This window comes from Clostridium sp. KLE 1755 (assembly GCF_000466465.2).
In the GTDB taxonomy this organism is placed as follows: Bacteria; Bacillota; Clostridia; order Lachnospirales; family Lachnospiraceae; genus Eisenbergiella; species Eisenbergiella porci.
The window spans coordinates 4,939-47,254 of record NZ_KE992729.1 but is presented as its reverse complement, the minus strand read 5'-3'; the positions used below and the strand labels follow the sequence as shown (position 1 = coordinate 47,254).

The following is a 42,316-nucleotide window of genomic DNA, read 5'->3' as shown; positions in this document are numbered from 1 at the left end:
AGCCTTTTCCTGTGACCTTGTCCACTTTATCGGAGACAGTGTTCCATTTGTCGAGAAGGGGCTGTGTGAGGGCATCCAGGATACTTTGATTACCATGCACATGTTTTTTGGCGTTTGCATCGTTCCAATTTGATTTTTCCGTGGTGGTAACATGTTTGCTGTTGTCCGACTGGTGGGTAATATAGTCGGAGATGGCCTTAGCGGTTTTGCCCAGGGAAACGGACAGGGTTTCTCCTGAGGTCAGCCCGGCCAGTGTGGCGGCGCTTGTGAAGGTGGGAGTCTGATTGTTTGTAGTTACATTGGGGACGCTGCCCAAGCCTACATCGGCCTTGCCGGGTTTGTTATTTGTTGTATAAATTTTTCCGCTGCCCAGATAGCCGGTGGCGTCATCACGAACTTCCAGAAGGGAATGGAAGGTAGTTCCGCTGTCTTCGGACTGGGAAACCCTGAATACGGCGTCACCGGCAGTGGAATTGTCCACTACTTCGATTTTCTGCTGATAGGTGCCGGCAGTCTGGTCTATGGAAAAACCGGCGCCGTCGCCAAAGGTGGCGGTATCGGGCAGCTTATAGACGGGGGTTTCCGTACCGTTGATTTTGATATTGCCGTTTTTTTCGGAGCGTTCTGTTTTGGTGGCATCGGTTCTGGCATGGGCGGCCAGGCTGTGATCATAGGCGGCTTTGCCCTGATCTCCGCGGAAGGCGGAGCTGCTGTCCGTCCCCAGAACCACGCCTACGCCGTCTGCGTTGGTAACTGTTTTGCCGATGGTGCCGGGAGAACCGGTAGTATTGGATTTCACGGAAATGGAATCGGCGTCCACATGGATGCCGTTCCCCGCGCCTACGTTGAGGGTTCTGTCGGCGGCCAGGGTGCCGCCTCCGGTCAGGCCGCTGCCTGCGTTGATTTTTCTTGTCTGAATTACGGCACCGTCAATATTTGTCTGGCAGACGGTCCAGTCGGAATCCAGATTGCCGGAACCCTTTCTGTCCGTAAGCGCAACGATCAGATCGCCTGTTTCACAGGGCTGTCCGGCATAGGTGCCGTCTGTGACAACGCGGTAGGTCCAGCCTGTCAGATAGGTGGAGGGCAGGGCGGAAATGGTGCCCCCGGTTCCCAGTGTCCCTTTAAAAATCATGGCGTCGGACGCGGCAATGCCGTTTGCTATCTGCCGGTTTACGAATTCTGTGTTTGCCAGCTGCCCGGAATTATCATCCGCGTCCGCTGTGGGAGCGGTAGGAATGCCGGTAAAAACAGGACTGTTAAACATGGTGGCTTTGGATTCATTTGTGACATTTCCAAGCCCTACCTGGGCTTTTGTAGTTTTATGGGGATTTCCGGAATCTGCTTTGTGGCTGTCTAAGCTGGCCTCCAACGCTTTTCCGGCAGAGCCTTCATAAACGGTTCCTGTTTCTTTCCCGTAGCTTAAAAATTCGGATGGAAGCCTGGCTTTATCATCCAGCGGCGCAATGCCGTTTGCTGTGCCGATGTCCTCCTGATGGGCATAAAAGCTCCTTATGTCATTATGCTCTTTTACATACTGGATCAGCTGTTTCAGGGTACCCTTGCGAGTGGTGTCCTGATCTTCGATTACAGTGATATCGGAATCCTGTAATTTCTGAACCTCTGCCAGATTTTTTAGTTTCTTATATGGGATTGGCATGTATTCACCTCCATTGCAGAGGAAGGTTTTTATGGGTTTGTCTAACAGCCCGGGACGATGGCCGTCCCGGACCGTTATAATTTTGCAATGATCACCTTCCTGTTAAAGTCTCCGGAAATACAGTAAACGAGACATTTATTTCCGGGTTCAAATGTAAGCGCTGTCCCATTTTTTATGTCGTAGCGCTGTTGGTTGACAATGACCTGGCAGGTGCCGTCGCCATTGTCTTTTTGTATGAAGCCTTCGTAATCAAACCTCACATTTTTTATATTGTCGGCAAATGCTCTTGCGAGGACAGAGATTGCCTTTTCATCATATTTTTCCATATTTTTTCAGGGTATGCAGTTTGGGCATACCCTTACAATTACCCCCTTTTTGAAAGTTCCTGTTTGATTTGCGTGGGCAGGCGCATGACAATCTGCCGGGAAAGTGTATCCGTATCCCGGACATTTTCAAGAATAATGTCCCCGATGGTGACATCAATTTTATTGTCCTGATGATTGTCCGCAAAAATCGGCGAGGCTGCGGCTGCGTTAGACTGTGCCAACACGGAATTGCGGGGCTGCAGTTCGGGCAGTGCGGAGGAGAAAAGAACCGGGCTGGCGAGGGAAAGATTTTTGACACCGGAAGAAGCGGCGCGTCTTTTACTGCGTATCAGTGCCAGGGTCTTGCTGTTGTTAAGAACTATGTCGCCGGGGTTTAAATCAGTCAGAGTCGGGGATGAGGTGATTTGGTAGGTACCGTTTCTTCGGATGATAGTTTCCAGCTGACCGTATTCAGAGACCATGGCATTTTTATCGCCATGAGAAAGGCCGCCATTTGCCTGGGTTATTCCGGTAGTGCCGGAGGTAACGGAAAAGTTACCGTCCTGGGGATTTAAGAGAGGAATAATCGCTGCAATATTCCTGAGGTTTTCAAGAATGCCGGAAAGAACTCCGTTTAGTTCCTGCCATTTCTGGATTTGGGCCGGAATTCCGGTTTCTTCATCCAGCGCGGCCTGGGATTGGGCGGCCATGGCCTCCATTAGGGAACCGGAATCCTCGCCGGAGCTGTTTTCTCCTTCTGCGGAGGATTTTTTCCCGGAGGAAGAGCCTGCAATGGCCGCTTTAGCTGCTTCAACGCTTCCGGCAATGCTTTGCGTGGAATCTTCCGAGTCCTCGCCGCCGGCAAAAGCATCCGCAACATTATTGAGCATGGGAACGCTTTCTTTTTCCAGGCCGGCAACCGCGTCTATGAACGATATGTTTCCATTGCCGGAGCCCTGGGAGGGAGAAGCGTTTGTGCCGTTATTTTTTCCGACGGATACGCCGGTAGTGCCGACGACGGAGCCAGTCATTATGCCCGCGGCCTCAGCAACCTTGGAAAATTGGTCCATGACGCTGCCAAGAGAGTTGTTTAGGTTTTCAAAGTCTACGCCTTCTGCCAGGATTTCCATAAACTCCTGTGTATCGGATAAATATCCGGTGAGAGAAGACAGGTTTACATTTTCCAGCTCGGATAAGGCGTTCAGCATTTCTGAATTGCCGGCGTAGACATCAGCCATCAGACTATCGTGCATTTCTTTAAAATTGCGGATGGTTTCCTCTGACAGCAGTGCATTCGGATCATCGGGATCGATTCCTACGGATGCCAGCTTAACTTTGTCTTCGGCCTCTTCTATGGCGTCGCCCATTTTCTCCCATTCGGATTTGGCATTTTCAGCGCCCTGAATCATACCGTCCCAGTAGGTTTCGGTATCCTCTATTATTTTCCCATAATATTCGTCAACCTTGTCAATCTGTTCGTCGATTGCATCCTGTTGATCCTTCAGCGCATCCTTTTGCTTTTCCAGGAGGGAAATCTCTTTTTCTATGCCGGCAATACGGATTTTATCTTCCGCTTCCTTGACGTTTTGTTCCTGGTCACGGATTGCGCCGGTGTCCGTCCGGTATACGAAGCCTTTTTCTTTACCGCTGTAGGTAAATTCCGTTCGCTGATTGCGCAGCCGTTCAAGCTCATACTGTTCTTTTTCCAGATTTATAGTGTTTTCATGGGCTTCATTTTCTTCATTGATGGCATCGATTTCGGCCTGCTTGGCGTCAATCTGCTTATCAATCAGCTTTATCTGCTCCTCCAGGGCGTCTTTCTGGGCTTCCAGCGCCTCTTTGGCGGCATCCTGCTGTTCCTTGAGGGAATCCACTGCGGCGCCCTTCTGATCTTCCAAAGAACTGATGTATTTGTCTATCTGTTTGGTAGCAATGGATATGACGGACTCATGGAGGCTGAGCATGCCGTCAAGATATTCTTTTTTGTATTTTTCGTATTGGTCGGTGTATTTTTTGTCGTTTTTGTAATACTTTTCGTTGAGGGCGCGGAGGGCATCCAGGTATTGCTTTTCGTTGAGGATATCGCGATCTCTGAGGTCTTTGAGTTTGTCGTATTTTTCGTCGAAATCGGTGACGTGGGGATCGGTGGTTTCTTTCGGGGTGGAATTTGTAGCTTGCTTTACAGGAGCGGATGCATTATTGCTTACCTTTGCAAGGGGGGAAAAATTGGCTAATTCAGTTTTTATTTGTTCCTTTATGTCATGTAATGCTCTATTAGCTTCAGATATAGCGCGAGCATCGCCGGAGGCCATAGCCGTATCCCAAAAAGCCTTGACATTTGACAATTTGGCAAGTAGATCTGACGCAAATCCTGCGGATTCTGCTAAGGAAAGTATATTTTCTATATCTTTATCAGTATTTAGTGGTGTATTATTATATAGAATTTGTTTAAGACATAGCAAGTCATATGCCTGGCTTGCGTATTCTGCTGCAACATGTTTATTTACAAAAGAGTTTATTTGTGATTCATCAGCATTTAATAGATCAAAATCAGCCTCTTTTAGTGCATCTACATTGTTGGTTAAGGCATTAAAGGATATTATTTGAGCGTTTGTAATGCCCATGGATTCTAATGATGAGGTTACAAGATCATAGTTCGCATTAGTTACGTTGCTAAGTCCTGTAAATAAAGATGATGCCATTTCATTAAATGCATCATGTACTTCATCGGCAGTTGATGTAGAGTCGGAAAGCACAGAAATAAGGTTTTCATATGCTGAAATATCAATTTCTCCGCCGGCTTTTTGTATTTCTTCTAAACCTTCTTTGATTGAAGTGAAAGTATCAAAATCTATGTTATCTAATGAAAATATTTCTTCTCCATTATCATCATAAGTGAAAATTTCTTTGTATACATTTCCAATAGATTCTAGTGCTGGTTTGATTTTTGCGTCAAGTTCTGATAGTGTATCTGAAAATGGTAATTCGAGAGCATTGTTAGGATTTTCTGCATCGTGTTTGATTGCTTCCAGAGCCTGTTTAAATGACTCAACAGAATCAACTTTATTAAAATCAATATTACCGACAATTTTAAGTTCTTCTTCGGTTAATGAAGCTGTAACAGTATCTGCATTATATGTAGAGATTCCCTTTTCTTGAAGTTTTTGAGAGATTACATTTCTTTGTGGGTCAGAATCTAAAGCTTCATAATTTTTAGGTGCTTGTACAGTATTAAGTATTAGTGAAAGTGCGTTATCAGCTCCATCCAGCGCTTCTTGCTCTGATTGGGATAACTCGCCTTTATCATTCTTTATCACTGATAATTCATCAAATACTTTTTGATAATTCTGCATAGATGTATTAATGTAAGTACCAGTTTTTGCCAGATAATCTTCATATGTTTCTAAAGATTTGTTTAGGTCTTTAAGCTTTTTTTGTCCTTCTTCTGTGGTGTCATCAGATAATAAAGACATCTCGGATTTGGTTTTATCTATCGCCTCTTGAAGAAGTGAATAATTTGCCAACAGTGAAGTCAAATCATCTTTTCCATAAGAGATAGTATATTTATTAATATTGTCTACGCTATTATTGTCTTTTATTACATCGATTTGCTCTTGTGAAGGCGTTCTCTGGCCTTTTTTTGTTAATTTACTATAGAGATTTACTGCATCCTCAGCAGTTTCATTAGCAGAAAACTGTTTTTCTATTTTTTTTAATGCGATAGTTCTTTCTAATTCATCATTAGCGGCAGATAATTTATTATATTCATCTTCTTCAATTAGTGAAATCCCACCAGTTTCCAGTTCTTTCATTCTGTCTGTAGTATCAAGTAGTTCTTCGTTCAAATTTTCCAATTCGGATGAAGTAGAATGATATGTATCTGATGACTCATCGAGCTTATCTTTGGCAATATCTACGGCATGAATTAAACTATCTAATCCACTGACAATTAAGGATATTACTTGGGCAAGAGCCCATGATGCAATTGCATTTCCTGCTAAGGCTAAACCCTCAAGAGCTGCTTTACCAATTTGAGAATTTGTTGATAAATTATTCAATTCAACAGTTGTTCCATTTGTTTTATTTGCCATATCTATAGCGGCTTTACTTACGGATTGCATAGTATTCTTAATTGCTTCTGTTGAATTAATATTGTTTTCAATTTCCGAATTGTATGCTTTTAAAGCAGAAATATCTGATTCTGATAAAAAGGTAAGCTTTATTGCGTTTGAAAGCTTTGAGAACTTAGTTAAAGATAATTGGGTCTTGCCTAAGTGATTTTCAATTGTTTTAAATATCGTACTGTGTGATTATGATGTGTTTGGATCAGCATGATCACGGTTAAAAAAAGATTTTATAATATAGAAGCGGTATGTCTGCTTGAAAAGAAAAATATGTAATATTGTTTATATTATGGAATAATGTTAAAAGATACATCGTTTATTATGAAAGGGTATGTCTTTTATTATTTGTGAAATAATAATTTCGAGTGAACTGCAAATTCATTTTACATAAGGATACTATCAGCTGATAAATTGTATAGAATAAATATAGTGCTATTTTTTACCCGATTCATTCCAGTAGCAGGAATGCCAAACATGCAATAAAGGCAGAAGAGTAAAGTTTCGGCCTAATAATTTCACTGTATTGCTCAGTGTCAGTCCCGAATGTCTGTTTAAACAGTATCATTTCATATACTGCTTATGAGGATGTCATTACTGTGGGGATTCCGCTCAGAACGAGACGGCTTTCCTGCTGACCAAATGAAACTCACGCATTTTTACGAACCTGGGATTGTCACCAATCGCAGGAGAGTAGCAGAGTATTTACATTTTTCCCAGGCATAGAATTATTGACTATGCACCTATTCAGGCCATATACCTCATTTAACTTAATGTATTTCATTAAGCGTAATATCTAAAACTTACCTTTGGTAAGAAACTCTATTACTGTCGGCATATTTGTATGAGGGTAAACTTTTTAACCCTACCGACATTATTAAATCCGGCGAAAAGCCCTCCGGCCAGTACAATTGAACCTGCTGGTCCGAGTGCTTCTGTTAGTTTATTGACTATTTCCAGTAAAGAATTTAAAGCATTGATACCGGAAATAATTGTATCAGAATTTGCAATATTATTGACAGTGTCTGTCCATGTATTGGAAAGCTGGTTGAGACTACCTTCCCAACTGTTGGCAGACATCATAGCAGTTTCCATAGCACTTCCGCTGCCCTGTGCATAATCGGTAAGCATGCTGTCAAAAGTTTCCATGTTCCGGAGCAGAGCATCCAATTCCTCTGACTGTGTATTTCCTCCAATGCTGCTTAGTATATCGCCCTTTAAAGAATCATTTTCGCCCAACTGGTTATAAACGGCTGATAACTCTTTGAGAATGGAGATAGGATCTCGCAATTTTTCTGAACCGTTAACAAGTTCTGTCATAGATACATTGGCGGCATTCAGGGTATCTGTGATATCTGCAGAGCCGGTATTTTGCAGATTATTCAGTATAGAATTAACACTGCTGCCGATTTCACTGCCTTCCATATGGGTTATGGAACCAATGGTGCCTATCATGGCAGACAATTCTTCAATTGAAATATGGTAACCGGAAGCGGCGCTTCCGATTTCAGTCATTGCGGCTGCCATATTGGAAAGGGAAATATTGTTGCGGGTTGAGATACTGTTTTGACCATCAATAACTTCATTTAGCTTTTTTGCTTCGCCATTAAATTTATATGCGGCATTCATGGCTAAAATATAATTATTTGCTACCTCGGCGGTCATATTTCCGGCTGTCTGAGCAAGAAGAGCCTGTTCGGCCATTGCCTGTCCCTGTTTTCCGGTGAAGCCTGAACTAGCCATTTTTTGTATTTCTGTCAAATAATCAGAAGCTTTTTTCCCATAGGTACTGGCTGTCTCAAAGGCGGAATCGCCAAGCTGTTTTAGCTGTGCCTTGGTCAGATTTCCTGTTTTACCGATTTCAGTAAGAATGGTATCAAGGCCTTTCAGCTCTTCTATTGATTCTTTTACCTGATTGATGATTTTACCCTTAATATCCAGGGACGACAGCATTTGTGCAGCACTTTTAAAAAGGTCGCTTATTTGTCCTCCCATTTGTCCGGTGTCAATAGCCTCTTTCTTTAAAGCGCTAAGCTTCCCCTCTAATTCAGATAAGTCAGAGGTATCATCAACTTTGTCTATTGTTTTTTTCAGAGCAACAAATTGTGAATTAAGTTCTTTGGTCATACGGGTATTGTTCTTTAAGAACTTATCAATATTGCTTTGTAAATCTTTTTTTTGAAGATCCAGTTTTACTGCAATATTCTGATCACGAAACAGGTCTGAGATATTCTTTTTGACATTTTCTGATTCAGATTTCAGTTTTTTCTCATTCATACTAATATCAAAGCGAACCTGCCCCTGCAATTTCTTCTGAACATCAGCCAACTGCCGTTTAATTATTTTATATGTTTTTTCTTCATCCAGCATAGCCGTAATACGCATTATTAAGTCAATATCCATAAACACCTCCTGTTTTGGAGTTTGAATTGTGCCGGTTTATTTCGCAGCCTCCATTTCCCGAAGCTTCTGGGCATCGTCGTGTATTTTTTCATACATTTTATCCTTGAAGTCAGGCGCGGCCACCATTTCTTCCATGAATTTCAGGACCGTATCCATATTTTCACCGCTCAGTTTTTTCTGGAGTTCCGCGGTATCGCCCAGATAAGAATGGATGAGATCCGTAACATCCTTAAAAGCAGAGATGATCTCCGCGCTGTTGATAATAAGCAGGCTCAGAGCGTCTCTGCGCAGTTTTCTAAGCTTCAGGTAATTTTTAATTTTAACTAACATTGTATTCTCCCTTCCGCCGTCTCTTTACGGCGATCAACAATTATGTTTTCATAATGGAACAAAATCAGTGCAGCTGTTCGATTGCCTGTTTTACCTTATCGTATCCCACCATAGCGCCCAGCCAGTTGGCAATTCCCATGAGAGGGATGTAGATGATATTTAACGGGGTAAAAGGAATGCCGGAGCCTGTATAATAGAGAATGGTTCCGCCGCATCCGAGAATCAGCGCGATGATGAGCACGACGATATTGGAGGCGTAACGGATATGCTGCTCCTCCAGGAATTTTTTCACCGCCTCGGTCACGGTTGAGGTTAAGACGGCAAAGGACATCAGTAAAAACAGAAAGGTTGTTATATTCATAAATTTATGCCTTCTTTCGGGCAGACGGGCCGTTATTTTCAGTCATTTCATTTACCGGCTTGTTTTCCAGCCAGTATTTCCAGGCTGCCTTGGTCTCCGGGATAAAATAATAGGCGATCAGCCGCCCGCCGTAGCCTTCATCGATCCAGACGGGCTGGACCTTCATTTTCGCATAGGTCAGAATCTGTTTTATGTTGCAGATTCTGCATAAATTGGATTCGCCATAGACTTCCTTCACATCTTCAAAGCTTCTGTATTTAATTTTGACACATCTCCTTTTTCGTAAAAAATAGGGATATAGAAACCGCAAAATATTGTGATTTCCATATCCCTTTTACCAATTCACAATATTCATAATCATCCGGCCATAATGCCTTTCCTTAGAACTCCTGGAAACACAGGGCGGCGGGCTGAAAAACTCCGCCGCCCTGCGTTCGTAAAACAGGCAAAAGGCGGAAGCTGGCTTTCGCTCCTTTGCCCGGATAACCGCTGTATGACCGGCTTTTTATCCGCAGAAGCAGATTTCTTTATTCCGCTTCATCAGAAATTTCAACGATTTCCGCGAAGTTGCCGTCCTTGTCCTCAAGCAGATCAAAGGTCATGGTGATGCTTGCAGGATCACCGGCGGAAGACTGGGAAAGAGAGAAGTTTCTCTGAGGCTGTGCCTTGTAGAAAATCATCTTGTAAGGTGTCAGTACCTCATTCTCGTCCTTTTCCACGGTATCCATGGTAATGTAGTAAGCCTTGGGAAGCTTGCTGTTGTTGATTGCGATGCGTTTTACGCCGCTTGCCTTTGTGGCAACATAACCAACCTCATATTCCTCGCCTGTTTTAATGTCGCCTTCCACAGCGGCGGTAAAGGTGCCGTCTGCAAAGGTGCCAGCGATTTCTGTGCCTGCAAATTCCCCATTTTTGTATACAAATACAGAACCTGCCATGGCGTTGGCGGGAACCTTCAGGCTGCCGTCTGCATCTGCTTTCACCACAGCTTTTTCCGGATATGCGGCATCTGTTTCGATAACGCCGCCGGAAATCAGTGAATACAGCTCAAACGGATATACCTGCGCTTCAATGGTAATGGTTCCTTCGATCGGATTGGCAAAAGCAATCCTCTTCACGCCCTTTGCCGTGGCGTATACGGATTCGCCGGTAAGCGCCTGCGTGGTTGTATTGGCTGTTTCAAAGAAGAGTACGGGCTTTCTGTCGAGGGAACGGATATCTACATCACAAACCTGTCTGTTGGCTTTATTAATATTGGGCATAGTAAACCTCCTGATAATTTAATAGGTGAAACAGTCCGGCGGTGCGGACCGAATGAAGTTACGGTTTGATGCATTCAAACCACTGCGTGAAATCAACCTTGTTGTCCTTGTTTCCCCATGCGGCAACGGACATTTTGAGCACGTCAAAAATGGTGTTCTGCTGCATCCGGGCGAACAGGTCGTAAACCTGGTAAACGGTAAGATCCCATATGTTCAGTATGTTGATGGAGCTGTGGCAGGCCGAAATGGCTGAAATAATATTGGGAAGCTCCAGCTTGGGATCCGGTTTCGCGCTTTTTTCTTTTGATTTCTTTCTCTTATTCAGTTTTTCAATTATTTTGGCAGCCGTCTTATTTTTGGCATCGGCGGCATCCATGGTGTTTACGGATACTGCGTTTAACTGCAGTATGATGCTTTCCAGCTCGGAAAGCTGCCGGGAATTTATGGTGCAGACAGGATCGGCGCTCTCGGCGCCGAAGATAAGAAATTCATTCTCCTCCGGTGAATAGATGATCTTTTCACACAGAAAAAAGGAGAGAGCCTGGGTAAGCGGAACCACTATTTTCCTATCAAAGCCGAAAATATCCAGGCGGCCTGTCAGGGCGCGCTGTTCCTCCGTAAGACCGGCGTATTCGGCCCGTATGCTCAGAATCTGCTGTTTTTCTTTTTCCGTATAACCGGCAAAATAGCTGTCGCCCTGCAGCTCCATATTTTTGTAATAGGTGTCAATATCGAGAAGCAGCATGGACAGATACATATGATAGGTATTGAATTTATCGGGCAGCGCGTCGATTTCCCTGAGAGTGGGGGAGCGCACGCTGCACAGGTTCAGTTGGAGCGGGGAGGGGCTGATCAGAAGAGCATAGTCGAGAGTCAAAATTCTTATCCCTTCATTTTAAAGTCAGGCACGGTAAATACCAGCTGCCTGCCGTAAAACTGGTTTTCCAGCAGATTATTTGTTACCGATTCCAGATGCAGCGGGCCGATGCCGAACTGGTTGGAGGCACGCAGCTCCCGCTCGACCATATCGGCGAGAATATCCGGTTTTGTTCCAAGATAATCCTCCTTCGCATACTGCATCTGCTCCAGACGGCAATAGGACCATACGATAATTTTCATATCCTTGATCATGCCTGTGGGAATCTGCGGAACATCCACCTCAAAGCAAAGACAGGCATTCATATCGGCCTGGGTATTTATATGGAGGTAAGGAAAAATCCGGGTATAAAGGAGGCTGTCCGCTTCGTCCTGGGTGTAGGAATCCTTTTCAAGCAAAAGACGGCAGATGTCAGGAGAGTTTATGAAGGTGGATATCAGCCTTGTTTTGTATAAACCGATATCGTTCAGGATTGATTTTTTCATAAAGTTATTTTCTCCTTCTGAGAAGAGTTCTGGTGGGAAGATATGACGAGGGAACGGTAATATTTTTCATGCAGCCTCATAGCCTGCGCCGATTCCGTCATATAATAGGTGCGCCTGTGGCGGGCAACCGTATGGTGGATATCACCATCCGGGCCCGGACGTAAACCATTTGAAACAAGATAGTTTCTTTCCTGTTTTGTAATTTTGAGGATCGTTAAAACCTTCTTTCTTCATAAATTTTCCGGAAAAGGAAGAGGGGCCGGCCGCGGCGCCGTTTGGACAGCACCGCGGCCGGCTAAGATGGGAACATAAGGGACGGCTTTGAAAGGGAGTGGGCCAAACTATATGGTAAGCTTAAAAGCCGGCAATAAGAGATTGGTTTCAAAAGAAATGGCCATTTCGTATCTGTTCTGCGCAGTTTGAAAGAGGCAGGAATCTGCTTACTCTCTCATAATAAACACGCTAAATTATCTGGCCGGAGGCTTTAAAATACAGGTTTTTCCATTTTCCGTTCCGCAAAATTAATCCGCCGGTTTAAAATTCGATAAAAATGCCTCTTTGTTCTGCCGGTAGAGCGTATTCAGCATCCGCCTGCCGTATTTGATCCCGTATTTCCTTTTGCAGTTGGGATTGTTGTTTTCCTCTGAAATATCCATGGCAATTTCAATCAGGCGGTTGATGGTTTTGGGATTGCCGATTTTTATTTTGCCCATGGAGGAAAGGAAGGCATTGGTGGTTTCTTCGAATTCCACAAGGAAATCCTCCTCCTCAAACCGGTTGTGGTTCATTTTAATGAAGCTGTCATAGGCGCTGACCAGCTGTTGGATTTTGCTGATCTGCCTGTCATTTGCCTTTCCCTCCAGATGCAGGACGAACTGTCTGGTGGGGAGGGCGTTTTCCTGGCTGGCGCCCTGGATTCTGTCCAGGCATTCCTGAAGCCAGTTCATGGGACAGACAAGCTTATGGTTGATCCGGTCATTGATTTTCATCTTTTTATCCCGGATTTCTTCATAAGGAATATCTTTGCCGTTTTTGACGGCGGGGATTGTTTTTACATATTTCATAAATAACGGAAAATCCTTCTTCTCCTCATGAACCCTGGGGTTCATGCATTCCATGGCCCTGATGCGTTCGATTTCAGACAGGGCGTCCACCTCGTATTCCCGCTTGCAGCCGTCAATAATTACCTGGGCCAGCACAGACAGGATCACGAAGCTGTCATAAAGCTCGGGAGCGGGCGTGGTCCAGTGGTAGGTGAGGGCCAGCTGGGCCAAATTGCTGGATTCCCCGATGCCGCGTCTGGATAGGGCGAACTTGTTGTCCATCCGGGCGTATTCCAGGGGCGTATTGCGATAGGTGACGCCGCTTTCCTTCAGCCGGTTTACGATGGTCGGGTATTGCTCATAGCAGATTCCCGCGTATTTTACGAAGGTGGGGTGATTGGTGACGAAGAAAAAATCGGAGTCATGGTCCAGGCCGTTTCCCCGGTCCTGGATATCTGTGCCGATGCAGTTCACGACGATGATATTGTCGCTGAAGGGGAAATATTTTTCCATTTCAGGACTGCGGCGGTTATGGAGGTAGCAGACGTTGTTCGGCGAATTATGGGGGGAACGGAAGGCGCAGAGGTATTCGCCGTCTGCAAATCTGCCGGTATAGCACTGCACCGTGCCCGTCTCCTGCATAAGCGTTGGATCTTTCTTCCAGTCGCCGCCTGCCGCATATAAAAGCAGCGCGTAGGGATTGCTGCAAATGGTAAGGTTATCTCCGTTGACCATCACCTTGCCGCTTCTTATTTTATTGACGTAGGCCCTGATAATCTGCCTCTTTTCGTAACGGTACCATTTGCTGTTGGCAAAGGCCGGGTTCCGGCGGTATAAATCCGCCATCATTTCATAGTGGTTCACCTCATTGGCATTTTTTCGGAGAAAAATTTCGAATTCTCCATCGTCAGCTTTCAGCTTTTCTATGTATTCCATGCTGTACTGTGCGATAGCCTTAACATCGTCCCTGGTGCAGGGCAGGGTGTTGAGCATCTGGTAGCTTAACTGCTGTACGTCGCCCAGCTTGCTTTTGTGATCCGTTTTTACGATGCCAAAGAGAGAACCGTCGGCATTGACCCGGCTGCACCAGTAATGGTAGGCGTCCAGAGGGGAAGCGCCCATCAAGTCCGTGAATTTCAGCCATTTTACCGCGTTGTCGGTGGTGATGATTTTTATATCCTTTGCAAGATGCCACTCACCGAACATATCCTGTATCTTCCAGGTCTGATAGTCGATGCCCTTTTCCTCGCACCAGTCCTGCATAAATTGCCGGATCCGGCCCCTGAAGCCGCATGCTTTAAAAAAGTGATTGCGCAGAAGCGCCATGCCGTTGACCCAGGCGGGAAGACAGGAGTCCTCTATCAGGGCCATGCCGTCCCACATGGTGTTTTTAACCTCTGTCTCTTCGCGGGATACAATGCATCTTTTTTTTACGGCGGGTATTTTTTTGTATACCTTATTGTATAGGGGATTTCCCTGCAAATCCAAAAGCCCTTTTTCCAGCGCGCGCCGCCTGGCCTTTTCCGTACCTTCTTCATCGATGACCCGCCGGGTTCCTTCGTATTCCTCTGCCCGCACCACATTGGCCATGGTGGTAAAAAAGCTGTCCTGATCCTTTAAAATCAGGATATCCTCCACCGGGATGGAAAATGTGTCCAGGATGGTGCTTGTCGTGAGCGGGGAATAGGCGGACAGCTCCACGATTTTCGCATTTTCAAGGGGCATCCGCCCGCCAAGCCCCATGGTCATCCAGTCATAGGCGGCGTCATACAGCGTTTCGTTGATAAACATGACCTGTCCCAGCTTGGCTTTTGCGCTGTTCCGGTAAAGCATCCTGTAATGGATGCGTTCCTCCCCTGTAATATTTCCCTGCCTGTCCCTGGAGGTATAGGTGACGGATACGCCGTCCCTGTAAAAAAGCTCCCGTATCTCATCCTTACTTTTTTTACAGTATTTATGTTTGTTCTGGTTCACCTTTTCGATGATTTGGCGTAATTTTGCCCGGCCCTCCTCATCAGCTTCCCTGGCAAGCAGGCTGCCCAGATGCTTTATTTCTTCCTCATAGGAACGGGAACCGAAGTCAAAATCCAGGCAGATAATATCCCTCGTCAGCCTGTCCTTATACAGCTTCATGCCGTGGTTTTGCAGAAAAATGCGGAACAGACTGTGGTTCAGGACGCCGGTGGTATAGTCGTATCTGTCTCTGATGCCAAGATTGAAGCCGTACAGAGTTCCTGCTTTAATATTGAGAATTTTAATTCCTGTTTCGTTAATGGTAATCACTCCTTCTGAAAAAAATTGACGGGTTGTGCGTGCCGGGATTTATCTGGTCTGCTCCCGGAAACGCCTGTGCGCGCCGGCTATTTTATCAATGGTGTAGGCGGCGGGACGTTCCGTGCTGAAATCAGAAAGCCGGATGCTGCCGGTGTATTCCCTGTGGAATTCTTCCCGCGTGGGAATGTGGGTGTCCCTGTAAGGCGGGTGGTATGCCGTCCTTCCGGCCTGGATGTGTTCTTTTAATATCCGTAATTTTATATCGCTCATGCTTTTACCTCCTTTTGAAAAATGCATTTTCCGCGAGTAACGAGCCAAGTGGATGTACTTGTGCATCCGTTTGACGACTGCCGCGAGAGTCAAATATCCCGCCGTTCACGGCGGTGGGGTGACTTTTAGTGGGAACATACTTTATTTCTCCGTTTGAAAATAAAAGGAGCGGTTCACAGCAAGGGAGACTGAACTGATACAGTTATGGAAAGAAGGAAAGGAAGTTACTGAGTCCTGTTAATGGGACACTGAATGTATTATCATATAGAATATAAAGGCGTATAAGAAACAGAGAACAGAACAAACGTTCGAACAAATATTGACAAGAACATATGTTCGATGTATACTCGAGCTATCAAAGCAATAAAAAAAGACCAATCCTCAAACGGTGTTGGCGCACCTCGGATTGGCCTTAAGCACTTATTACATAAGCCTTACCCAATGGGAAAAAAGCTTATGAAGTACAGCAGAAGCTATACATCTGCATTATTACATAATAAATGTTGTATAGTCAAGCGATTCTGCTGAATTTCCCAACTGGTTTTTTTGAAGCTGTCCCACAGGGACAGAACGGTTCTTTCCTAATGCATATGGAAGGAACCGCTCATATCAATGCGGTATCGCAGGCCTGCCTGCGATATGCGGGAGGTAAAAAATGGACAATGACAATTTATTAGAGGAGTATTATACGCAGAATGCAAGGAAGCTTCGGCGTATGGTAGACAGGATTTTACGCAGGTTCAGCGGTATATCGCAAAAGGATTATGATGATTTTTACTCCCTGGCCAATGAAGTGTTCACCGGTGCCTTGCGGCGTTTTGACGGAACACAGAGCTTTGAGGGTTTTTTATATGCCTGCCTTTTCAACAGAATCAAGACCGAATTTACGAAGAGAAACAGGGAAAAGAGAAAGACGGATACCCAGTGCGTTTCGCTGGATACGCCTGTTGGCGATGGAGAAAGCGTGCTGGGCGATATGCTGGAATCGGATTTTAATATGGAGGCCGAACTGGAAAAAAAGGAACCGGACTTACAGAATACATGGATAGGGCAGTTCCTGGAAGAGCTGTCCGGCGTCCAGAAGAAAATCGTGCGCATGAAGCTGGACGGGCTGACAAAGGCGGACATTATGGAACAGCTTCATATCAATGAACATACCTATAGCAGCAATATGAAGAAAATAAAGAATTTTGACAGGAGCCGGGTCCTTCACAGACATAAGGAACCTGAGCTGGCAAACGTGCGGGAGGGAAAATTAATGAATAAAGTGATATCTCAGACAGCCGAGAAAAGCAAACCGAAAAATTACCAGGTGTATGCCATCATCCAGAGAATGTATGATTACTCAATCCGCCTGGATCATCCTTTGCAAAGGGAATCCGAACAGTGGAGCAACGTAATGAAAGGAAATCTGATTTCCGATATTTTACAGGATAATCCCATACCGCCCCTGGTTTTTGCGGAGCAGGTGATTGACGGGGTGGTCATCATCTGGGCGATTGACGGGAAACAGCGCTGCTCCAATGTGGAAAGCTTCCGGAGGAACGGCTTCCGAATCAGTAAAAATGTGGAAAGATATCAGATTAAATATCAGACGGCCGCAAGGGATCAGGAGGGTAACATCATTTTTGATGATAACGGGCTGCCCCGCTATGAAGTGAAGGAATGCGATATCCGGGGCAAATGCTATGCGGATCTGCCGGAAAAATTACAGCAGAATTTTAATGAATACAACTTTGAGGTGACGCAGTATTTAAATTGCAGCAATGAGGATATTGAATACCATATCAGGAGATATAACGCATCCAAGCCCATGTCGGTGGCGCAGAAGGGGATTACGCACCTGGGAGAGCAGTATGCAAGGATCGCAAAGGCCATAGCCGGGAAACCGTTTTTCAGGGATAAGGGAAATTACAGGATTTCGGAGTTTACAAACGGCACAATGGACAGGGTGATCACGGAAAGTGTGATGGCAATTAATTTTCCCGGGGACTGGAAGAAGAAAAATGAGGATATCTGCACATATTTAAAGGAAAATGCAAAAGTGATCCACTTCAACATTTTTGAGGAATATATAGACAGGCTGGATGAGGTAATAACGCAGGAAACAGCGGAAATGTTCAATTCCAGGGATTCCTTCCTGTGGTTCGGCCTGTTCCGACGTTTTACCAGGGCGGGAATGGAGGATGAATGCTTTATCCGGTTTATGAAGGAGTTCAAAGACAGGCTGCATGGCAGGAAGGTGGGCGGCGTTTCCTTCGATGACCTGAACGAAAAATCAACAAAGGATAAAAATATCGTACATCAGAAAATGAATCTGCTGGAATCGCTGATGGATGAATTTTTGCATATCACACGGGAGGAGACTGTGGAGAAGTTCGTGGTGAAGAACGCAAGGCTGCAAAGCTTTATCGGGGAATTCAACCAAAGCGATATCGTGAAGGTAATCAGAGTGCAGCCGGAAAAGGAACAGGTAAAGCTTGCGATCCAGTCGCTCATGGTGGTTTCAGGGAAAAAGGGCTTCTCCGACAGGGAGGTTCAGAAAATTCTGAGCGCAGGCGCCCCGGGAGAAGAAGAAATGGACGATACCCTGCTGTATCTGGCGGCCTTGAGTGACTGGACGCTGAATGTAAACAATAACTCCCGGCTTTTTGAACAGAGTAACCTGCCGGCGCTGGTAGGGGTGGTTGCCTATGCCTACCGGAATGAAATTGATGACCGCACCTGTGAGGAATGGCTGGAAAAGTATGTGGAAAGCTTCGATACTGGCGGCGGAGTATGCGGGGAAATCATGGAACAGCTGCATAAAATGATTTCGGATTTGGAGCATTTTGCAGCGTATAAAAGGAGGCGGACGGCATAGGCGCCGGTATTCGGCGGAATACATAGCGTTAGCGCGCATCCGGCCCATTGTGCATGAATTTTGAATGGTTGGGGGCAGTTACAGTTTGGTCACAGGTTGAACGGGAACCTCCTGGAAAAGTATTCATGCGAAAAACCTTGACTCTCACGCAGCGTGATGATGTAGGATAGATATATGCATAAGCCGTATCACTTATGAGGCATTCTGAATGCAGACGGATGCCCGGGCAGGATTACGGTATTCAGGAGGGATTCAAATGAAAACAATAAGCCAGGTGGCCCAGCTGACAGGGGTGAGTGTCAGAACCTTGCAGTATTACGATGAAATTGATTTACTGAAGCCGGCGGCTGTTACCGATGCAGGCTACCGGATGTATGATGAAGCCGCCCTTGAACGGCTGCAACAGATTCTGTTTTTCAGGGAACTGGATTTCCGGCTGAAGGAAATCAAAGAAATTATGGAAAATCCGGAGTATGACAAGCAGGAGGTATTTCGGAAACAGAAAAAAATGATCCGGGCAAAGAGGGACAGGCTGACCAGGCTGTTGAAGCTGTTGGATAAGCTGGAAAAGGGGGAAGACTGCATGAGCTTTGACGCATTTGATTTGACCGAATATTTCGAATTGATGGAGAATTTTAAGCAGCAAAATGAAGAGGAAGTAATCAGGGTATGGGGAAGTGTGGAAAACTATGAAAGGCTAATAAATAAGGTAAAAGCGGATGAACAGAGGGTGGGTGAGCTTGCCGTCAAATATTATGGCAGCACTGAAAATTATACCAGGGTGATTGAGGAAGGGCTGAATAAAATCCCGGATATCATAAACGATGCCTGGACACAGAAAACCAATGCGCTTTACAGGAAGCTTACCGGGGATTTAACCCGGGATGCAAGATCCGAAGAGGTACAGGCCATTGTCAGGGAGCTGATGGAGCATACGCAGGGACGGGTGAATAAACAGGGCTGGAAGAAGCTTGTTGAAAGCGGATTTTATACGGGACATGGAATTAAGGAAGAAAATGATGCGCTTTATGGGGCAGGGGCTTCCGAGTTTATGGAAGCGGCCATGAAGGAATATTTTTCTCATATCAGCCCGGAAGAACTGGCAGACGAAGCGGGCGGACCAGAAGAAAGGAAGACTGAAAAATAACCGGTTTATCCTTTACGAAGCATGTGTCCGGAAGTACAATAGATAAAAAAGCCGCTTTAAATACGGACACAGGGGGACAGAGGATGAAAGCCAATATTATAGCCGTTTTTGATAAAGAGAAGGAAAAGGTCCTTGTATGCAGAAGAAGGAAAAATCCTTATAAAGGCCTGCTGAATTTTGTCGGCGGCAAGATTGAAAAGGAAGAGGACGGCCTGACGGCAGCCTACAGGGAACTGTGGGAAGAAACCGGCATTACTGACGCGGATATAGAGCTGACGCATCTGATGGACTTTAACTATCTGGTGTTTGATAACTGGCTGGAGGTCTATTTCGGCCGGCTGAATAAGGATTTTACCGTCAGAGGAGAGGAAAACGAGCTGCTTTGGATAGATATTTCTTCAGATTTCTTTGATGTGACACAGTTTGCGGGCAGAGGGAATATGGGGCATATCATGGAACTGATTAAGGAATATGAGAGTGATTTGCCGGATGAAGAAAAATACTGAAGCGTATCGATTTCTTATGAAAATTTAGCTGCATGAATTATTTATTACGCTTGGAGGGGGATTGGGATGGAGGCTGTATTGATTTTTATTGATGGAACCATATGCGATATGAGGCACAGAATACCAGCTATGGGGACGGAAAAATTTTTCTCGGAGGAAAACCTGGCCAAAGACAAACCTACGCAAGGCAGTGTGGAGTGTCTGAATGAACTTGCTGAAGTATATGAGCTGGTTTATATAGGAGCCAGACCGGATATTTATACAGATGCTACACATAAATGGCTGCTTGATGCCGGTTTCCCGGAGGGAAAGGTTTATTTGGGAAGCAGCCAGCAGGAGCGGCTGGATATTGTCAAAGAACTGAAAAAACGTTTTGTATTCCGGGCCGGAATCGGGGATCGGTGGGATGACAATGAACTGCATCTTGAATTAGGCTGCCAAAGCTTTATTTTAAAGGAATGGAGTCCTGACTGGGATGTGGTAAGAAAACACCTGGAAATGAAACTGGCACCTCGTGTCAGATATTCCCAGTTCAACGCGGAGGATATCAAAAAAGAACTTTTGCAGCGCTATGAGCTGGAACAGCCTCTCAACTGCCGGTTCTATGATTTTGGCATGAATGACATTTATCTGATAAGAGCAGAAAATGCAAATTATTACCTGCGTATTTCCCTGGCGGGGATTCATCAGAGAATAGATTATCTGGAAGAAATGAATATAATAAAGACGCTGGCAGAAAGGGGGATCCGGGCCGCAGTACCGGTAAAAATGGCGCATGCTGCCGGTTCTGACAATCCTTTTGTATGGGAACTTGCGGCACCGGAGGGCATCAGATACGCAGCATTGTTTACGGAAGCTCCGAAGCAGCCGTCCGAAGATAACGAAAGCTGTGCTTTTCATTTGGGACGAATGCTGGCAATGCTGCACCGGACTGCAGATGAGGAGAACTTCCGTGTTTCCAGGGAACCTATTGATATGAGGCAGCTCACGGAAAAACCCCTGGCCGGTATCCGGCCCTATCTGGAAAATCGTCCGGCCGATTACAGATGCCTGAAGGAAGGCGCGGCAAAGCTGAAGATTTTTATCAAGGACAGACTTTCGGAAGCTTCACCGGAATATGGTTTCTGTCATGGAGATCTCCACAGCGGTAATGTATTTTTCGAAGGAGTTGATCCTACGATCTTCGATTTTGATTGTATGGGCTATGGATGGAGGGCATATGACATCTGTGTTTATGCGTGGGATGAGAGCTTTCAGAATGAAAAGTTTATGGAAGGAAATACATGGAAAAAATATTTGGAGGGCTATGAAACTGTAAGGGCCCTCAGCAGGGAAGAAAAAGAGACCATCCCCGCATTTGCAGCCCTGAGAGAGCTGTGGATGATTGGGCTGCATGCAGAAGTAATGGAGAAAAATGCGGGGTGCTGCTGGTATCAGGATGATTATTTTGATTATCAGCTTAAGGTTTTCAGGCAGTGGTTGAACCGGTGCGGCCTGTTAAGTGAGTAAGCTCCGCCAGCCAGGTTCAACTGCTTCTGCACATTTATGAAGCGAATTTCAATGGGAACCGCCATGTATGAGCTCCCTGCTTCCGGGAATTTAGTCGTCGTGTGTTTCCGGCACGTTTGGATTTGTATCCGTATAATTTACCGTGGTAAACATTCCGCCCAGAGTGGGAACTCCGTTGTTGGTCACGTGGTGTGGCATATGGCAGTGCATAGGCCATACGCCCGGATTGTCGGCGATGAATTCCACATCCCAGGTTTCGCCCGAGGCGACAAGAATTGTATTTTTGCATATCTGAGCTCCCGGCTGGATGGGAAAGCCGTCTGCGCCGGTAACTCTGAACTGATGGCCATGCAGATGAATAGGGTGGTGATGCATCTGGATGTTTCCGAAACGTATCTTTACCTTGTCACCGCAGTTCACCTGTAAAGGCAGTGTCTGGGGATAGCTTTTTCCGTTGATGGTAAAAAAATTGAACATCGGCTTCACGAAATTCAGCGGATATGTACCTGGTGTGAGATCGCCCCAGGGCAGAACGTTGACTGCCCATTCCTGAAGAATGCACAGATAGTCTTTATCGGGAGCGTCAAACGTCCGGCACGGATTTTCCACAATCAGGCCGCCAAACAGCCCCGCATTATCCTGGATGGGAACCTCTACATGAGAATGATACATATAAGTGCCCGGAGGATTACAGATAGTAAAGGAGTAATCAAAATATTCCCCCGGATAAATATAGGGGGAAGGTTCCAGCGGAGGCACCCCGTCCATGAGGTTGGGAACCTCCAGGCCGTGCCAGTGGACGCTGGTGCGGTGCGGCAGATGATTGGTAACGCGTATGGTCACTTTATCTCCTGGAAAAACATGAATCGTAGGGCCGGGGGTGGAACCGTTATAGCCCCACGCCCGGATGACAATGCCATCCACAAGCTCCCACAAAATTTCCTCTGCTGTCAGTTCAAAAAATTTTCTCCCGTTTACAATGGTATAAGGCAAGTCCTGAATTCCTGGTGTGATTACCATAAAAATATCCTTTTCCCTGGTTTGGCAACTGTTCAGTACCCTCTCAGCTACTGCTAAAATACAGTCGCCTGGTTTGTAACAATATATTACTTCTTTTGAAAAATATGTTATATATCAAATAAGGTGCTCCTGTCTGGACGGAGAAGTATTTTTCCTGGAAAGAAAACAGAGCAAGAACGGAACAGCTGAAAACAGAACGGCCTGCTATACTTAACTTACCGTACGGAAAGGAGCAGGAACTTGGAAAACAAAGAGATGCTGCAGCATATTCTGCGGTATATTGATGAAAATATACGCGAAGAACTGTCCGTATCGATATTGGCGGAGGAAGCGGGATATTCGCCGTTTCATTTCAGCCGTATCTTTACGAAAACGGCCGGTATGCCGGCTATGAGTTATGTTACCAGGCGGAGACTGCAATATGCCCGCTACGATTTGTCACAGGGAAAGAAAGCGGTGGATGCCGCAGTGGAATATGGTTTTGAGACACATGCCGGATTTACAAAAGCATTCAAAAGATGTTTTGGTTATCCGCCGTCCTTCTGCTTCCTGCGCGCCGGCATTACGCCGCCCTGTGAAAAGGATCAGGAATATTTTTTATCCGGAGAGGAAAAAGGAGAAAAGAAAATGAATCCACATATTTATGAATTTACGCCGTTTTCTGTCATTGGTTATCCGCAGAGACAAAGAAAATCCAATGTTAAGAGGACTGCCGATATCCCGGCCTACTGGGACAGTCTGAAAATGGACAGCGCCGCGCTGCTTACCAAGCTGCATGATACCTTCACGGCGTCTAAACATTTTGAGATCAGCATGTGCTATGACATTGATACGGAAAACGGGGAATTTACATACCTGTTAGGAAGAGGTATTGATAATCCCGCCGATTATGAAAAAATGGAACCGGATATGACAAGAGTGGACATCCAGGGAGGACTGTATGCTGTCTTTTCCACGCCGCCTGCGGAGGATTACCTGGTTGCGATTCAGGATACCTGGCATGAAATCCTCACGGACTGGCTGCCTGGCTCTGAGTTCGAATTTGACGATACACGCTATGATTTTGAGTACTATGACCACAGAGATCATGGCTGGTATTTCGGAGGAAAGGTACAGATGGATATCTGCATTCCCATTCGCCTGAAAGAAAAATAAATTCCATAAAATATATTCCGGAAAATAAATACCGAAAAATAAATTTCGGTAAAAAAATCCTGACAATCAGCTCTTCCCGAAGGCGATATATGAAACTTCCCGTCCTTATGCTTTCTGAATAAAAAAAGATGAGCACAAATAATACTGCCGGATGTGGTAGATTAACGGTAAGGCTGCAAAATAGAACAGCTTGAGGAATGAGAATGGAATGGCTTGCTGCTGCAGCAGACGGAAAAAGTGAAGTAAAATACGATGTGGAATAATAAGCGGGAGTAAGTGCAGGATAGGATGTGTGATGATAAGCGTGATGAGATGCAGGATAAGATGTGTGATGATAAGCGTGATGAGGTTCAGGATAAGATGCAGGGTGATAAGCGGGATGAGATACGGGATAAAATGCAAAATGAAATACAGTCAGTGCTGACAAACTGGGACGTGTTGGGAACAGCAAAGCAGATTTATTCAACAGCCTGGGCCATATCGGATGAATATGTACTGAAGGCATACGATAATTTGGTGCAGCTGAAAAAAAACGGCCGCATGCAGGTGCTGCTCTGCCGGATGGGTATTCCCGCAGCAGAGATTATTCAAACGCGCAGAGGGGAAATCTATGCAGCTGAGGGCAGCAGGTATTATATGCTGTCCAGAAAGCTGCCCGGCAACAATGCTGCGGATATTACAGCGGATGGAATGGCTGAGAAAATGGGGGAGGTTTTGGGCAGCCTGCATCAGGCCTTCAGTAAATGTGAGGAAATCCTGTATACGCAGTCTGAGCCTGCAAACGAAACAATCAGCTTCCCTGACTGCAGCCTGCTGGAGGACATGAACGGCTGGGTAAAGGAAAGCCTGTACCGGGAACATTGGATGGATGAAAAAAACTTCTGCAAAGCGGTACAAAAACTGGCGGAACACTATGAGGAGCTTCCCAGGCAGCTGATTCACAGAGATGTGCATCTGGGCAATTTCCTGTTCGATCAAGGGACGTTTTCCGGGTATATTGATTTTGATCTGAGCCAGAGAAATATCCGCGTTTTTGACCTGTGCTATTTTCTGGCAGGACTGCTTGCCGCCCAAGTAGGAAATGGTATGGAGGAGATACAATGGTATGATGTAATCAGCAGAACGACAGCCGGATATGAAAGCCGTATTCCCCTGACCGCAGCGGAAAAGCAGGCGGTTCCGTATGTAATGGAAAATATTGAGCTGTTGTTTGCCGCCTATTTTAATGAACTGGAAATGAAACATTTCAGGGAAAATGCGCTTGAACTGTTCTGGTTTATTTGTAAAAGAGAGGAACAGATCTGGTCGGCGCTGTATAGATAAGAGCTGTGCTGTACAGGAAAAGAAGAATGACAGCCGGAGGAGGCGGAAAAAGTGAAATTGACAGAGAAAAAGGATTTACTGGTAAATGCAGTAAGTACGATGAAAAGGGTGGAAGCGATAGGACAGACAGGGAATATGACAGAAATTCCGGTTCCTGGGCAAGGGGATTTTGACCTGTTCGTTCTTTGCGGAGTAATTCCTGATTATGAAGAGAGACAAAGCTGCTATGCCGGTCAGAGGCAGCTTTATACGGAATGCAACATGGAGGTATGCAGGGAAGATGTTCACTGGGGGACCGGAGATATTCTTCTGGTAGACGGCGTGGAAACCATGTTTATGTATTTCACAGTGGATAGCATGAAGGAGTACCTGGAAACTGTCGCCAGCGGACAAAGGCTGGAGCCGGAAGGAGAATTTTATCCGTTGGGGCGGCTTGCTACGATGCGCAGCATCCATATTTTATATGACAGGAACGGAATAATGAAGGAAATGCAGGAGAGCCTGAAAGAATATCCCGGACAGCTTCGGCAGAAAATTATTAAGAACCATTTTCCCGCAATCTGGGATGGAGAAAGCATCGACAGAGCAATTCTGCGAGGCGATGTTATATTTAACCATCGTGTGTTTCAGGCATCGCTGGATCATTACATGCAGACGTTGTATGCGCTGAACCGTACCTATTTTCCCAGCTGGAAGCGGACGGAGCAGTACATTGCCTCTTTCCGGATAAAGCCGGAAAACTGCTATGAAAGGATAAGAAAGGCGATAAAATTTTCCGCAGAACCGGAAACGATAGAAGCCTGCTATGAAGTGTGGAGGAAGCTGGTGGAGGAGCTGGAAAAACTTGTGGAGGAGAACTTAGTCATAGAAGAATAGCGCTCTGGCGCCCTGCTCCGAAAGGTTTTCAGGGTAATATTTTCCGGCTGTGCAGAATCCATGATGCAGGTTATAATAAATGAGTCCGGTGCACTGTTACAAAAAGCTCTCCGTTTCTATATGGAAAAAGAGAGGAGGGCAGTGCAAAGAACCGATAAAATAAATTGTGGCAAATACTATATATCGATATAACTAAAGGAGCGCACATGGATTGGATTGAACGGCTGAATAAGGCCATGGAATACCTGGAAGAGCATATGACGGAAGAAATTTCCTACGAAAAGGCGGCGCGTATTGCATGTTGTTCCGCCTATCATTTTCAGAGGATGTTTGCCTATATGGCAAATGTGCCCCTTTCCGAATATATCCGCCGCAGGAGGATGTCTCTGGCTGCTGAGGATTTGCAGAGTTCAGATGAGAAGATTGTGGATATCGCCTTAAAATACGGCTATGCTTCTCCTACAGCCTTCAACCGTGCTTTCCAGGGAGTACACGGTGTAGCGCCGTCTCTGGTGAAAAAAGGTAATGTCTCTGTAAAGGCCTATCCGCCGATCAGCTTTACCATAACGATAAAAGGAGCGGTCGGACTGGATTACCGGATAGAAGAAAAGAAGGCCTTCCGGGTTATCGGTGTATGCAGCCCACTGCAGGCTGAAGTGGAAAAGAATTTTGCCGTTGTCCCACAGCTATGGCAGCAGGCGGGATCGGACGGCAGCCTTTTTAAACTGGCCGGGATGATGGATGGTGAACCCAAAGGCATTTTGGGAGTGAGCGCCTGTAATGACGAAGAAGAGTGGAAGTATCTTATCTGTGTATCCAGCACTCTTCCTTTACCGGAAGGGTGGGAGGAGTATCTGGTGGAAGCATATACCTGGGCTGTTTTTACCGGCACAGGTTCCTGCCCGCAGGCGATCCAGCAGCTTGAACAGAGAATTGTGACGGAATGGCTGCCCGCTTCCGGCTATGAATATGCAGACGGCCCTGATATCGAGGTATATCTGACTCCGGATATGCAGAATTCCAGTTTTGAGGTGTGGATACCAATAAACAGAAAACGGCAGTAACGGACTGCAGGCGAACTGTAAAAAGAGAGTGAAAACACATGAGGCTTTCACTCTCCCTGATTATATAGTAGTTTTACTAAAACGTCTGCAATGTGGATGGGTTCACAGCTGCTTTAGTTTATAATAAAAAAATCCAATGGAATGATAAACTGAATAAATACCCTATGCATTGCTTCTAACAATTTCTCATAAAAATATTATCAGTATCACCGCCATAATTTATCAGAACATCAATTTTTTGAAAACCGTATTTCTCATATAAACCAGTGATGCCTGAGGGTATATACACTCTGGTAAAGCCCACTTCTTTTGCATAGCCTGCCGCACATTCAATTAGCTGCCGGCTGATCCGGTTCCCTCTGAAATCTTCATCGACAAACATTGAGCTTATCCATGGTGAGTATCTGTTTTCGGGATAATAATCTGTTTTCAGAAATGTGCAGAAGCCTATAATTTGACCATTCTGTTTTGCGCAGAATACACTTTCCCAATCGATAAAAAGGTCTTTCTTCATCATCTCGGCAAGATGGACGCCGGCGGCTTCCCAGCTACAATTTTCTGCAAAGCAGATAAGCTTGTCCCAGTCATTGCAATCTTTTGTTACCCGAAGTACTTCTAGCGTATTCATTTGTGCCTCCTTATTTGTATAAAAATAAAACCTGCTTGTATAAACAGGCTTTCCCCTTTTGCTGTTGTCTTCCAGTCAGCTATTTCAAGCGATTATCACTATACAAAAAATGGCACCTCATTTATGCTCCTCCCGGAAAATCTGATATAAATTCCAATATATTTTCAGCTTATCATGCTCCTAAGCAGCCGTCAAGAATTGCCTGTCTGGAGGAACGCAAAGGAGGAAGCTTGCCATACTGCGCAGGCTGCCGATATGGAGCCTGACCGTGACCGATCTGATAAATGACTGGGGCAGGGCGAAGGAAATAATCAGAAGCTATGTGGAAACGAGAGGACTGTGGAAATAGATAAAGACATAGGTCTATTGAAATAAGAAAGCCGGAGGTGAAAATTTTTTATCCGCCTTTTTAATCTGACATACTGTTGTCATATTATGTGTGTTAGGATGAATACATCAAAAGACGAAAGGAGTCAGATATGGAAGAAAGATTTTGCCAGAGCTGCGGAATGCCTATGGGGGATACCGATGAATTATACGGAACGGAGGCAGACGGCAGCAAGAGTACAGACTATTGCTCCTATTGCTATGCGGACGGTGCATTTACATCGGAATGTACGATGGATGAAATGATTGAAGGCTGCATCCCTCCCATGCTGGAATCAAATCCCGAATTGAAGGAAGAGGATGCACGCAGTATGATGCAGCAGTGGTTCCCCGTCCTGAAACGGTGGAAGAACAACTGAATATAAAAAAACAGGGAGCGTGTCAGCATTACAGGTTAAGCTGAGTTCAATGCAGTGCAGGCAGACTCCCTTTCTGTCATACCGGAACATTTATTTCTTCTTTTCCCTGATAGGAATCCATATTTCACTGCTGTAATCATAAGAATGGGTATCTCCCATTGTGTACATTTCCACATTAAAACCGCTCGCAAACTCATACCAGGAGTTCCCCGGCAGCCATTCATTAAAAATACGCGAATTCACCGCCTGAAGTGAGCCGGGCATCGGCCCTGTACACCGGAATTTTGCTATAGTGCAGCCCGGCAGCAGGGCTTGTGTCATACCCTCCGGAAGCTCCCCTCCCCTGTAATCGCCCGCGATAATATAACGGAACTCCCTGCTGTTACCAGGGATTTCGATACAGATGCCGTACTTTCCGATACAGCAGTCCCTGACCTGGGCCGGCGCATTTTTATTGCAGTATTTCTGCTTGAAGCTGTTCCAGAAGGACGGTATTTCATCATATGCGCTGTCGAAGGAGAAGATCCGCTCCAGACCGATTACCGGCAGCGGCTCCATTTTTTCCACTGTATAATTCAGATTACTTCCGCCTTCCACCGTGATTTTTATATGAAGCGGCTGAAAAACCTGAAGTTTGTCAGGATTTTTTTTCAGCTGCATGGGAGCCGCCCCATGAAAACGGCTGAAGGCTTTTGTGAAGCTTTCAGGAGTTTCATAACCGTATTTGTAAGCCAGATCAATGATCCTGTCATTTCCGGCCAGCACATCCAGCGCGGCAAGATACAGCCGTCTGCTGCGAAGATAAGCGCCGATAGTCATTCCGGTTATGATTTTAAAGCCCTTCTGGAAATAAAAGGGGGACAGGTTTATATGAGCGGCTATATCCTCTGCTGTAATATTTTCCATCAGATGAGCTTCCATATAATTTACAGCTTCCTTCATTGCTTCCAGCCATTCCATACCGTCAGTCCTTTCTTTCGTGCAACGCACGTTCCTGCTTAAAGTTCCACCTATTATACATGATGGCAGATTAAGTTGCCTGTCTTTTCCTGCCCATTTCTGTCCGCTCCATTTTGGCCGAATGCAGGGCAGACAGGAGAATATCATTATTATGCCACGCTCCGGTTATTTCGAACGCTTCATATAAAAAAACGGCGCAGGAAATTCTTTTGAAATTATAATAGCATAGATTGGAACAGAAGGGAGATGTTATTTTAAGCCAGAAGTTGATGAAAACCGTGTAAAAAGCGAACTGTCCCGTTGCAGACTGGCTTCGATGCCGGATGTCAGACGGGGCTGGCTTTTTTCCATCGGTATAGTATAATGAAAATGCAGAGATAAAAACACAGCCCGGTAGGTAGTCCGGGCGCAGCGGACAATATTTGTGAAAGCGCTGTCAGTAACCCTCCCTCCTTGGGTCGTCCGTTCTTTGTTCATAAATATATTTAAGGAGGATTCTTTTATGGACAGAGCATCGGAAGAAGCAGGACAGCAGGCAGTTTTGAGGGTGTTTTTTGAAGACCCGTTCTGGGTGGGGGTGTTTGAGCGCACTTCACAGGGAAGGGTATCCGTTTCAAAGATTACCTTTGGCCCGGAGCCTAAGGATTATGAGGTATGGGATTTCCTTCTCAGGAATTATTCAAAGCTGTGTTTCAGTCCTTCGGTGGAAGCTGTGGTAAAAGAAACGGGGCAAAATCCCAAAAGGATGCGGCGGCAGGTGTGCAGGGAACTGCGGCAGCCGGGCATCGGAACCAAATCCCAATTGGCGCTGAAGCTGCAGCAGGAGGAACGGAAAACGCAGCGCAGAACGGTGAGCCGCAGGCAGCGGGAAGCCGAAAAGCAGCGGTTGTTTGACTTGAAGCAGCAGAAACGGAAGGAAAAACATAAGGGAAGATAGGAAAGGATAGGAAAAGAGACGGCCGCCGGGAGTTTCACCGTAAAGCGGCCGCCTCTTTGCTTATTTTGTATTCTTTTGTTCGAATTCATTTGTCCGTTACCTCTGATATCATTTTATTAAAGAGGGAAATGAGGAAATTTTTTACCGGCGGCGCCCATGTAATCTTCTTTCCTGCAAATCCTGCATTTTACTTGAATTATATAGCGATGGGCCATATACTGGAATAAGAAATAACAAAAAAGGAGCGGTCAGGATGCAGAAAATTTTTATCCGCTATATGAGTGCCGTGGTTATTGTCGCCCTTTTGGCTATTTTGGCGATGAACTGGGGACTGCAGGAATTCAACGCCCGGAACCGGATGATGGAGAATTCCGAAATGAAGCTGGATCAAATCGTGCAGACGCTGGAAAATAATGAGGTGGAGCTTCAGAATCTGAAGGACAGTCTCAGCGAAGATTACCTGACCCGCGCCTATGCGTTTGCTTATATTATAGAGCAGAACCCGGAGGTGCTTGGCAGCCAGTCCGAGCTGGAGAGGATTGCCCGGCTGCTTAACGTGGATGAGCTGCATGTTATTGATGAAAACGGCATCCTGTTTGCAGGAAGCGTTCCGTTGTATTTTGGTATGGATTTTCATGATACGGATCAGACAAGAGAGTTCCTGCCCATTCTGGAGGATCCGGACTCTTACCTGGTCCAGGATATCCGTCCCAACGGCTATGAGCAGAAGGTCTTTCAGTATATCGGCGTGGCTAGAAAGGATCAGAAGGGGATTGTGCAGGTGGGGATGGCTCCTACCAGAATGCTGGAGGCTCAAAAGAGAAACCAGCTGGAGTATATATTGTCGCGTATGCCCCTGGATTCAGGGACTATGCTTTTTACGGTGGATAAGGATACGCAGAAGGTTCTGATTTACTATAATGAACGGATGGATGAGTATGACCTTTCAGAGTTCGGTGCCACGCCGGATGCGCTTGCCGGTCTGTCAAGCGGTGTATTTATGGAGGAGGGCGGCCAGAGAATATTTTATGTAACCAGGGAATATGGAAATATACTGCTTGGTATGGGGAAAACGTCGAAGGCGCTTTATAAGGATCGGAACCTGCAGCTGTTTTTGACCATGGCCTTTCTCATATTTGCATGCCTTATCATGATATCTGTAATCAACTGGCTGCTGAAAATAAAAATCGTAAACGGAATCCACCGCATCACCGATGATCTTTCCAAAATCACGGAGGGCAGGCTGGATACGGTGGTAAATGTGGACAATAACCCGGAGTTCAGGCTGCTGAGCCAGGGGATTAATAAAATGGTGCAGGGAATACTGAACGCCACCGTGCGGGTATCCCAGGTAATTGATGTGGTGGATATGCCTATCGGCGTTTTTGAATATGGAAAGGACAGCAGGGAGGTGATGGCCACCGACAGGCTGCGCCTGGTTCTTGGCTGGACGGAGGAAGAGGGCAAAAAACTGTATCAGGATAAGGAGAACTTCGAAAAACGTCTCCGGGAAATTCTCTGCAGGCCGGCAGCAGGGGAAAAGAATGTGTATCAGGTTTCGGAGAAGCCTGAAAAATGGGTCAGGCTTCAGATGAATTCAGATGAAAACGGAACCTTCGGTATTGCCGCGGATGTGACAAAGGATATGCAGGAAAAGTGGAAAATCCAGCATGAAAGGGATTATGATTCCCTGACGGGCCTGTGTAATATTGATACCTTCAAAAAAGAGGTTTCTCTTGTACTGGAGCAGGGAAATCCCGGTGCGGCGGCCATGGTAATGATGGATCTGGATAATTTCAAGGGGATTAATGATCGTTATGGCCACGACTGGGGCGATGAATATCTGAGGCGCTGCGCCCGCATCCTGGAAAAAAGCAATGGGGAACGGGGCATAGCGGCCAGAAGGTCGGGAGATGAATTCTGCCTGTTTCTGCATCATTTTTCTTCCAGGGAGGAAATCGCCAATTATATGGAAGAACTGTACGGGGAAATCCGTGCCGGGGAAATCACTTTCCCTGACGGAAGCACCGGCTTCCTGCGAATCTCCTCAGGGCTGGCCTGGTACGGGGAATCGCTTAACAGTGGCAGCATGCTGCTGCGGGCGGCGGATTATGCGCTGTATGATGCAAAGAACAATGGAAAAGGAATATGGAAGCAGTATTCCCTGTGAGATACAGGAAAACTGAAGAAAGTAAGCCGCAGGAAATCGGGAATTTCCTGCGGCTTTTATTTCCGCGGCTTACCCCGGCCGCGGCCTTGTTGCACTTTTACTAAACTGTATTAAAACGGTACAGATACTTTTTATTCAGAAGCTGTTACCATTATTTGCTGCTGATTTCACTGTGCAGCTCCTGAATGGATTTTACTTCTCCGTTGCCGTGTTCCTTCACATACTTGATTCCCTTTGCGGTAGCGCGTGCAGCGGCAATGGTGGTCATGTAAGGAATTTTTGCTTTGATGGCGGCTTTCCTTAAATAGCTGTCGTCATGCATGCTTTCCTTGCCGACAGGAGAGTTTACAACCAGCTGGATTTTTCCGTTGGTGATGAGGTCGAGGATATTCGGCCTGCCTTCATAAAGCTTGTTAACCCTTTCCGCTTCAATGCCTGCTTCTCTGATGAGATTGCAGGTGTTTTCTGTTGCGATGATTTTAAAGCCTGCTTCAGCAAATGCCTTTGCCACCTCAACCACCTCGGCCTTGTCCTTTCTGTTTACGGAAATCAGGACGGTGCCTTCCAGGGGAAGACGGGACTGGGTTGCTTCCTGCGCTTTATAGAACGCTTCGCCATAGTAGGTGGACAGGCCCAAAACTTCGCCGGTGGAGCGCATTTCCGGTCCGAGAACCGGATCGACCTCCGGGAACATATTGAAGGGGAATACCGCTTCCTTTACACCGTAGTAAGGGATATGCTGCTCCTTCAATCCGGAAATGGGGGAGGGCTTGCCGGTAAGCTCTGCAGTGATGATATCAATGGCAAGGGGCACCATACGGATATTGCATACCTTGGATACTAACGGCACGGTACGGGATGCGCGGGGATTGGCCTCCAGCACATAAACTCTGCCATTTTCGATGGCATACTGCATGTTCATCAGGCCTTTTACATGCATTTCTTCCGCAATCCTTCTTGTATAATCCTTGATTGTTTTCACATTTTCCTCAGAAATGTGTACGGAAGGGATAATGCAGGCGGAGTCTCCGGAATGCACGCCTGCCAGCTCAATATGCTCCATAACTGCAGGAACAAAGGCATGTGTCCCGTCGCTGATGGCATCCGCTTCACATTCCATGGCATGGTTCAGGAAACGGTCGATGAGGATGGGGCGGTCGGGAGTAACGCCGACTGCAGCCTTCATATAGCCCGCCATGCTTTCATCATCGTAAACCACTTCCATGCCGCGGCCTCCTAAAACGTAAGAAGGACGGACCATTACGGGATAGCCAATCCGGTTGGCAATCTCAAGCGCTTCCTCCACGGTGGTTGCCATTCCTGACTCCGGCATGGGGATTTCCAGTTTTTCCATCATGGCGCGGAACAGGTCGCGATCCTCTGCCAGATCGATAACGGAAGGGGAGGTGCCGAGAATTTTCACACCGTTCTTTTCCAGTTCATTTGCAAGATTCAGAGGCGTCTGTCCGCCGAACTGTGCGATAACGCCCACCGGTTTTTCCTTTTTATAGATACTCAGTACATCCTCCAGGGTCAGCGGTTCAAAATACAGCTTGTCGGAGGTGTCGTAGTCGGTGGAAACAGTTTCCGGGTTACAGTTAACGATGATGGTTTCAAAGCCCAGCTTTTTCAGGGCCAGTGAGGCATGAACGCAGCAGTAGTCGAATTCGATGCCCTGTCCGATACGGTTGGGGCCGCCGCCGAGAATCATAACCTTGGGTTTGTCGTTGGAGATGGGATTCTTATCCTCCGCGTTGTAGGTGGAGTAGTAGTAGGCGCTGTCGGCAGTGCCGCTTACATGGACGCCTTCCCAGGCTTCCTCCACACCCAGCGCAATACGGCGGTTCCGGATATCGTCTTCCGGGATTTCAAGGATCTGGCTTAAGTATTTGTCGGAGAAGCCATCCTTCTTTGCAGCAATCAGGCGGTCATCGGCAGGAAGGCTGCCTTTATGGGCGGCAAGCGCCTCTTCTTCTTCCACCAGTTCCTTCATCTGCTGTATAAAGTAGGTTTTTACCTTGGTAATGTCATGGATTTCATCAATGGTGGCACCCTTGCGGAGCGCTTCATACATGATAAAATGACGTTCACTGGAGGGCGTAATCAGCATGGAGAGGAGCTGTTCCTTTGTTTTGCTGTCAAAATCCTTCGCATGGCCCAGGCCGTAGCGGCCGGTTTCCAGGCTGCGGATGGCTTTCTGGAAGGCTTCCTTGTAGTTCTTGCCGATGCTCATGACTTCGCCTACCGCACGCATCTGCGTACCCAGCTTGTCTTCCACGCCTTTGAATTTTTCAAAGGCCCAGCGGGCGAACTTGATTACCACATAGTCTCCGTCGGGCACATATTTGTCCAGAGTCCCGTATTTTCCGCAGGGGATGTCCTTCAGGGTGAGGCCGCAGGCCAGCATGGCGGAAACGAGGGCGATAGGGAAGCCGGTAGCCTTGGAAGCCAGAGCGGAGGAACGGGAGGTACGGGGATTGATTTCGATAACAACGATGCGGTCGGTTTCCGGATCATGGGCAAACTGTACGTTGGTGCCGCCGATAACCTGAACGCTTTCAACGATTTTATAAGCCTGCTCCTGCAGACGCTTCTGACATTCCTCAGAAATGGTGAGCATAGGGGCGGAACAGAAAGAATCGCCGGTATGCACGCCGAGGGGATCGATATTCTCAATAAAGCAGACGGTGATCATGTTGTTTTCACAGTCCCTGACAATTTCCAGCTCCAGCTCTTCCCAGCCGAGAATGGATTCTTCCACAAGAACCTGTCCCACCAGGCTTGCCTGGAGGCCTCTTGCGCATACTGTTTTCAGCTCGTCCACATTGTAAACGAGTCCGCCGCCTGCGCCGCCCATGGTATAAGCGGGACGGAGTACTACGGGATAGCCGAGACGATCCGCAATGGACAGCGCCTCTTCCACGCTGTAGGCAACCTCGCTGCGGGCCATTTCAATGCCCAGCTCGTTCATGGCTTTTTTGAATTCGATACGGTCTTCGCCGCGTTCGATGGCATCCACCTGGACGCCGATAACCTGAACGTTATATTTTTCCAGAACGCCGGCTTTGTTCAGCTCCGCGCACAGGTTCAGTCCGGACTGTCCGCCCAGGTTGGGCAGCAGGGCGTCGGGCCTTTCCTTGGCGATAATCTGCTCCAGCCGTTCCACATTCAGCGGTTCGATGTAAGTAACATCGGCTGTTTCCGGATCGGTCATAATGGTTGCAGGATTGGAATTAACGAGTACGATTTCATAACCCAGTCTCTTGAGTGCTTTACATGCCTGGGTTCCGGAATAGTCAAATTCGCAGGCCTGACCGATGATGATCGGACCGGAACCGATGATAAGTACTTTGTGAATGTCTGTTCTTTGTGACATATTTCCTCCATTCTGCTGCAGAAAATCCGCAGCCCTAGTATCAGGCGGGAAAACGGCGCCAGCTTTTACGCATCTGTACGCAGACCGAAATGGAAAGAACCATCTGATCCCTTCCGCCCGTTCTGCAGTAATTTCCCTTTGCAGTATATTATATAGGAAAATCGCCAAAAGGCAAATCATATTTTTTATGAATTATAAAAAGAAAATAAAGTGATAAAAAATAGTTGCTAAAACAATAATGTTTTATTATACTGAAAATCAGGAAAAGAATATTTCCTGACGGCTTCTGTTATCAGTCAGGAGTAAAGATGAAAGCAAGAGATAAGTTTCAGGAGTTAAATCTGAGCAATGCCTTCCTGTTCGCAGCGGTGATGAATGACGCAGAGGTCTGCCGGCTGGTGCTGGAGATTTTGACAGGAGAACCTGTGGAAGCGGTGAATGTGCAGAGTGAACAGAGTATTTTATTCAGTTCCGATTTCAGGAGCGTGCGTCTTGATGTTTATGCCAGGGACTGCCTGGAGGTAGAGTACGATCTGGAAATGGAGAATGGCGGCGAAAGTCTGCCAAAGCGCAGCCGGTATTACCAGTCCCAGATGGACGTAGCCGCTCTGAAGCCGGGGGATGATGTGGATCTGCTGGGATTGAGCTATGTTATATTTCTGTGTACCTTTGATCCTTTTGACGAGGGACTGTATCGTTATCGTTTTGAAAATACCTGCACGGAAACAGGAAACAGCCTGGGAGACGGAACGAAAAAAATATTTCTGAATACCAGGGGACGGACAAAAAAGGATGTATCAGAGGAACTGCTGCATTTTCTGGCCTATGTGGAAAATACTACGGATGAATGTGCGGCATTGTACAATGATCGGAAGCTTGACAGGATTCACCGGAAGGTGAAGGAACTGAAGGCAAGCCGGGAATGGAGGGCGAGGTATATGAAGTTTGAGGAGCTGCTTTCTAAGGAACGTGAGGATGGCGTGAATGAAGGAAAGTTGGCCGGTGAAAAAAGGATGCTGGCTTTGGTGCGCGCCATGCTTCAGGATAACCGGAGCGATGAAATCCCGTTGCTGGAAACAGATGAAAAGCTGCGGGAAGAGCTGTTCAGGGAATATCATATATAATTCAATAATTCTATTCTTCTCAGCTGCCCGTCCGGGCAGCGTCTTTAGCGGACCGGGGGTTATACTGCCGGTCTGTTCAGGCATTTTATGTGCCTGATTTCAAATTTTCCAATATATAATAAATTCAGATAACGGCCTGCCGGGCGGGAAATATTTTTTTCTTTTTAAGGTCAGTTTTAGCCTTTTATAATTATTACGTCTTTCTTGTTTATATTCAGGCAACGGCATACGGATTTTCACTTCAATAGTTGACATATACTATAAAATATACTACACTAATTTATAGGATAAGGAGGTGTTACATGGCAGCCATAGATCTGATAGTTCTGGGAATGATTAAGCAGCAGCCGCAAAGCGCTTATGAGCTCCAGAAAAATGTAGAGTACAGGAACATATCCCGCTGGGTAAAAATCAGCACGCCTTCCATATACAAGAAGGTTATCCAGCTGGAGGAGAAGGGATATCTGGAGGCGGAGCTTGTCCGGGAGGGAAATATGCCGGAGAAAAGCGTCTACCGGATAACGCCGGAGGGCGAACATTTTTTTATGGACCTGATGGAAAAAACAGCGCGGGAAACCGTGAGTATTTTCCTGAATTTCAATGCGGTGATCATGAACCTGGATTTTATGCCGGAGGAAAAGAGAAAGGAGCTTCTGGAAGGAATACATGACGGAATCAGCGATCTGAAGGAAACCATCGAGGTAAAAAGCGGTGAAAGACAGCATATTCCGCTGACAGGGCGGACCATACTGCAGCAGCAGCTGGAAATGACGGAGGCAATGGAGCGCTGGCTTACCGGCTTTGAAAAGGAGTATCTGAAGAAAAAATGAGGCCGCTGTGATAAGCAGCGGCGTAAAAAACGTGCAGGTCCGCATCAGCGGATGGAGAGGAGAAGGTATGTACGAATCAAGATGCGGCGTATGCTGCAACAGCTGTGAAAGAAAAGAGGCCGTTCACTGTACCGGCTGTCTGACCATGGAAAAACCGTTCTGGGGCGGAGAATGCCAGGTGAAAAGCTGCTGCCAGGAAAGAGGATTGAACCACTGTGGGGAGTGTGAGGAGTTTCCCTGTGAGGTTTTAAGCAGCATGGGCGTGGATCAGGGCTTTGATCCCACAATTAAAATTGAGCAGTGCAGAAAATGGGCCCAGGAGAAGTAATGGCACTCTTTGTGAAAAAGGGCTGCCTGTGATCTATGAGGAAGGACCCGGAGCCCACGAATGGGATTTCTGGAACCGTTATATCAAACGGATTCTGGTCTGGCTTCCTTTAGAGGAGCCGGCAGCAGGAAGCTACAGCGGAAATGTAGGTGATGCCGGGCGGCCGTAGACTGTGCTGCAGAGACAAAGGTAATTGTTCAGTCCCTTCACAGTTACTGCAGGATTCGGTTGCAACTGGCGTCGTACTGGGGCATAATAAAGATAACAGCTAAAGAGGACGGACGAGCCGGCGGTAATACCGGCTCGTCATTTCCGCGGGCAGTGCAGGAGCGCGGCAAAAGCAGGAAGAACGTCGGGTGCGCAAAAGGGAGGGGCTTACGTGAAGCAAAATGGAAAACGCAACAAGTATACCTTTGGATTAGGGACCATAGGCAGGGATATGGTCTATTCCATGGTGAGCATGTATCTGATTTATTATCTTACGGACATTATTGAACTGCCCACATCGACACTTTGGTGGATCACGGCAATCGTTCTTTGTGCCCGTATTTTTGATGCGTTAAACGATCCGATTATGGGCGTGATTGTGGATAATACAGACACAAAATATGGGAAATTCAAGCCCTGGATCGCACTGGGCGCATTACTTTCAGGAATGCTGACCGTCCTGCTCTTTACGGATTTCGGACTGCAGGGAGCGGCCTATATCGCCGTATTTGCCCTGATTTATGTGGCCTGGGGGCTGGCCTATATCGCGAATGACATTTCCTACTGGTCCATGCTGCCTTCCCTGAGCCTGGAGCAGAAGGAGCGGGAGCAAATCGGATCCGTTGCCAGGATTTGCGCCAATATAGGCCTGTTTTTCGTGGTTGCGGGGATTGTGCCTATTACCACTGCCTTCGGAAATGCCCTGGGAAGCATGCAAAAGGGCTACTTTGCCTTTTCATTCCTGGTGGTGGCCGTGATGTGGGCGGGCCAGTGCGTCACCCTTGTTGGAGTGCGTGAGCCAAGGGAGCTGGTGGTGAAAAATAAGCATACCAGCCTGCGGGAGCTGCTGCAGGTGATTTTCAAAAACGACCAGCTTCTTTACACAGCAATTTCCATGGCGCTGTTCATGATTGGCTATACCACAACCACCAGCTTCGGCCTTTATTTTTTCAAATATGCCTATGGGGATGAGGGGATGTATTCTGTTTTTGCGCTGATTCTTGGCGTTTCCCAGATCGCCGCGCTGGTGGTGTTCCCCTGGATCAGCAGGTTCTTCGAGCGGAAGACGCTCTATGCCTTTGCCACCGCACTGGTGGTGGCCGGCTATCTCATCTTTTTCTTTGCGCCGCTTGATACCATGCTCTTTATCGGAATCGCCGGCGTTCTGCTCTTCGTGGGGCAGGCATTTATCCAGCTGATGATGCTCATGTTTCTGGCGGATACGGTGGAATACGGGTTCTGGAAATCGGGACGCAGAAATGACAGCGTCACCTTTTCACTCCAGCCGTTTATCAATAAAATGGGCGGCGCGGTTTCCTCCGGCGTGGTAAGCGCCACGGTCATCCTGTCCGGCATCAAGGAGGCGCAGAGCGCGGCGGATGTAACGGCCGAAGGCCTGCTGATGATGAAAACGGCCATGATGGTTTTCCCGTTGATTTGCATTGTGGCGGGTTTCCTGCTTTACCTGAAAAAGTATAAAATTGACCGAAAGCTTTATGAACAGATTTTGAAGGACTTAAAGGAGAGAGGCGATCTCAGAATCGGGGAAGGAGAGTGAACCATGTATCACGAAATTACAATGAAAAGCAGCTTGAGAGAGGTATACGCCCACCCCGTCGGACACGACATCCTGAAAAAAATCCTTCTGCAGGCAGGTATGCAGGATAAGCTTCTTACCAGCCGGCTGACCGGCTCCCTGTCCCTGCAGGCTCTGTCCGTACTGACGAAAAAAATGCTGGATGATGCCTTCTGGCAGACCTTTCTGCATCTGCTCAACAGCGAACAGGACCGCCCGGACGGGGGAGATGGGGAGCTTATTAAAAAGTGGTGGAAGGAAGCCGTTTTTTACCAGATCTATCCCCGCAGCTTCTGTGATACGAACGGCGACGGAATCGGTGATTTGAAGGGAATTATCGGAAAACTGGATTACCTGCATACGCTGGGGGCGGACGCTGTCTGGCTGTCGCCGATCTATGATTCGCCCAACGACGACAACGGCTATGATATCCGGGATTATCATAAGATAATGAAGGAATTCGGTACCATGGAGGAGTTTGACGCCCTGCTTTCCGGTCTGCACCAGAGGGGAATGCGGCTGATTATGGATTTGGTGGTTAACCATACCTCAGACGAGCACGAATGGTTCCGGGAGGCGGTAAGGGATCCTTACGGCCCCTGCCATGATTACTATATTTTCCGGGAAAATGAGGACGGGAGAGAGCCGAATAACTGGACGTCCTTTTTCGGCCAGGGAAAATACGGGGATGCCTGGCGCTATATTCCGCAGAATGACGAATGGGCGCTGCATCTTTTTTCCAAAAAACAGATGGATTTAAACTGGGATAATCCAAAGCTTCGCTCCGAAATCATTTCCATGGTAAAATGGTGGCTGGAAAAGGGCGTGGACGGCTTCCGCCTGGATGTTATCAACTATATTTCCAAGGAGGAAGGGCTTCCCTACGGCAATGAAAGCGTGGGAAAAATGATGGGCTATGTGGGAATTGAGCATTATTTTTACGGCCCCCATCTTCATGATTATCTGCGGGAGCTGCGCTGTAAGGCGTTTGATACTACCGACGCTTTTTCCGTGGGAGAGACGCCGGGGGTGGGAATGCAGATGGCCAGGCTTCTTACCGGGGAGGACAGGCATGAGCTGGACATGATTTTCTCCTTTGATCATCTGGAAACGCCGGGACATACCCGTTTTGACGACTATCGCTACGATCTGAACTACCTGAAGCAGTATTATACGGAATGGATGGAGGGTTATGGAAGCGGCTGCTGGATGTCGCTCTTTTTCGAAAACCATGACAATCCCCGGATGATATCCAAAATAAACGAAGACCCGGAGTACCGCTTTGCCATCGGTAAGCTTCTGGGAATGATCCAGTTTACGCTGCGGGGAACGCCTTTTATCTATCAGGGGCAGGAGCTGGGAGCAATCAACGGGTCGTTTACGGATATATCACAGATTCAGGATGTGGAGAGCCGGAACCTGTATGAAGAATTCTGCCGTACCATGGGCGAAGAGGAGGCACTGCGCCGGATCCTTGCAGGGACCCGCGATCATGCCAGGCTCATGATGGACTGGCAGGAGGTATGCCGTCAGAAAAACGACAGAGAATCCATCTATTATTTTTATAAAAAACTGATAGCCCTGCGGAAAAAATATCCCGCGCTTGTTTACGGGGAAGTCAGGATTGTCCATAAGGAGAAGAAAAATTTCTTCGCCTGGTTCCGTGAACTGGGCAACGAGGCTTTTTATGTGGAATGCAATCTCAGCGAAAAGCAGAGAAAGCGCCCGCCCCGCCCGGAGGGCTTTTGCCCCTTGCTATCCAACTATAGCCGGATAGAGAGCAGGATGCAGCCCTATGAGGCCTGCCTTTACCGCTTTAAAAAGGAAGCTGCCGTTTGCGGTGAGGGTTCCGCCAAAGCGCCGGAAGGAAGGTGACGGACATGGATAAGCATATGGATAAGAAAAGCAATGTCTCCAGCCCGGTGATATTGCTCCTTTCCTTTTTATTTATCGCGTTGGAAAGCGTCCGCCTTTTCACTGGTAAACAAAGCGCCTATTTTACAGACGCCATCCTGCCGGCTGTATGGATTGCAGCTTATTTTCTCATAATAGCCGTGCTGCTTTTGGCCTGCTTCCTCCTCTGCATCCGGGGAATGCGCCGCCAATGGCACCACCTTTTACGCATTCCCCTGGCCATGTACTTCCTTTATTGCCTGGCGGTAGCCGGCCTTATCCTCACCACCGGCTATGCCCCGCTGATTCTGCTTCCCGTCATGGTGGGAATTATCGTCATCATAGTAGAAATCATCAACGAAAGAACCCTGGTCCGTTGAGCGGGGGAGGGGGAAACGTCCCGGTTCCGGTGCCGTCCGCCCTTTGTCCGCGCAGGCTGCGGCCGGGCTTCCTTTTCCCAGGCCGGCGGGGCGTGTTTTCGGTTCCAGTCTCAAAAACGGGGTGTTTCTAAACGTTCCCCAATACCGGGCATCTGCCAATGCGGCCCAAACTCCTCCGCAGCGGCACTGGAAGCTGCGGCGCGTGAAAAGGTTTTGAGGCCTGCTGCGTCGTCAGACAGGCCGCTAAGGGCGGCAGAAGCCCGGCCCTGGGGAGCGGTAAGAAACATCTCCGTTTTTTCCAATGGAG

Annotated in this window: 34 protein-coding genes and 1 pseudogene; 18 read left to right on the top strand and 17 right to left on the bottom strand. The window is 46.9% G+C overall.

Going from position 1 to position 42,316, the window contains the following annotated elements; genetic code table 11:
- From HMPREF1548_RS16765 to HMPREF1548_RS16710, 12 genes and pseudogenes are all read right to left on the bottom strand, one after another.
- Positions 1-1,660, bottom strand: a pseudogene (locus tag HMPREF1548_RS16765) (hypothetical protein); the annotation flags it as partial.
- Positions 1,661-1,734: 74 nt separating this feature from the next.
- A complete protein-coding gene (locus HMPREF1548_RS16760) occupies positions 1,735-1,986 on the bottom strand; it encodes a hypothetical protein (RefSeq protein WP_021637556.1) in 252 nt (83 codons plus the stop codon).
- A gap of 38 nt (positions 1,987-2,024) precedes the next feature.
- Entirely contained in the window at positions 2,025-6,056 is a 4,032-nt protein-coding gene (locus tag HMPREF1548_RS16755) for a hypothetical protein (RefSeq protein ID WP_157065701.1), read from the bottom strand.
- Positions 6,057-6,911: 855 nt separating this feature from the next.
- Positions 6,912-8,489 (bottom strand): phage tail tape measure protein, encoded by a 1,578-nt coding sequence (locus HMPREF1548_RS16750; protein WP_021637554.1) that lies wholly within the window; start codon positions 8,487-8,489, stop codon positions 6,912-6,914.
- A gap of 36 nt (positions 8,490-8,525) precedes the next feature.
- Positions 8,526-8,819: a hypothetical protein gene (locus HMPREF1548_RS16745; RefSeq protein ID WP_021637553.1), complete on the bottom strand. Its 294-nt coding sequence runs from the start codon at positions 8,817-8,819 to the stop codon at positions 8,526-8,528.
- Positions 8,820-8,883: 64 nt separating this feature from the next.
- Positions 8,884-9,180 carry a hypothetical protein gene (locus HMPREF1548_RS16740; RefSeq protein WP_021637552.1) on the bottom strand — a complete coding sequence of 99 codons (297 nt, stop codon included), beginning with the start codon at positions 9,178-9,180 and terminating at the stop codon, positions 8,884-8,886.
- A 4-nt stretch (positions 9,181-9,184) separates the two neighbouring features.
- Positions 9,185-9,418: a hypothetical protein gene (locus HMPREF1548_RS16735; protein ID WP_021637551.1), complete on the bottom strand. Its 234-nt coding sequence runs from the start codon at positions 9,416-9,418 to the stop codon at positions 9,185-9,187.
- A gap of 289 nt (positions 9,419-9,707) precedes the next feature.
- The gene (locus HMPREF1548_RS16730; protein WP_021637550.1) at positions 9,708-10,442 is read right to left on the bottom strand and encodes a YomU family phage tail tube protein; all 735 of its coding nucleotides are present in this window, start codon (positions 10,440-10,442) and stop codon (positions 9,708-9,710) included.
- A 58-nt stretch (positions 10,443-10,500) separates the two neighbouring features.
- Positions 10,501-11,319 carry a hypothetical protein gene (locus HMPREF1548_RS16725; RefSeq protein ID WP_035322610.1) on the bottom strand — a complete coding sequence of 273 codons (819 nt, stop codon included), beginning with the start codon at positions 11,317-11,319 and terminating at the stop codon, positions 10,501-10,503.
- 5 nt (positions 11,320-11,324) lie between these two features.
- The gene (locus tag HMPREF1548_RS16720) at positions 11,325-11,804 is read right to left on the bottom strand and encodes a YomW family phage-derived protein (protein WP_021637548.1); all 480 of its coding nucleotides are present in this window, start codon (positions 11,802-11,804) and stop codon (positions 11,325-11,327) included.
- A gap of 521 nt (positions 11,805-12,325) precedes the next feature.
- Positions 12,326-15,130: a hypothetical protein gene (locus HMPREF1548_RS16715; RefSeq protein WP_021637546.1), complete on the bottom strand. Its 2,805-nt coding sequence runs from the start codon at positions 15,128-15,130 to the stop codon at positions 12,326-12,328.
- A gap of 39 nt (positions 15,131-15,169) precedes the next feature.
- Complete coding sequence (locus HMPREF1548_RS16710; protein WP_025490996.1) at positions 15,170-15,391, bottom strand: hypothetical protein; 222 nt, start codon at positions 15,389-15,391, stop codon at positions 15,170-15,172.
- Between the two features lie 655 nt (positions 15,392-16,046).
- Between HMPREF1548_RS16710 and HMPREF1548_RS16705 the strand changes: the two genes are divergently transcribed.
- The 4 genes from HMPREF1548_RS16705 (at position 16,047) to HMPREF1548_RS16690 (ending at position 21,416) form a co-directional block, all read left to right on the top strand.
- Positions 16,047-18,254, top strand: coding sequence for a sigma-70 family RNA polymerase sigma factor (locus tag HMPREF1548_RS16705; RefSeq protein WP_021637543.1), 2,208 nt, complete (start codon positions 16,047-16,049; stop codon positions 18,252-18,254).
- A 256-nt stretch (positions 18,255-18,510) separates the two neighbouring features.
- Positions 18,511-19,401, top strand: a complete 891-nt coding sequence (locus tag HMPREF1548_RS16700) for a MerR family transcriptional regulator (protein WP_051358423.1) — start codon at positions 18,511-18,513, stop codon at positions 19,399-19,401.
- Positions 19,402-19,484: 83 nt separating this feature from the next.
- Positions 19,485-19,907: an NUDIX hydrolase gene (locus tag HMPREF1548_RS16695; protein ID WP_025490999.1), complete on the top strand. Its 423-nt coding sequence runs from the start codon at positions 19,485-19,487 to the stop codon at positions 19,905-19,907.
- Between the two features lie 66 nt (positions 19,908-19,973).
- Entirely contained in the window at positions 19,974-21,416 is a 1,443-nt protein-coding gene (locus HMPREF1548_RS16690) for a phosphotransferase (protein WP_021637540.1), read from the top strand.
- A 90-nt stretch (positions 21,417-21,506) separates the two neighbouring features.
- Here the strand turns inward: HMPREF1548_RS16690 and HMPREF1548_RS16685 are convergent, their stop codons facing one another.
- On the bottom strand, positions 21,507-22,436 hold the full coding sequence (locus HMPREF1548_RS16685; RefSeq protein ID WP_021637539.1) for a multicopper oxidase domain-containing protein: 930 nt from the start codon (positions 22,434-22,436) through the stop codon (positions 21,507-21,509).
- Between the two features lie 240 nt (positions 22,437-22,676).
- On the opposite strand from HMPREF1548_RS16685, the gene HMPREF1548_RS16680 reads away from it, so the two are divergent.
- The 4 genes from HMPREF1548_RS16680 (at position 22,677) to HMPREF1548_RS16665 (ending at position 26,854) form a co-directional block, all read left to right on the top strand.
- Positions 22,677-23,591, top strand: coding sequence for an AraC family transcriptional regulator (locus tag HMPREF1548_RS16680; protein ID WP_035322606.1), 915 nt, complete (start codon positions 22,677-22,679; stop codon positions 23,589-23,591).
- A 288-nt stretch (positions 23,592-23,879) separates the two neighbouring features.
- Positions 23,880-24,914 carry a phosphotransferase gene (locus HMPREF1548_RS16675; RefSeq protein WP_021637537.1) on the top strand — a complete coding sequence of 345 codons (1,035 nt, stop codon included), beginning with the start codon at positions 23,880-23,882 and terminating at the stop codon, positions 24,912-24,914.
- A gap of 51 nt (positions 24,915-24,965) precedes the next feature.
- The gene (locus HMPREF1548_RS16670) at positions 24,966-25,790 is read left to right on the top strand and encodes a DUF4037 domain-containing protein (protein WP_021637536.1); all 825 of its coding nucleotides are present in this window, start codon (positions 24,966-24,968) and stop codon (positions 25,788-25,790) included.
- A gap of 206 nt (positions 25,791-25,996) precedes the next feature.
- Positions 25,997-26,854: an AraC family transcriptional regulator gene (locus HMPREF1548_RS16665; protein WP_021637534.1), complete on the top strand. Its 858-nt coding sequence runs from the start codon at positions 25,997-25,999 to the stop codon at positions 26,852-26,854.
- 175 nt (positions 26,855-27,029) lie between these two features.
- On the opposite strand, the gene HMPREF1548_RS16660 is transcribed toward HMPREF1548_RS16665, so the two are convergent.
- Positions 27,030-27,482, bottom strand: coding sequence for a GNAT family N-acetyltransferase (locus HMPREF1548_RS16660; RefSeq protein WP_021637533.1), 453 nt, complete (start codon positions 27,480-27,482; stop codon positions 27,030-27,032).
- Between the two features lie 479 nt (positions 27,483-27,961).
- Between HMPREF1548_RS16660 and HMPREF1548_RS16655 the strand changes: the two genes are divergently transcribed.
- Positions 27,962-28,228 (top strand): zinc ribbon domain-containing protein, encoded by a 267-nt coding sequence (locus HMPREF1548_RS16655; protein ID WP_021637531.1) that lies wholly within the window; start codon positions 27,962-27,964, stop codon positions 28,226-28,228.
- 90 nt (positions 28,229-28,318) lie between these two features.
- Here the strand turns inward: HMPREF1548_RS16655 and HMPREF1548_RS16650 are convergent, their stop codons facing one another.
- Positions 28,319-29,188: an AraC family transcriptional regulator gene (locus HMPREF1548_RS16650; protein WP_021637530.1), complete on the bottom strand. Its 870-nt coding sequence runs from the start codon at positions 29,186-29,188 to the stop codon at positions 28,319-28,321.
- A gap of 502 nt (positions 29,189-29,690) precedes the next feature.
- On the opposite strand from HMPREF1548_RS16650, the gene HMPREF1548_RS16645 reads away from it, so the two are divergent.
- Together HMPREF1548_RS16645 and HMPREF1548_RS16640 are read left to right on the top strand one after the other, a co-directional pair.
- The gene (locus HMPREF1548_RS16645; protein WP_035322602.1) at positions 29,691-30,125 is read left to right on the top strand and encodes a YjdF family protein; all 435 of its coding nucleotides are present in this window, start codon (positions 29,691-29,693) and stop codon (positions 30,123-30,125) included.
- A 253-nt stretch (positions 30,126-30,378) separates the two neighbouring features.
- Positions 30,379-32,295, top strand: a complete 1,917-nt coding sequence (locus HMPREF1548_RS16640) for a diguanylate cyclase (RefSeq protein ID WP_021637527.1) — start codon at positions 30,379-30,381, stop codon at positions 32,293-32,295.
- A gap of 151 nt (positions 32,296-32,446) precedes the next feature.
- Here the strand turns inward: HMPREF1548_RS16640 and carB are convergent, their stop codons facing one another.
- Positions 32,447-35,671 (bottom strand): carbamoyl-phosphate synthase large subunit, encoded by a 3,225-nt coding sequence (gene carB / locus HMPREF1548_RS16635; protein WP_035322598.1) that lies wholly within the window; start codon positions 35,669-35,671, stop codon positions 32,447-32,449.
- A gap of 308 nt (positions 35,672-35,979) precedes the next feature.
- Here carB and HMPREF1548_RS16630 point away from each other — a divergent pair, with 308 nt between their 5' ends.
- From HMPREF1548_RS16630 to HMPREF1548_RS16605, 7 genes are all read left to right on the top strand, one after another.
- A complete protein-coding gene (locus tag HMPREF1548_RS16630) occupies positions 35,980-36,795 on the top strand; it encodes an Rpn family recombination-promoting nuclease/putative transposase (RefSeq protein WP_021637525.1) in 816 nt (271 codons plus the stop codon).
- A gap of 302 nt (positions 36,796-37,097) precedes the next feature.
- Positions 37,098-37,625 carry a PadR family transcriptional regulator gene (locus HMPREF1548_RS16625; protein WP_021637523.1) on the top strand — a complete coding sequence of 176 codons (528 nt, stop codon included), beginning with the start codon at positions 37,098-37,100 and terminating at the stop codon, positions 37,623-37,625.
- A 67-nt stretch (positions 37,626-37,692) separates the two neighbouring features.
- Positions 37,693-37,953, top strand: a complete 261-nt coding sequence (locus HMPREF1548_RS16620) for a DUF3795 domain-containing protein (RefSeq protein ID WP_025491011.1) — start codon at positions 37,693-37,695, stop codon at positions 37,951-37,953.
- A 28-nt stretch (positions 37,954-37,981) separates the two neighbouring features.
- On the top strand, positions 37,982-38,122 hold the full coding sequence (locus HMPREF1548_RS29080) for a hypothetical protein (RefSeq protein ID WP_021637521.1): 141 nt from the start codon (positions 37,982-37,984) through the stop codon (positions 38,120-38,122).
- Positions 38,123-38,332: 210 nt separating this feature from the next.
- A complete protein-coding gene (locus tag HMPREF1548_RS16615; RefSeq protein ID WP_021637520.1) occupies positions 38,333-39,718 on the top strand; it encodes a glycoside-pentoside-hexuronide (GPH):cation symporter in 1,386 nt (461 codons plus the stop codon).
- 3 nt (positions 39,719-39,721) lie between these two features.
- On the top strand, positions 39,722-41,611 hold the full coding sequence (locus HMPREF1548_RS16610) for an alpha-glucosidase (protein WP_021637519.1): 1,890 nt from the start codon (positions 39,722-39,724) through the stop codon (positions 41,609-41,611).
- Between the two features lie 5 nt (positions 41,612-41,616).
- Positions 41,617-42,009 (top strand): hypothetical protein, encoded by a 393-nt coding sequence (locus HMPREF1548_RS16605; RefSeq protein WP_025491014.1) that lies wholly within the window; start codon positions 41,617-41,619, stop codon positions 42,007-42,009.
- Positions 42,010-42,119: 110 nt separating this feature from the next.
- Here the strand turns inward: HMPREF1548_RS16605 and HMPREF1548_RS30255 are convergent.
- Positions 42,120-42,316 (bottom strand): hypothetical protein (locus HMPREF1548_RS30255; protein ID WP_021637516.1); only part of this gene is annotated, 197 nt, incomplete at its 5' end.

Bases quoted from the DNA above. Each gene is read 5' to 3' on its own strand.
- HMPREF1548_RS16630 (WP_021637525.1), top strand. From the start codon at position 35,980: ATGAAAGCAAGAGATAAGTTTCAGGAGTTAAATCTGAGCAATGCCTTC.
- HMPREF1548_RS16645 (WP_035322602.1), top strand. From the start codon at position 29,691: ATGGACAGAGCATCGGAAGAAGCAGGACAGCAGGCAGTTTTGAGGGTG.
- HMPREF1548_RS16650 (WP_021637530.1), bottom strand. From the start codon at position 29,188: ATGGAATGGCTGGAAGCAATGAAGGAAGCTGTAAATTATATGGAAGCT.
- HMPREF1548_RS16690 (WP_021637540.1), top strand. From the start codon at position 19,974: ATGGAGGCTGTATTGATTTTTATTGATGGAACCATATGCGATATGAGG.
- HMPREF1548_RS16695 (WP_025490999.1), top strand. From the start codon at position 19,485: ATGAAAGCCAATATTATAGCCGTTTTTGATAAAGAGAAGGAAAAGGTC.
- HMPREF1548_RS16730 (WP_021637550.1), bottom strand. From the start codon at position 10,442: ATGCCCAATATTAATAAAGCCAACAGACAGGTTTGTGATGTAGATATC.
- HMPREF1548_RS16610 (WP_021637519.1), top strand. From the start codon at position 39,722: ATGTATCACGAAATTACAATGAAAAGCAGCTTGAGAGAGGTATACGCC.
- HMPREF1548_RS16665 (WP_021637534.1), top strand. From the start codon at position 25,997: ATGGATTGGATTGAACGGCTGAATAAGGCCATGGAATACCTGGAAGAG.
- HMPREF1548_RS16760 (WP_021637556.1), bottom strand. From the start codon at position 1,986: ATGGAAAAATATGATGAAAAGGCAATCTCTGTCCTCGCAAGAGCATTT.
- HMPREF1548_RS16605 (WP_025491014.1), top strand. From the start codon at position 41,617: ATGGATAAGCATATGGATAAGAAAAGCAATGTCTCCAGCCCGGTGATA.
- HMPREF1548_RS16740 (WP_021637552.1), bottom strand. From the start codon at position 9,180: ATGAATATAACAACCTTTCTGTTTTTACTGATGTCCTTTGCCGTCTTA.
- HMPREF1548_RS16640 (WP_021637527.1), top strand. From the start codon at position 30,379: ATGCAGAAAATTTTTATCCGCTATATGAGTGCCGTGGTTATTGTCGCC.
- HMPREF1548_RS16745 (WP_021637553.1), bottom strand. From the start codon at position 8,819: ATGTTAGTTAAAATTAAAAATTACCTGAAGCTTAGAAAACTGCGCAGA.
- HMPREF1548_RS16710 (WP_025490996.1), bottom strand. From the start codon at position 15,391: ATGAGCGATATAAAATTACGGATATTAAAAGAACACATCCAGGCCGGA.
- HMPREF1548_RS16620 (WP_025491011.1), top strand. From the start codon at position 37,693: ATGTACGAATCAAGATGCGGCGTATGCTGCAACAGCTGTGAAAGAAAA.
- HMPREF1548_RS16675 (WP_021637537.1), top strand. From the start codon at position 23,880: ATGTGTGATGATAAGCGTGATGAGATGCAGGATAAGATGTGTGATGAT.
- carB (WP_035322598.1), bottom strand. From the start codon at position 35,671: ATGTCACAAAGAACAGACATTCACAAAGTACTTATCATCGGTTCCGGT.
- HMPREF1548_RS16750 (WP_021637554.1), bottom strand. From the start codon at position 8,489: ATGGATATTGACTTAATAATGCGTATTACGGCTATGCTGGATGAAGAA.
- HMPREF1548_RS16660 (WP_021637533.1), bottom strand. From the start codon at position 27,482: ATGAATACGCTAGAAGTACTTCGGGTAACAAAAGATTGCAATGACTGG.
- HMPREF1548_RS16755 (WP_157065701.1), bottom strand. From the start codon at position 6,056: ATGGCAAATAAAACAAATGGAACAACTGTTGAATTGAATAATTTATCA.
- HMPREF1548_RS16685 (WP_021637539.1), bottom strand. From the start codon at position 22,436: ATGGTAATCACACCAGGAATTCAGGACTTGCCTTATACCATTGTAAAC.
- HMPREF1548_RS16705 (WP_021637543.1), top strand. From the start codon at position 16,047: ATGGACAATGACAATTTATTAGAGGAGTATTATACGCAGAATGCAAGG.
- HMPREF1548_RS16625 (WP_021637523.1), top strand. From the start codon at position 37,098: ATGGCAGCCATAGATCTGATAGTTCTGGGAATGATTAAGCAGCAGCCG.
- HMPREF1548_RS16700 (WP_051358423.1), top strand. From the start codon at position 18,511: ATGAAAACAATAAGCCAGGTGGCCCAGCTGACAGGGGTGAGTGTCAGA.
- HMPREF1548_RS16655 (WP_021637531.1), top strand. From the start codon at position 27,962: ATGGAAGAAAGATTTTGCCAGAGCTGCGGAATGCCTATGGGGGATACC.
- HMPREF1548_RS16720 (WP_021637548.1), bottom strand. From the start codon at position 11,804: ATGAAAAAATCAATCCTGAACGATATCGGTTTATACAAAACAAGGCTG.